The following is a 55,066-nucleotide window of genomic DNA, read 5'->3' as shown; positions in this document are numbered from 1 at the left end:
CACCGGCGTCGACAGCTCCATCAGCTGCTGGCTCTGCCGGCGGATGATCTCCTCCCGGCCCTCCACATACGTCTCGAAGGACAGCGCCCCGGCCACGTCGAGCAGCCGGTTCATGAAGACCGCCGAGGCGAACAGCTCCTCGGCGTCACGGGTGTCCCGCTGCACCGCCCGCAACAGGGCCTCCTTGAGCGCGAGCACCGCGAGCGAGGTGGCCGTCGGCGTGGCCCCGGCCCGCGCCCGCCGCAAGGACAGCCCGACCACGGCCTCGTACAGGACCGGAGTGGAGGTCACCACCCGGTCCACCGGCACGCCGCTCTGCAGCCCCGGGACCAGCGCCTTGATCAACGCGTCGGCCTCCTCGCGGAGCTCGGCCTCGCCGATGTCGGTGTCGAGCAGGGCCTGCTCCATCTGCAGCTCGACCCAGCGATCGGCGATCTCCTCGTCACGCTCCTGGAGCGCCCTGGTCAGGCGCTCCCGTACAGCGGCCTCGCTGGTAGTCACGCGGATCCCTTTCGCGGTCGGCGACCGTTGTCGGCTGCCAAATTTTATCGATCTTCCGAGGGCCCCGGAAGCCGCATCATGCCGTACCGCGCGGCGCCTTGACAGCCGCCCCGGTCCAGCCGACACGATGCGCGGGGCGAGTACCCACTGCTCCCGCGCCGACACCTGCCGGTTCAGCAGCAGCCGGAACCGAGCGCCGTCGCGCCCGTCAGGGAGCGCTTGTTGCGGGACTCCCGGTTGCGGGCCGCGAGTTGGTCATCGGCCGGATAGCCGACCTCTTCGAGGGTCAGGCCGTGGGGGCGGACGACGTGGACGGCCGAGTCGCGCACGCCTGCGGCGAGCACCTGGGCCGGCCACTCCGGGGGCCGGTGCCCGTCGCCGACGAAGAGCAGGGCGCCCACCAGCGAGCGCACCATGTTGTGGCAGAAGGCGTCCGCCCGCACCGTCGCCGTGACGATGCCGTCCGCTCCGCGCGTCCAGTCCAGCCGCTGGAGGGTGCGGATGGTGGTGGCGCCGTCACGCCGCTTGCAGTACGCGGCGAAGTCGTGCTCGCCCAGGAGCCGCTCGGAGGCCGCGTTCATGGCGTCCACGTCCAGCGGCCAGTCGTGCCACAGCACATGGCCGCGCAGCAGCGGATCGACCCCGCCGGGGTGGTCGGTGACCCGGTAGGCGTAGCGCCGCCAGATCGCGGAGAAGCGGGCGTTGAACCCGGGCGGAGCCTCGGTGACCCGCCAGACCCGTATGTCGTGGGGCAGCCGGCCGGCCAGCCGGCGCGGCAGCCTGTCCCGGTGCTCGGCCCACAGGGTCTCGGGCAGATCCACGTGCGCGACCTGGCCGCGGGCGTGCACCCCCGCGTCGGTGCGGCCCGCGACGGTCAGTTCATAGGTCTCGGAGGAGCGCGTCACCGTCCGCAGCGCGCTCTCCAACTCGCCCTGCACGGTGCGCCGTTCGCGCTGCTTGGCCCAGCCCGAGAAGTCCGCGCCGTCGTAGGCGAGGTCCAGCCGGACCCGTACGAAGCCGGGCGCCGCCTCGTCAGTCACCAATGGTTCCTCTCCATGCGGGACGGGCCCGCCCCCCGGTGTCGCGGGGGCGGGCCCGTCCGTACGGCCTGCGAAACGCTCAGGCGTCCTTGCTCTCCTCGGCCGGAGCCTCGGTGGCCTCGGCCTCGGCGGCCGGAGCCTCGGTGGCCGGGGCCTCGGCGGCCTCGTCCTTCTTCAGGTTCGCGGCGGCCTGGTCACCGGCGGCGTCCTTGGCGGAGCGCTTGGTGGCGGCCTCGGCCTCGCCCACGGCCTCCTGCTGCACGGTCAGCGCCTCGACCAGCTCGATGACCGCCATCGGGGCGTTGTCGCCACGGCGGTTACCGATCTTGGTGATGCGGGTGTAGCCACCCGGCCGGTTCTCGTAGCGCGGCGCGATCTCGGTGAAGAGGGTGTGCACGACGCTCTTGTCGCGGATGGTCTGGAGCACCAGACGGCGGTTGTGAAGGTCGCCCTTCTTCGCCTTGGTGACCAGCTTCTCCGCGACCGGGCGCAGGCGGCGGGCCTTCGCCTCGGTGGTGGTGATCCGGCCGTGCTCGAACAGCGCGGTGGCGAGGTTCGCCAGCAGGAGCCGCTCGTGCGCAGCGCTGCCGCCCAGGCGGGCGCCCTTGGTGGGCCTCGGCATGTGTCTCTCCTAGATGTCTGCACCGGCCGTATCAGGTACCGGTGTCAGTGAACGGAATCCAGCCCGTCCGGCGGCTGAGGACGCGACCTCAGCCACAGCGGACCAGCGGGTTCTAGTACTGCTCGGTCTCCACGAAACCGGCGTCCGCGTCGTCGTCGGCGCCGAAGGCGTCCGCCGCGGCGGTCGGGTCGAATCCGGGCGGGCTGTCCTTGAGCGCCAGGCCCATACCGGCCAGCTTCGCCTTGACCTCGTCGATCGACTTGGCGCCGAAGTTCCGGATGTCGAGCAGGTCCGCCTCGGACCGGGCCACCAGCTCACCCACGGAGTGGATGCCCTCGCGCTTGAGGCAGTTGTACGAACGGACGGTGAGCTCGAGCTCCTCGATCGGCAGCGCCAGGTCGGCGGCGAGCGCGGCGTCCGTCGGGGACGGACCCATGTCGATGCCCTCGGCGTCCACGTTCAGCTCGCGGGCCAGGCCGAACAGCTCGACCAGGGTCTTGCCGGCCGACGCCATGGCGTCCCGCGGCCGCATGGCCTGCTTGGTCTCGACGTCGACGATCAGCTTGTCGAAGTCGGTGCGCTGCTCGACACGGGTCGCCTCGACCTTGTAGGTGACCTTGAGCACCGGCGAGTAGATGGAGTCGACCGGGATACGGCCGATCTCCTGGCCGACCTGCTTGTTCTGCACGGCGGAGACATAGCCGCGACCGCGCTCGACGGTCAGCTCCATCTCCAGCTTGCCCTTGCCGTTCAGCGTGGCCAGGACCAGGTCGGGGTTGTGCACCTCGACACCGGCCGGCGGCGCGATGTCGGCGGCGGTGACCAGACCCGGGCCCTGCTTGCGCAGGTACATCACGACCGGCTCGTCGTGCTCGCTCGAGACGACCAGCTGCTTGATGTTGAGGATCAGGTCGGTGACGTCCTCCTTGACGCCCGGCACGGTGGTGAACTCGTGCAGGACCCCGTCGATCCGGATGCTGGTGACGGCCGCACCGGGGATCGAGGAGAGGAGCGTACGACGCAGGGAGTTTCCGAGGGTGTAGCCGAAGCCCGGCTCCAGCGGCTCGATCACGAACCGGGAGCGGAACTCGTCGACGACCTCTTCGGTCAGCGAGGGACGCTGAGCGATCAGCATGGGTTTTGCCTCCAGTCTTCGGCGCCCGCTATTTGACGCCGAACCCTTCTATGGTACGGGCGGTACGCGCCACACGGCGTCGTACCGCCCGCCCCTCACACCCGCCGGCCAGGCCGGCGGGCGCCGGCTGCTACTTCGAGTAGAGCTCGACGATCAGCTGCTCCTGCACCTGGGTGTCGATCACCTGGCGCTCGGGCAGCGCGTGCACGAGGATCCGCAGCTGCGACGGAATGGCCTCCAGCCACGCCGGCACGGTGCGCTCGCCCGCCTCGGCCTGAGCCACCTGGAAGGGGGTCAGGGTCCGGGACTTCGGACGGACCTCGATGATGTCGTTCACGGTGACGCGGGCCGACGGGATGTCGGTCTTGCGGCCGTTCACATTGATGTGGCCGTGGCGGACCAGCTGACGGGCGTGGTCGCGGGACTTGGCGAAGCCGGCCCGGTAGATCACGTTGTCGAGTCGGGTCTCGAGGATGCGAAGCAGGTTCTCGCCGGTCTTGCCGGTCTTCCGGTTCGCCTCCGCGTAGTAACCACGGAACTGCTTCTCAAGGACACCGTAGATGCGGGTCGCCTTCTGCTTCTCACGGAGCTGCAGCAGGTACTCGCTGTCCTTGGTGCGCCCGCGACCGTGCTCACCCGGGGGGTAAGGACGGATCTCGATCGGGCACTTCGCGCTCTCGCACTTGCTCCCCTTGAGGAAGAGCTTCTGCTTCTCCCGACGGCAACGCTTGCAGTCGGCCCCGGTGTAACGCGCCATTGTTTCTGTTGTCTCCTACTTCAGCCGGTCAGACGCGCCGACGCTTGGGCGGGCGGCATCCATTGTGCGGAGTCGGAGTGACGTCCTGGATCGAGCCCACCTCCAGGCCGGTGGCCTGGAGCGAGCGGATCGCGGTCTCGCGGCCGGAGCCCGGACCCTTGACGAACACGTCGACCTTGCGCATGCCGTGCTCCTGCGCGCGGCGGGCGGCCGACTCGGCGGCCATCTGCGCGGCGAACGGAGTGGACTTGCGCGAGCCCTTGAAGCCGACGTGGCCGGCCGAGGCCCAGGAGATCACGTTCCCGGTCGGGTCCGTGATCGAGACGATGGTGTTGTTGAACGTGCTCTTGATGTGAGCGTGCCCGTGGGCGACGTTCTTCTTTTCCTTGCGGCGCACCTTCTTGGCGCCGGCCGTCCTGCTCTTCGGAGGCATTCTGGAATTCTCCCGTGGAGGTGGTCGGTCCTACAGCTCGGACCGCTTGTCAGCGTCCGGTGTGGACTACTTCTTGCCCGGCTTCTTCTTGCCGGCGATGGCGCGACGCGGGCCCTTGCGGGTGCGGGCGTTGGTGCTGGTGCGCTGGCCGTGGACCGGAAGGCCGCGGCGGTGACGAAGACCCTGGTAGCAGCCGATCTCGACCTTGCGGCGGATGTCGGCCTGGATCTCACGACGGAGGTCACCCTCGGTCTTGATGTTGTTGTCCACGTACTCGCGGATCTTGACCAGGTCCTCTTCGGCCAGGTCGCGAACGCGGGTGTCCGGGTTCACACCGGTGTTGGCGAGCGTCTGCTGGGCAAGGGTGCGACCGATGCCGAAGACGTAGGTGAGGGCGACCTCGACGCGCTTGTCGCGCGGGAGGTCAACGCCTGCGAGGCGTGCCATGAATCTGGCTCCAGATGGTTGTCGGAGGTCTTCCGCAGCACCACTCCCGGCCGCCGTTCGACACGGCTGACGGGTCCCCGGCCTCCGACCGGGGGTGTCGTCCCCGCGGGGCGGGAACGGGTGACTGCGTATGTACGAAGCGTTGTGACGTCGCGCGAAGATGCTGCGAGTGATGCAGGTCTACCGGTCGGTGTACGTCAGCCCTGGCGCTGCTTGTGGCGCAGGTTGTCGCAGATGACCATGACCCGGCCGTGGCGGCGGATCACCTTGCACTTGTCGCAGATCTTCTTGACGCTCGGCTTGACCTTCATGGGTGTGAGGTTCTCCGGGTCGTGAGATCTACTTGTAGCGGTAGACGATCCGTCCGCGCGTGAGGTCGTACGGAGACAGCTCCACGACCACCCGGTCATCGGGCAGGATGCGGATGTAGTGCATACGCATCTTGCCACTGATGTGCGCGAGGACCTTGTGACCGTTCTGGAGCTCCACCTTGAACATCGCGTTCGGCAGAGACTCGATCACGGTGCCCTCGATTTCGATGGCGCCTTGCTTCTTGGCCATGTCCTGCTTTCGGGATCGGCTACCTTGATCGGCTCGCGGCATGCGGGAGGGCATGCGTGAGCCGACGTGTCAGTCTACGTCAGCGCTTCCCGAAACACGAATCCGAGGCATCATGCCCCGATTTTGAGATCTTTATGCCCTCGGGGGCGTCAGCCCAGCGGGTCGGGCGCGGCCTGGACGCTCTGCCGTCACACCTCGCGTTCGACCACGCGGGCGTCAGCCCAGCGGGTCGGGCGCGGCCTGCACGCCCAGCTCGGCCAGCTTGGCCCTGCCGCCGTCCACGGCGGTCAGCACCAGCGGGCCCTCCTCGGTCAGCGCGACCGAGTGCTCCCAGTGGCTGGACCAGGTCCCGTCGTCCGTCTTGACCGTCCACTCGTCGGCCAGGACGTGCGTCTTCGCGGTGCCCAGGCTCACCATGGGCTCGATCGCGATGCAGAAGCCGGGGACCAGCCGGGGGCCCTTGCCGCGCTTCTTGGAGACGTAGTTCAGCAGATGCGGGTCCATGTGCATCTGGCTGCCGATGCCATGGCCGCCGTAGTCCTCGATGATCCCGTACTTGCCGTAGGCCGGGCGGGGCTGGCGGCGGATGTAGCCCTCGATCGCCTTGGAGATGTCGACCAGTCGGTTGCCCTTGCGGACCGCGGCGATCCCGGCCCACATCGACTCCTCGGTGACCCGGCTCAGCTCGTGCAGCTCCGGGGCGTGACCGGTGCCCACGAAGACGGTGAAGGCGGCGTCGCCGTGCCAGCCGTCCACGATCGCGCCCGCGTCGATGGAGATGATGTCGCCGTCCCGAAGGACGGTCTCCCGGTCCGGGATGCCGTGCACCACGACATCGTTGACCGAGGTGCAGATGGTGGCGGGGAAGCCACCGTAGCCGAGGAAATTCGACTTGGCGCCGTGGTCGGCGATCACCTTGCGGGCGACGTCGTCCAGGTCCTTGGTGCTGGCGCCGGGCACGGCCGCCGCCCGGGTCGCCTCGTGGATGGCCGCGACGACCAGGCCCGCCTCGCGCATCTTGGCGATCTGCTCGGCAGTCTTGATCTCCACCATAGGGGCCTTCCGCGTTCAGTCGTCATTCCTGCTATCGCTCAACAGTACGGCCGCGAGACCCCAAAGGCCCGCGGCCGTACCCGACAGCAACCATCAGTTGAGCACCCCCGCGGCGGGCGACACCTCCGCGGGAGCGGCGGCGGCTCAGCCGCGCAAGGGGGCCGCGGTGCCCCGTACGGGGCACCGCGGCCGGTGTCAGGCGCGGCCCCTAGGCCGCCTTCGCCCCTAGGCCGCCTTCGCCCCCAGGGCGTCCATCGCCCGCTGGGTGACCTCGGCCACCTTGCCGAGCGCCGAGATCGTCACGACCAGGCCCTTGGCCTTGTAGTAGTCGATGATCGGCTCGGTCTCCCGGTGGTAGACCTCAAGGCGCTTGCGGACCGTTTCCTCACTGTCGTCCTCGCGCTGGTACAGCTCGCCGCCACAGCTGTCGCAGACGCCCTCCGCCTTCGGCGGCTTGTACTCCACGTGGAAGGTGTGCGAGCTGTCGTTACGGCAGGTGCGGCGGCCCGCGATGCGCTTGATCACCTCGGACTCGGGGACCTCGAGGTCCAGCACCGCGTCCAGCGACTGGGCGCGGTCCGTCAGATAGCTGTCCAGCGCCTCGGCCTGGAACTGGTTCCGCGGGAACCCGTCCAGCAGGAAGCCCCGCTGCGCGTCCGGCTGATTCAGGCGGTCCTCCGCCATGGCGACGGTGACCTCGTCCGGTACCAGCTGCCCGGCCCTCATGTACTCCTGCGCCTGCTTGCCGAGGGAGGTGCCCTGGCTGATGTTCGCGCGGAACAGGTCGCCGGTGGAGATATGCGGGATCGACAGCTTCTCGGCAAGGTACGCGGCCTGCGTACCCTTGCCGGCTCCCGGAGGCCCGACGAGGACGATTCGCATCAGCGGAGGAACCCTTCGTAGTGTCGCTGCTGAAGCTGGCTCTCGATCTGCTTCACAGTCTCCAGGCCGACACCCACGATGATGAGGATGCTCGTGCCGCCGAACGGGAAGTTCTGATTGGCGTTGAGCGTCACCAGCGCCACCGTGGGCACCAGGGCGATCAAGCCCAGATAGAGCGCACCGGGCCACGTGATGCGGTTCAGCACGTAGCTCAGATACTCCGCGGTGGGACGACCAGCCCGGATACCCGGGATGAACCCACCATACTTCTTCATGTTGTCGGCAACTTCTTCGGGGTTGAAGCTGATGGCGACATAGAAGAACGCGAAGAAGACGATCAGCAGGAAGTACGTGGCGATATAGATCGGATGATCGCCCTTGACGAAGTTCTGCGAGATCCAGGTCGCCCAGCCGGCCTTCGAGTTGGAGAACTGGACGATCAGTGCCGGGATGTACAGCAGGGACGAGGCGAAGATCACGGGGATCACACCCGCCTGGTTCACCTTCATCGGGATGTAGGTGGAGGTACCGCCGTAGGAGCGACGGCCGATCATGCGTTTGGCGTACTGCACGGGGATCCGGCGCTGCGCCTGCTCGACGAAGACCACCAGGGCGACCATGGCCAGACCGCAGAGGATGACCAGGCTGAACTCGAGCCAGCCCCCCATGATCTTGCCCTGCTGCTTGATGCTCCACATCGCGCTGGGGAAACCGGCGGCGATCGAGACGAACATCAGGATCGACATGCCGTTGCCGATGCCGCGGTCGGTCACCAGCTCGCCCAGCCACATGATCAGCGCGGTGCCCGCGGTCATCGTGATGACCATCACGGCGGTGGTGAAGATCGAGTCATCGCGGACGATCTGGCCGCCGACCGGGCAGCTCTGGAAGAGCGAGCCGCTGCGGGCGGTGGCCACCAGCCCGGTGCCCTGGAGGATCGCGAGCGCGATGGTCAGATAACGGGTGTACTGCGTGATCTTCGCCTGCCCGGTCTGGCCCTCTTTCTTGAGGGCCTCGAGACGCGGGATCACCACGGTGAGCAGCTGCAGGATGATGCTCGCCGTGATGTACGGCATGATCCCGAGCGCGAAGATGGTGATCTGGAGCAGTGCGCCACCACTGAACATGTTGACCAGGCCGAACAGCCCCTGCTGGCCCTTGGCGAGGTCCATGCACGTCTGGACGTTCTTGTAGTCGATGCCCGGGATCGGGATGTGTTGCCCGAGCCGGAAGAGCACGATGATGCCCAGCGTGAACAGCAGCTTCTTGCGCAGGTCGGGCGTCTTGAACGCCCGGGCGAACGCGGTGAGCACATTGCCTCCTGCGCCCCCCGCGTGCTTGCGCGAGAGGTGACGGTCTTGAGGATCGACGAATACTTATCAGCCAGGTCCCGCACGGAGACGTACCGCGCGGAAGGTAACAACGCACGCCACCTTACCGGCGACCTGGCCCCCCTTGGAACGACCAACCGGGGATGCCCCATATCTGGGGCATCCCCGGTTGGGTGTGCACCGTGCTCAGCCGAGTTCGGTGACGGTGCCGCCGGCGGCGGTGATCTTCTCCTTGGCGGAGCCGGAGACGGCGTCGACCGTCACCTGGAGCGCCACGGAGACCTCACCGTTGCCCAGCACCTTGACGAGCTGGTTCTTCCGCACCGCACCCTTGGCGACCAGGTCGTCCTTGGTGACCTCGCCGCCCTCGGGGTAGAGCGCGGCCAGCTTGTCCAGGTTCACGACCTGGTACTCGGTACGGAAGGGGTTCTTGAAGCCCTTGAGCTTCGGGAGCCGCATGTGGAGGGGCATCTGCCCACCCTCGAAGCGCTCCGGAACCTGGTAGCGGGCCTTGGTGCCCTTGGTGCCACGACCAGCGGTCTTACCCTTGGACGCCTCACCACGACCGACACGGGTCTTGGCGGTCTTGGCGCCCGGGGCGGGCCGGAGGTTGTGGACCTTCAGCGGGTTGCTCTCCGCCATCTCAGTCGACCTCCTCGACCGTCACGAGGTGCCGCACGGCCTGGGCCATGCCGCGGAACTCGGGGCGGTCCTCCTTGACGACCACGTCGCCGAGCTTCTTGAGCCCGAGCGTCCGCAGCGTGTCGCGGTGGTTCTGCTTGCTGCCGATGTAGGACTTCGTCTGCGTGATCTTCAGGCGGGCCATGCTCACACACCCACCCCGGCACGCGCCCGCAGCAGAGCGGCGGGGGCGACGTCCTCGAGCGGCAGGCCACGGCGGGCGGCGATCTCCTCGGGGCGCTGCAGGCCCTGCAGAGCGGCCACCGTGGCGTGCACGATGTTGATCGGGTTCGACGAACCGAGCGACTTGCTCAGCACGTCGTGGATGCCCGCGCACTCCAGCACGGCGCGCACCGGGCCACCGGCGATCACACCGGTACCGGGGGACGCCGGCTTCAGCAGCACGACACCCGCGGCCTCCTCACCCTGGATCGGGTGCGGGATGGTGCCGGCGATCCGGGGGACCTTGAAGAAGTGCTTCTTGGCCTCCTCCACGCCCTTGGCGATCGCGGCCGGCACCTCCTTGGCCTTGCCGTAACCGACACCCACGGTGCCGTCACCGTCGCCCACCACGACCAGCGCGGTGAAGCTGAAGCGACGACCACCCTTCACAACCTTGGCGACGCGGTTGATCGCGACAACACGCTCGACGTAAGCGGTCTTCTCGGCGGCAGCGCCGCCGTCCCGCCGGTCCTTCCGGTCCCGCCGCTCGCCGCCACCGGCGCCGCCACCGCGGCGCTGGGGTCCAGCCATTGGATTTACCTCTCTCGTTTCCGCTTTGCGTTGGAACCGGGGCTCAGAACTTCAGCCCGGCCTCGCGGGCGGCGTCCGCCAGAGCGGCGATCCGCCCGGCGTACTGGTTGCCACCGCGGTCGAACACGACGGCCTCGATGCCCGCGGCCTTCGCCCGCTCGGCCACCAGGGCGCCGACCCGCTGCGCCTGGGCGCTCTTGTCGCCCTCGGCCGCACGGATGGAGCTGTCCAGCGTCGACGCCGAGGCCAGGGTGTGGCCCGCGATGTCGTCGATGACCTGCGCCACCATGTGACGGTTGGACCGCGTCACGACCAGGCGGGGACGGGCCGGCGTACCGGAGACCCGCTTGCGGACGCGGATGTGACGGCGCTTGACGGCGGCAGCCTTGCGGGCGTTGCCCTTGGCGATCTTCACACCGTATGCCATGGCTTACTTACCAGCCTTTCCGACCTTGCGGCGGATGACCTCGCCCGCGTACTTCACGCCCTTGGCCTTGTACGGGTCGGGCTTGCGCAGCTTGCGGATGTTCGCGGCGACCTCGCCGACCTTCTGCTTGTCGATGCCCTCGACGCTCAGCTTGGTCGGGGACTCCACCTTGAAGGTGATGCCCTCGGGGGCCTCGACCAGGATCGGGTGGCTGTAGCCCAGGGAGAACTCCAGGTTGGAGCCCTTCGCCTGGACGCGGTAGCCGACACCGCTGATCTCGAGCGCCTTGCTGTAGCCCTGGGTCACGCCGGTGATCATGTTCGCCACCAGCGTGCGGGACAGGCCGTGCAGGGCCTTGTTCTGACGCTCATCGTTGGGGCGGGAGACAACGAGCGTGTTGTCCTCACCCTTGGCGACCTCGATCGGCGCGGCGACGGTGTGCGAGAGAGAGCCCTTGGGACCCTTCACGGCGACCGTGCGGCCATCGATGGTGACGTCCACACCAGCGGGAACCTGGATGGGCAGCTTGCCAATGCGCGACATGTGCTTCCTCCGTTCCCTGGTTACCAGACGTAGGCGAGGACTTCCCCACCCACGCCCTTCTTGCCGGCCTGCTTGTCGGTGAGGAGCCCGTGCGACGTGGAGATGATCGCCACGCCCAGGCCGCCGAGCACCTTCGGCAGGTTGGTGGACTTTGCGTAGACCCGCAGGCCCGGCTTCGAGATCCGCTTGATGCCGGCGATCGAGCGCTCGCGGTTCGGACCGAACTTCAACTCGAGGACGAGGTTCTTGCCGACCTCGGCGTCCTCGACCTTCCAGCCGGTGATGTAGCCCTCCTGCTGGAGGATCTCCGCGATATGCGACTTGATCTTGCTGTGGGGCATCACGACGGAGTCGTGGTACGCCGAGTTCGCGTTTCGCAGACGCGTCAGCATGTCTGCGATCGGATCGGTCATGGTCATGATGGCCTTCGGCCTCTCTCGCCGGGGTTTCCTATCTGCGCCATCCCTCTCACCCACACAGGGTGGGCACGGGTGCGGCGCGGGGACCTACGGCGTAGTAAGGATTCTGGGCGACGAGCGCCCAACCCTTCCACTCTACGGGAGCGGGCGGGCGGGCCTCGTCATCCATTTGCTTACCGAGAGCCCGGTATCCGTCCGTATGGACGGATTACCAGGAGCTCTTGGTCACGCCCGGCAGCTCGCCGCGGTGAGCCATCTCACGAAGGCACACGCGGCACAGGCCGAACTTGCGGTAGACGGAGTGCGGACGTCCGCAGCGCTGGCAGCGCGTGTACGCACGCACGCCGAACTTGGGCTTGCGGGCGGCCTTGGCAATGAGAGCCTTCTTCGCCACGGCTCACGCCTCCTTGAACGGGAAGCCGAGGTGACGCAGCAGGGCGCGGCCCTCTTCGTCGTTGGTCGCCGTGGTCACCACGGTGATGTCCATACCCCGGACGCGGTCGATCTTGTCCTGGTCGATCTCGTGGAACATGACCTGCTCCGTGAGACCGAAGGTGTAGTTGCCCCGGCCGTCGAACTGCTTCGGCGACAGACCGCGGAAGTCGCGGATGCGCGGCAGCGCGAGCGACACCAGACGGTCCAGGAACTCCCACATGCGGTCACCACGGAGGGTGACGTGGGCGCCGATCGGCTGGCCCTCACGCAGCTTGAACTGCGCGATGGACTTGCGAGCCTTGGTCACGGCGGGCTTCTGGCCGGTGATCGTGGCGAGGTCGCGGATGGCGCCCTCGATCAGCTTGGAGTCGCGGGCGGCGTCGCCCACACCCATGTTGACCACGACCTTGGTCAGACCCGGGATCTGCATGACGTTCCCGTAGGAGAACTGCTCCTGCAGCTTGGCCTGGATCTCTTCGCGGTAGCGCGTCTTGAGACGCGGTGCAGTGGTGGTGGCAGTCATCAGATGTCCTCACCGGTCCGCTTGGCAACGCGGATCTTGTTGCCCTCGTCGTCGAAGCGGTATCCGACGCGGGTGACGACCTTCTTGCCGTCCTTCTCCACCACGAGCTGAACATTGCTCACGTGGATCGGGGCCTCGGTCGTCACGATGCCGCCGGTCTTCGAACCACGAGCGGTCTGTCCGGCCTTGGTGTGCTTCTTGACCCGGTTGACACCCTCGACCAGGACGCGGTCCTCGCGCGGGAAGGCCGCGATGACCTTGCCCTGCTTGCCCTTGTCCTTACCGGTGATGACCTGGACCAGGTCGCCCTTCTTGATCTTCATCGGTTACAGCACCTCCGGCGCGAGCGAGATGATCTTCATGAACTTCTTCTCGCGCAGCTCACGGCCCACCGGGCCGAAGATACGGGTGCCGCGGGGGTCGCCATCGTTCTTGAGGATGACGGCCGCGTTCTCGTCGAAGCGGATGTACGAACCGTCCGGGCGGCGGCGCTCCTTGACGGTGCGCACGATGACCGCCTTGACGACGTCACCCTTCTTCACGTTGCCACCGGGGATCGCGTCCTTGACGGTGGCGACGATGACGTCACCGATGCCCGCGTAGCGGCGACCGGAGCCACCGAGAACACGGATGCAAAGGATCTCCTTCGCGCCCGTGTTGTCGGCGACACGCAGTCGCGACTCCTGCTGGATCACGTCTATCTCCTGATCGTCTGCCGGTTCCCGGCGGGGGCTCCGGGAAGGAGCCCCCGCCGAGCCTGGCGGAACTGTCCTGCGGGGGAATCCCCGCAGGCTGCGGTTCTTGGAATTCCCTTGCGGGAATTACCTACTTGGCCTTCTCGAGGATCTCGACGACGCGCCAGCGCTTGGTCGCGGACAGCGGCCGGGTCTCCATCAGGAGGACGCGGTCGCCGACACCCGCGGCGTTCTGCTCGTCGTGCGCCTTGAGCTTGTTGGTACGGCGGATGACCTTGCCGTACAGCGCGTGCTTGACGCGGTCCTCGACGGCGACGACGACGGTCTTGTCCATCTTGTCGCTGACGACCAGACCCTCACGGGTCTTGCGGAAGCCGCGGTTCTGCGTTGCGTTCTCAGTCACATTCGTCTCGCTCATCAGGCGCTCTCCACCGTCTCGATGCCGAGCTCGCGCTCCCGCATCAGGGTGTAGATCCGGGCGATGTCCTTGCGGACGGCCTTCAGCCGGCCGTGGTTCTCGAGCTGTCCGGTCGCCGCCTGGAAGCGGAGGTTGAACAGCTCTTCCTTGGCCTCACGGAGCTTGCCAACGAGGTCCTCGTTGTTCAGCTCACGCAGCTCGGACGCCTTGGTACCGGCCGCCATCACGACTCACCTGCCTCGCGCCGCACGATCCGGCACTTCATCGGGAGCTTGTGAGCAGCGCGGGTGAGCGCCTCACGCGCAGTCTTCTCGTTCGGGTAGGACAGCTCGAACATCACCCGACCGGGCTTGACGTTCGCGACCCACCACTCCGGCGAACCCTTACCGGAACCCATACGGGTCTCAGCGGGCTTCTTCGTCAGCGGACGGTCCGGGTAGATGTTGATCCAGACCTTGCCGCCACGCTTGATGTGGCGGGTCATCGCGATACGAGCGGCCTCGATCTGACGGTTGGTGACGTACGCCGGGGTGACGGCCTGGATGCCGTACTCGCCGAACGCCAGCTCCGTACCGCCCTTGGCCATGCCGGACCGCTTGGGGTGGTGCTGCTTGCGGTGCTTGACCCTGCGAGGGATCAGCATGGGGTCAGCTCTCCTTTCCGGCTGCGCTGGGCTCGGCCGCCGCCGCGGCGGGCGCCTCGGCCTTGGCGGCCTCGGCGGGCGCGGCCGACTGCTGCGGCTTACGGCCGCGGCCACCGCGCTCGCCACCACGGCGCTGCGGGCGGTCGCTGCCACGCGACGGACGGTTGCCGGCGCGGGCGGCGGCGTTCTCGGCGCGGACCTCGGCGATGTTCTTCACGTCGCCCTTGTAGATCCACACCTTGACGCCGATGCGGCCGAAGGTGGTCTTGGCCTCGAAGAAGCCGTAGTCGACGTTCGCGCGGAGCGTGTGCAGCGGCACCCGGCCCTCGCGGTAGAACTCCGAGCGGGACATCTCGGCGCCGCCGAGACGGCCACCACACTGGATCTTGATGCCCTTGGCGCCGGCCTTCATCGAGCTCTGCATCGACTTGCGCATGGCACGGCGGAAGGAGACGCGGGAGGAGAGCTGCTCGGCGACGGCCTGGGCCACCAGCTGAGCGTCGATCTCGGGGTTCTTCACCTCGAGGATGTTGAGCTGCACCTGCTTGCCGGTGAGCTTCTCCAGCTCGCCGCGGATACGGTCGGCCTCCGCGCCGCGGCGGCCGATGACGATGCCCGGCCGGGCGGTGTGGATGTCGACGCGGACGCGGTCACGGGTGCGCTCGATCTCCACCTTGGAGATACCCGCGCGCTCCATGCCCTTCGTCATCATCCGGCGGATGGCGACGTCTTCCTTGACGTAGTCCTTGTACAGCTTGTCGGCGTACCAGCGCGACTTGAAGTCGGTGGTGATGCCGAGCCGGAACCCGTGCGGGTTTACCTTCTGGCCCATTACCGGGTTCCTTCCTTGCTGCTGACGACCACGGTGATGTGGCTGGTCCGCTTGCGGATCCGGTAGGCACGCCCCTGGGCACGCGGGCGGAACCGCTTCAGGGTCGGGCCCTCGTCGACGTACGCCTCGGAGATGTAGAGGCTGTCGGCGTCGGTGTGGTCGTAGTTGTGCGCGGCGTTGGCGATGGCGCTGTCCAGCACCTTGCCGACCGGCACGCTCGCGGCCTGCGGGGCGAAACGCAGGACCGCCTGGGCCTCCGTGGCGCTCATGCCACGGATGAGGTCCACCACGCGGCGGGCCTTCATGGGCGTGACGCGGATGTACCGCGCCTGGGCCCTGGCTTCCATGGTTGTCCCTTCGGTGTCTGTCATGAGTCTTTTCCGCTGATCAGCGACGACGCGACTTGCGGTCGTCCTTCTCATGGCCGCGGAAGGTGCGGGTCGGCGCGAACTCGCCGAGCTTGTGGCCGACCATCGACTCGGTGACGAACACCGGGACGTGCTTGCGGCCGTCGTGCACCGCGATCGTGTGGCCGAGCATGGCCGGGACGATCATCGAGCGGCGGGACCAGGTCTTGATGACGTTCTTGGTGCCTGCTTCGTTCTGCGTGTCCACCTTCTTGATCAGGTGGTCGTCGACGAAGGGCCCCTTCTTGAGACTGCGCGGCATCTGAACCCGCTCCTAGCGCTTCTTGTTCGTCTTGCGGCGGCGGACGATGTACTTGTTGCTGGCCTTCTTCGGCGAGCGCGTACGGCCCTCCTTCTGACCCCACGGCGAGACCGGGTGGCGACCACCGGAGGTCTTGCCCTCACCACCACCGTGCGGGTGGTCGACGGGGTTCATGACCACACCACGAACGGTCGGGCGGACGCCCTTCCAGCGCATGCGGCCGGCCTTGCCCCAGTTGATGTTCGACTGCTCGGCGTTGCCGACCTCGCCGACGGTGGCGCGGCAGCGGACGTCGACCAGGCGGATCTCACCGGACGGCATGCGCAGGTGGGCCATGGAGCCCTCCTTCGCCAGCAGCTGCACGGAGGCACCCGCGGAACGGGCGAACTTCGCGCCGCCGCCGGGCCGCAGCTCGATGGCGTGGAGCGTGGTACCAACCGGGATGTTGCGCAGCGCGAGGTTGTTACCGGGCTTGATGTCGGCGCCGGGGCCGTTCTCAATACGGTCGTTCTGCTTCAGGCCACGCGGGGCGAGGATGTAGCGCTTCTCGCCGTCGGCGTAGTGCAGCAGCGCGATGCGCGCGGTGCGGTTGGGGTCGTATTCGATGTGCGCGACCTTCGCCGGGACGCCGTCCTTGTCGTGACGGCGGAAGTCGATCACGCGGTACGCACGCTTGTGACCGCCACCCTGGTGGCGGACCGTGATGCGGCCGGCGTTGTTACGACCACCCTTGCTGTGCAGCGGGCGGACCAGCGACTTCTCCGGCGTGGACCGCGTGATCTCGACGAAGTCGGCGACGCTGGAGCCACGACGGCCCGGGGTCGTCGGCTTGTACTTGCGGATACCCATTTCTCAGTCCTCGGAAGATTCCGGACTTCTGGACGTTCCGATCTCCGGTTAGGAGACCGGGCCGCCGAAGATGTCGATGCGGTCGCCCTCGGCGAGGGTCACGATGGCGCGCTTGGTGTCCTTGCGCTTGCCGAAACCGGTGCGGGTGCGCTTGCGCTTGCCCTGGCGGTTGATCGTGTTGACCCCGGTGACCTTGACCGAGAAGACCGCCTCGACGGCCTGCTTGATCTGGGTCTTGTTCGCGCGCGGGTCGACGATGAACGTGTACTTGTTCTCGTCCAGCAGCGCGTAGCTCTTCTCCGAGACCACCGGCTTGACGAGAACGTCGCGGGGGTCGGTGAAGGTCTTGCTGGTGACAGCGGTCGCCTCACTCATCAGGCGGCGCTCCCTTCAGTCTTCTCAGCGGCCTTGGGACCAGCCACGAAGGACTCGAAGGCGGCCTTGGTGAAGACCACGTCGTCGGAGACGAGCACGTCGTACGTGTTCAGCTGGCCCGGCTCCAGGATGTGCACCTGGGGCAGGTTGCGGGCGGACAGCCACGCGGCCTCGTCGCTCCGCTCGGCGACCAGCAGCACGTTCTTGCGCTCGCTGATCTTGCCCAGCAGGGCCTTGGCGGCCTTGGTGGAGATCCCGCCGTCGACCACGCCGGTCACGACGTGAATCCGGTCGTGGCGCGCCCGGTCGGAGAGGGCACCGCGGAGCGCGGCGGCCTTCATCTTCTTCGGGGTGCGCTGGCTGTAGTCGCGCGGCACGGGACCGTGCACGACGCCACCGCCGGCGAACTGCGGCGCGCGGGTCGAGCCCTGGCGCGCGCGGCCGGTGCCCTTCTGGCGGTACGGCTTCTTGCCACCGCCGCGGACCTCGCCACGGGTCTTGGTCTTGTGCGTGCCCTGGCGGGCAGCGGCCAGCTGGGCGACGACGACCTGGTGGATCAGCGGGACGCTGACCTGCGCGTCGAAGATCTCCGCGGGGAGCTCGACGGTCCCGGCCTTGTCGCCTGCCGGCGAAAGGATGTCAATGGTGCTCATCGGTTACCTCAGGCCCCCTTGGCCGCGGTACGGACCAGGACGAGGCCGCCGTTCGGACCAGGAACCGCTCCCTTGATCAGGAGCAGACCCTTCTCCGCGTCAACGGCGTGGACGGTCAGGTTCTGGGTGGTGACCCGCTCATTGCCCATGCGGCCGGCCATGCGCAGGCCCTTGAACACGCGGCCCGGGGTGGCGCAGCCACCGATGGAGCCCGGCGAGCGGTGCTTGCGCTGGGTGCCGTGGCCGGCGCCGAGGCCGCCGAAGCCGTGGCGCTTCATGACACCGGCGGTGCCCTTGCCCTTGCTGGTGCCGGTCACGTCGACCTTGACACCGGACTCGAACACCTCGGCGGTGACCTCCTGGCCGAGCGTGTACTCACCGGCGTCGGCGGTACGCAGCTCCACCAGGTGGCGGCGCGGGGTCACATCGGCCTTGGCGAAGTGGCCCTTGAGGGGCTTGTTCACCTTGCGCGGGTCGATCTCGCCGAAGGCGATCTGGACGGCGCTGTAGCCGTCCGCGTCAGCGGTACGGACCTGGGTCACGACGCAGGGACCGGCCTTGACGACAGTGACCGGGACGACGCGGTTGTTCTCGTCCCACACCTGCGTCATGCCGAGCTTCTCGCCCAGGACGCCCTTGATCTGCTTAGCCATCTCGCGCGTCACCTCAGAGCTTGATCTCGATGTCGACGCCGGCCGGCAGGTCGAGACGCATGAGCGAGTCGACCGTCTTCGGCGTGGGGTCGAGGATGTCGATGAGGCGCTTGTGCGTACGCATCTCGAAGTGCTCGCGCGAGTCCTTGTACTTGTGCGGCGACTTGATGACGCAGTACACGTTCTTCTCTGTGGGCAGCGGCACCGGGCCCGCGACCGACGCACCAGTGCGGGTCACCGTCTCGACGATCTTCTTCGCCGAGGAGTCGATGACCTCGTGGTCGTAGGCCTTGAGCCGGATGCGGATCTTCTGTCCCGCCATGGCTACTTCGTAGTCCTGTCTCTCGTAACGCTCTGGGACCCGGTGGCCTTCGCGTCCCGCTCCCCTCACTTCCGACCCACGCGGTCGGGCGTGTCGCAGCCCTTCTCATAAATCTCCGCAACGGAGATCCCTGGTGAAGGGGGTTGCTGGGGGAGAAAGTCACCCACCGGGCGCCTGGCTGGGGCCCCGCTGACACTTCCCGGAAGATTCCCGTACTTCCGCCCCTGATCAGGGGCGACGAGTACTGTGGGACTCGCTTCCGGTCCTCCCGGCGGGAGGCGCGCAGCATCGGCACTCAACCGAGCAACCTGGTTAGTGTGCCATACGGGGCTCTCCGGATGCCAATCAGGGAGCCCGGAAGCGTACCCCCTGCGGGGGGCGGTTCAAACTCGGCGCTCGTCCGCTCTACAGGTGATCGATCGCGGTGAGGTCGATGTCGATCGTGAACGGGACGGTCAGCTTCAGCCGCTCGTGGTAGATGCCGGTGTTCGTGTAGGACTTGGTGACCGGGTCCAGCTCATAGGTGTGGACCGTCGGCCGTCGACCCCGGCCCGCCTTCTCGACCAGCCAGAAGTGGGGAATGCCCGCAGCGGCGTACTTGAGGGGCTTGGCCTCGCGGTCCCGGTCCTCGGAGTCCGGCGAGACGACCTCCACGGCGAGCAGCACGTCGGCTGCTTCGTACCGGGTCTGCTCATCGTTCTGTTCCGCTTCCGCGCGCACCACCAGAAGATCGGGCTCGGGGGCGTTGCGAGGGCCCAGCACGACGGTCATCTCCCGGCGCACCCGGAACTCGTCCGGCACGGTCTGATGCAGTCCGGTGTCCAGCAGATACATCGCCAGCGTATGAAAAACCCGCTGCGGGCTCACGAAGACCAAACTCCCGTCGATCAACTCAGTGTGCGGCGGGAGGTCGGGCAGATTGTAGAGATCGTCCACGGTGTAGCCGTCCGGCGGCGGCACGGGCCAGGTGGTGCGCTGCGGTTCGGCGGTCATGATTCCTCCCATGGACGAGATCTTCGACCCTTGCATCCACGGTAGCGTCCCTATGTGCGGCAATGCCGCACATAGGGAGGAACCGAACGGCGCGAGGTTGACGGCCGACCGGCCCGCTGGCCGCCGCGCTCACGCGCAGGGCAGGCAGCAGGTAGCAGGCAGGCTCAGTGAGAGCCCAGCATGCCGGGCGACTCGATGTCGACGGTGAGCACCCCGGGCGGATAGGCGTCCTCTTCGTCCGTCAGCAGAATCGGCATCCCCGTGAACTCGGCGCGGGGAAGCGCGCAGTAGAGGGCAGCGCCACCATAGAGGCTCGCTAGGACGACGGCCGGACATCGCACCACCACACCGTTGCGTGAGAGGCACACGAGAGCTCCCGGCCCGAACGGCACCGGGAGCTCCGCATCAGCGGATCAGCGGATCAGCGCGCGGACGCGTAGGTCACGAAGCGGGTCCAACGCGTCCGGCGTGAACGCGAGCCGGGGGCCCTCGTCCGCCCGCACCCGCACCGGCGTCCGGCATCCCTGGCGCCGGTAGCCGATATCCCGGGGCTACGGGAGATCAAAGACCAAGAACCGCCGGAAAGAACCCACCCAACCCATCCAAACCTCACCCTGGTCACCCGCACGGGTGATCCCGTCCGCTCCCGCTGGCGCACAGGCCGTTCGGCAGGGCAGGCTCGGGCTCGACAACCCCAGACATGCGACGGCCCTCGGCCGGGAGTGGCTTCCCGTTCGAGGGCCTGACCAACGAGGAAGTAGGCGCTTCCCGATGGCTGAACAGCAGCCTAGCGCGCCCCCGCGCGCTCTTTCCCTGGTTCGCCGATCCGCCGGCGGACTCACTCATGTGAGTGAGCACCAACCCACCCGGTACACGATCATCGGCAACCACCTCACCCAGCACCGCGAGCTCTCCCTGACCGCGATCGGGCTCGGTGCGCACATCCAGTCGCTGCCCGACGGCGCCCAGGTGGACATCAGGACGCTGGCCGGAAGGTTCCCGGAGGGGCGGGACCGGATCGCCGCCGCGCTGCGGGAGCTGGAGCTGTGCGGGTACCTCGAGCGGGTCCGGGAGCGTACGCCCGAGGGACGGATCGTCACCCGGACGTTCTCGTACAACGACCCCGGGGCCACCCGCGCCCGCCGCCGCGCCGGGGAGCCCCGGCTGCGCGAGGCGGCCGGGCCGCCCGCACCGCCGCCCGTGGCCGATCCCGGCCAGGCACCACCCTCCCGGGCGGATTCCGGCCGCACGCCCCGGACCTCTCCCGGCCAGGCATCACCGTCCCGGACCGGCTCCGCCCCCGTACCGCCCGCCCCGCCCGTCCCGCCCCCGCCACGTGTTCCGGTGGCGCCTCCCGTGCCGCCGCGCCCGCGGACCACCCAGGTCGACGCCGTGCCCACCGGGACGACCCCCGCCCGCGCCGCAACATCGCTCCTCGCGGAGCTGCGCCGCGACGACGACCGCTTACTCCTGCCCGAGCGGGATGTGCGCCGTCTCGCCCCCGCCGTCACCACCTGGCTGGAGCGCGGCGCCGCCCCCGAGGCCGTACGCCGTGCACTGAGTGCGGGCCTCCCGCCCGACCTGCGTCACCCGGCCGCCCTGCTCGCCCACCGCCTCACGGCGCTGCTGCCGCCGCCTCTCCCAGCCGCCCAGCCCACCTCGCGCCCGGCGGTCGTCCCCCTCCAGAACTGTGACGGCTGTGACCGGGCCTTCCGTGCCCCGAAGCCCGGCCGCTGCCGGGACTGCCGAGAACCCGGAGGGGCCCTCGCGCCGACCGCTGCCTGACAGGGCGTCAGGTCGGCGTGAGGGGCGTCGTCGGGGCGGCGAAGCGACTGGAGAGCTCCAGCAGCAGATCGCCCACGGTGGCCTTTGTGCTGAGTCCGAGGCGCGGCGCCGTCTCGCGCCTTCGGCGCAATTGAGCATGGGTCGGGGGGATGGGGGCGGGGCGGACCCGCCGGCTGCCGGGCCGGTTGGGTGTTGAGGCCGTGGCGGCTCGGCGACGGGGGAACATACGGTCCGATCCGGAGTACGGGCCGGTGGGTCCGAGGGGCGGCCCCTCCGGGTACCCCTCTAAAAAACGCTTGACCTAACGCAACTAATTGGTCAATCAATATTCAGGGGGGTACTCCCACCCCCCCTGGAATGGGTCCGGTGGAATGGGTCCGGCGGCCCGGCGACGGCCCGGCTCCCGAACACGGATGCCGCCGCCGGCGCCCGCTCCCACCGACCCGGCGGCCGGCGGCACGGCCCGCGCCCCCGCCCCTGCCCCGCTGCTCAATTGCGCCGAAGGCGCGAAACGAAACCCGCGCCCGGCAACCAGCCCCGGCCCCGGCGCCCCACCCCGGCCGCGGCGCCGTTCCGTTCGGCCACGGCCCGAACCAATCTTCGACCCCCGTACGGGTGAGGGCGCCGTACTGTCCGACATCCACTCCACCCCGCACGGCCCCCGCTACGCGACCCGGAAGGACTTCGTCTACGGGGAGGACGTCACGATCGGCGAGTGGACCATCTCGACGGAGAACCTGCCGCGCTACCGGTAGCCGGCGCGCGTGCTGGTGCGGCGGACCGCGCGCCCGGGGAGGTCGGCGCGCCGAAAAGCGCTCTGACGTGGCCGAAGGGCCGAGGGCCGAGGGCCGGCACTCGGCGGTATGCGGTGGCCCCGTGGCGGCGGTGTGCCCAATCTGTGACCGAGACCTCCTGGCCAGGGGACAACCTGTCAAGATCACCGATCGTCCTCTCACATGGAGCAGCCGGAAACTACGCGCTGCCGAAGTGACAGGGTCGCCGAATTGAACAGTCGATGGACACTGCCGGAAAGGCGGACCACCCGCCGGCAGACGCTCGCCGCGCTGGCGGCACTCACCGCCGCGGGAGCCGCCGGGATCGCCGGGTGCAGCGCCGGCCGCTCGCGTACCACGGCCTCCGCGCCCGCCGCGCCCGCCCAGGCCACCGCGCCCGGGGCGGCGGAGCCCTTCACCTCGGCGGTAGGCGCCAAGGACGCGCTGCTGCTGCAGGTCATGGCGCACCCCGACGACGATCTGTACTTCATGAACCCGGACGCCGAGCACGTGCTGCGCTCCGGCGTGCCGGTGGTGAGCGTGTACGTCACGGCCGGTGAGGCGGTGGGGATCAACCACGCGCCGGGGACGCCGATCCCACGGCCGAACAAGGCCGCGTACTCCGCCTCCCGCCATCAGGGGCTGCGGCAGGCGTACGCGCGGATGATGGGGCTGGACCAGTTCACACCCTGGCAGCGGTCGGTGCTGCGGCTGCCCGGCGGGGTCACGGCGGAGACCAACACCCTGGTGGGCAACGCCCGCCGGGTCCGGCTGATCTTCCTCAACATCGCGATGCTGTCGGAGGGCGGCGTACGGATCCCCGCGCTGTGGAGCACCCCGGGCACGGTGATGCGCACCCTGCCGGCCACCGGCTCCCCCGTGGCGCACCCGAGTTCGTACGGCCATCAGACGCTGGTCGACGTGCTCGCCGAGATCATGGACCGCTACCGGCCCACGCTGATCCACACCCTGGACCCGGACCCCGACTTCCAGGTGCACGACGCCCTGCACCCCAAGGACAACGATCAGCCGGGCTGTTCCGACCACCGCGACCACACCCCGGTCGCGCTGTTCACCTGGAAGGCGATCGCCCAGTGGGTGGCCGCCTCCACCGGGCGGGACAAGCGCGCCCCGCGCTTCACCACCACCGCGTTCCGCGGGTACTACAACCAGCGCTGGCCGCACAATCTGCCGCCCGCCGTGCTCGCCCAGAAGGCGCGGGCGATCAAGTCCTACGGCGGGGCCCCGGACTGGGACTGCGGCGACCCGGCCGGCTGCGGCGACTACAGCCAGGGGGGTCTGCGCCCGCTGCAGAACCGCAAGGGCTGGATCCGTTCCACCCACTACCGCTACCCCACCACCCCGCTCGCCCCCACCACCGACGCCCAGGGCCGGCTCGTGGCGTACGGGGTGCTCGGCACCCAGGCCGTGCGGTGGCGCGAGACGGCGCCCGGCAGCGGACGGTTCGGGGCGCCGCTGGGGCTCGGCGGCGGACCGCTCGCCCCGGCGCTCACCGCGGTGCGGGACAGCGCGGGACGGCAGGTGCTGATCGCCCTGCGGTTCGCGGCGCTGGCCGGGCAGGGCCTGGCCGACCAGCGCGAGATCGTGGTGCTGGAACAACGCGGCCCGGACGGCCCGTTCCGCGCCTGGACCGGACTCGGCACCCCCGAGACCAGCACCGAGCACGGCCGCCGGGTCGGCTGCCCGGCGGCGGTGGCCACCTCTGACGGCCGGGTCCACCTGTTCGTACGGACCGCGGACAAGGGTCTCGCCACCCGGGTCCGGGACGCCGACGGCCGCTGGGGTCCCTGGCAGCGGCTCGGCGGCGCCGAGATCCAGGACGGGCTGACCGCGCTGCTCGACGCCGAGGGGCGGGTCCATGTTTTCGCCTCCGGCCGCGACACCGTCCACCACTGGGCCCAGGAACGGACCGGCGGCCCGGTCGCACTGCTCCCACCGGCCGGTCTGCCGGGCCCCGGCGGCGATCCGCTGGGCGCCGCGGTGGACCCCGCCGGGGGGCTCGCGCTGGTCTACCGCACCCCCGCGGCCACGGTGCCCACCGTCCACGGCGACACCGCCCGCACGGTGCGGCATTTCGAGGGCTACGGGTCGATCGCCGCACACACCGTCGCCCAGCCGTCCGGCCGCCCCGAGGCGAAGACGCTGCTGCTGCTCGGCCGGGACCTGGGCGGAGAGGTGCAGGTCCAGTACGGCACCGGCCCGAGCGCCAGGCCGCTGCGCTCCCCCGGCCACCTGATCCCGGTCGGCGCCCCGGCACTGCTGGCGGACGGCCGCGAGCGCGTCCACGTGGTCGGCATCGCGCCGGACGCCTCCCCCTGGATCTGGCGCCCCCGTCCCACGTCACGCGCGTAACACCCCGGCCTTCCCGCCCCGCGCCATGGGGCACGGCCCCCGGGTCGCGTCCCCGGCATTCGCGTCCGACCCGCGCCATGGGGCACGGCTCCCGGCCCGCGCCAAGGGGGCACGGCCCCCGGGCCGCGTCCCCGGCATCGCGTCCTCGGCATTCGCGTCCGGCCCGCGCCATGGGGCACGGCTCCTGGCCCGCGCCATGGGGCACGGCCTTCGGGTCGTCCCCGGCATTCGCGTCCGGCCCGGGTGCCGGGGACCGTCCCCGGCGGGGACCCGGGCCTCGCCGGGGGATGCCGTTTCCGGCGTGGTTCAGGCGCACCTCGGTGCCGCCTCCGCTCCGCCCCCGGCCCGCTCCCCGGTCCACGCGCCGACGCCGCCCGGCAGGGACCCGGGCCACCTCCGGGAAGGGCCCTTCCCAGCGTGGTTCGAGCGCCCTTCGGTGCCGCGGCATCCCGGCCCGGCACCGGCCCGCGTCCCCGCTCCGCCGCCCCCGGTGCTCATCCGGCGCGCGTCCGGTCTGCGCTCCCGACGCGGCCGGGCCCCACCCGCCGTCTCTCGTACGGGTGGGGCCCAGGATGTTCCGGCCTCGGTCGGGGGCGGGCCGGTGGGTGGTCAGCCGCGGGCCGCGGCGGCGCGCTGCCGGGGGCGGGGTTCCCCGGACTCGTCGGGCTCCTCCTCGAACTCCTCGTCCTCGCCCTCGTCCTCATCCTCGTCGTACGCGTACGCCTCGGGCTCCTCCTCGTATGCCTCGGGCTCCTCGGCCTCCTCGTCGGGCTCCCGGGCCGCCTCCGGCTCCCCGTCCTCCTCGGCCCCCGCCTCCTCGTCCGGCTCGGGACCAGCGTCTTCGGGCTCCTCCTCGTACTCCGCCTCCGGCGCGCCGTCACCCTCGGCGTCTCCCTCGGCCTTGTCGCGCTCTTCCTCCTCCACGGCCGTCTCGTGGTCCACCACGACCTCGCCGTCCTGGATCTCGCCGCGCCAGCCGTCGGTGGCCTCACCGCGCATCATGATGAACTTCCGGTAGAGCTTCAGGTCGAGCCGTGCGCGGCGGCCCTGGGCGCGCCAGATGTTGCCGGTCTTCTCGAAGAGGCCCTTGGGGAAGTACTCCAGGACCAGCAGCACCCGGGTGAGGTTGTCGCCGAGCGGGTGAAAGGTGACGACGCCTTTGACGGTGCCCTTCGCGCCTTCCGTGGTCCAGCTGATGCGCTGGTCGGGCACCTGCTCGGTGACGTTCGCGTGCCAGCTGCGGGTGGACTTGGCGACCTTCACCTTCCAGTTGCTGCTGGTGTCGTCGGCCTTCTCGACGCTGACGACGCCCTTGGCGAAGGTGCTGAACTCCTGGAACTGGGTCCACTGGTCGTACGCCTCGCGGACCGGCACCCCGACGTCGATGTCCTCGACGATCGTCACGCTCTTGGACTTGCCGCCTCCGCTCCTGTTCCGGCCCTTGCCGAACACCCCTTTGACCTTCTCCTTCAGCGAACCCTTCAGGGACTCCTTCAGCGACTCCTTCAGGTGGGACGAGCCGGTCTTCACCAGGGCCTGCCCCGGGGGCTTGCCCTCGGCGAGGGACTGCGCGCCCTTGGCGAGGCCGGTGCCGAGACCGGAGATCGCCTGCGTCGCCCGCGCTTGGACGTAGTCGCGCAGCTCGTCCTTGAGACGGTCGGTGGCCGGGTTCTTGACGAGGTCGTCCTTGAGCTTGCCCAGGGTGTCAGCCATTGCGGCCCCCGGCGGTCTTCGCGGCCTTGGCCGTCTTCGCTGTCTTCGCGCTCTTCGCTCTCTTGGCGGTCTTCGCGGTCTTCGCGGTCTTCTTCGCCCTGCTCGCACCGGACGCGGCGGTCTTCTTCGCCGGACGGGCCGGGGCCTTGGCCGCCGCCTTGCGGGGAGGCTTCGGCGGCTTGGGTTTCGGCTCGGGTTCGGATTCCGCGTCGGCTTCCGCCCCCTCGGCACCCCGCTCGTCCTCAGCACCCCGCTCGTCCTCGGGTCCCTCCTCCTTGGGACCACCCTCCGTCCCCTCGGCGCCCTCCTCCTCGGCGGGCTCCTCGTCCTCGCCCCGCTCCTCCGCGCCTCCGCCGCGCAGCGCCGCCGTGCGCTCGTGCAGCGCATCGGCGAGGCCGTTCACCCGGTCGGACACGGCCTTCGTCGCGGCCTGCCGCGTGGCGTCGGCGAGCTCCTTGCGCACCTGTCCGTTGAGGCCGCTCAGCAGCGGCGTCTCGGCGAGGGCCTTCTTCAGCTGCTGCGGATCCAGCGCGATCTTCTTCCCGGCCAGCAACATGCCCAGCCCCACGGCGAGTTTGGCCTTCTTCGTGCGTCCAAGGAGATAGCCTCCCGTGATCGCGACCGCGATCTTGCCATTGGTCATCATCTGTTCGCTCCCGAAGTCGAACGCGGCTTCGATGTGGACGGCCGGGTACCCACATACGAAAGAGCCCCACTCGCCAGAGGCGAATGGGGCTCTTTACGAGCTCCGGGGAGCGTCAGGTCACTTGACGATCTTGGTGACCTGGCCGGCGCCGACGGTCCGGCCACCCTCACGGATGGCGAACTTCAGGCCCTCCTCCATGGCGACCGGCTGGATCAGCTGGACGGACATCTCGGTGTTGTCGCCCGGCATGACCATCTCGGTGCCCTCGGGGAGGGTCACAACGCCCGTCACGTCCGTGGTACGGAAGTAGAACTGCGGACGGTAGTTGTTGAAGAACGGCGTGTGGCGGCCACCCTCGTCCTTGGACAGGATGTACGCCTGGGCCTCGAACTCGGTGTGCGGGGTGACCGAGCCCGGCTTGATGATGACCTGGCCGCGCTCGACGTCCTCGCGCTTGATGCCGCGGAGCAGCAGACCGACGTTCTCACCGGCCTGGCCCTCGTCGAGCAGCTTGCGGAACATCTCGATACCGGTGACGGTGGTCGAGGTCTTCTCCTGCTTGATGCCGATGATGTCGACGTTCTCGTTGACCTTCAGCACACCGCGCTCGATACGGCCGGTGACGACCGTACCGCGACCGGTGATGGTGAAGACGTCCTCGATCGGCATCAGGAACGGCTTGTCGACGTCGCGCTCCGGCTGCGGGATCGACTCGTCGACGGCCTTCATCAGGTCGAGGACGGACTTGCCCCACTCGGCGTCGCCCTCGAGCGCCTTGAGCGCCGAGACCTTGACGACCGGAACCTCGTCGCCCGGGAACTCGTACTCGGAGAGCAGCTCACGGACCTCGAGCTCGACGAGCTCCAGGATCTCCTCGTCGTCCACCATGTCGGCCTTGTTCAGGGCGACAACGATGTACGGCACGCCGACCTGGCGAGCGAGAAGCACGTGCTCCTTGGTCTGCGGCATCGGGCCGTCGGTGGCGGCGACCACCAGGATGGCGCCGTCCATCTGCGCGGCACCGGTGATCATGTTCTTGATGTAGTCCGCGTGACCGGGGCAGTCGACGTGCGCGTAGTGACGCGACTCGGTCTGGTACTCGACGTGCGCGATGGAGATGGTGATACCGCGCTGGCGCTCCTCAGGAGCCTTGTCGATCTGGTCGAAGGCCGAGGCCTCGTTCAGGTCCGGGTACGCGTCGTGCAGCACCTTGGTGATCGCAGCGGTAAGCGTGGTCTTACCGTGGTCGATGTGACCGATGGTGCCGATGTTGACGTGCGGCTTAGTCCGCTCGAACTTCGCCTTCGCCACTGGGGTCCTCCTGTGGAGTGGTTCTGTACGCATCCACGCTTTGCGGATGGGTTCAGGTGGTCTTACCGAACCGGCCAGGACCCCGAGGGGGATGCCCTTCGCCGTATTCGTATGGGGGGCCGGCGCCCGGGGCCGTCGTGGAACGCGGTGACCGCGCTCCACGATGAGAGCCCCGATGCCTTGTGCTTCCAGCCTAAAGGGTGAGGAATGCGGATGAACCCGCCTTACTCGCCCTTGGCCTTCGCGATGATCTCCTCGGCGACGTTCCGCGGAACCTCGGCGTAGGAGTCGAACTGCATGGAGTAGCTGGCGCGGCCGGACGTCTTGCTGCGCAGGTCGCCCACGTAGCCGAACATCTCCGACAGCGGAACCAGGCCGGTGACCAGCTTGGCGCCGCTCCGGTCCTCCATGGACTGGATCTGCCCGCGACGGGAGTTGATGTCGCCGATCACATCGCCCATGTAGTCCTCGGGCGTGGTGACCTCGACCTTCATCATCGGCTCGAGCAGGGCCGGGCTGGCCTTGCGGGCGGCCTCCTTGAAGGCCATCGAACCGGCGATCTTGAACGCCATCTCGGACGAGTCGACCTCGTGGTAGCCACCGTCGAGCAGGGTGACCTTCACACCGGTCAGCGGGTAGCCCGCGAGCACGCCGAACTCCATGGCCTCCTGGCAGCCCGCGTCCACGGACGGGATGTACTCCCGCGGGATGCGGCCACCGGTGACCTTGTTCTCGAACTCGTAGCCGTCGCCCTCGAGCGGCTCCAGCGCGATCTGCACCTTCGCGAACTGGCCGGAACCACCAGTCTGCTTCTTGTGCGTGTAGTCGTACCGCTCGACCGGCTTGCGCAGCGTCTCACGGTAGGCCACCTGCGGCTTGCCGACGTTGGCCTCGACCTTGAACTCGCGCTTCATGCGGTCGACCAGCACGTCGAGGTGGAGCTCACCCATGCCGGAGATGATGGTCTGGCCGGTCTCCTCGTCGGTCTTGACGCGGAAGGACGGGTCCTCCTCGGCAAGCCGCTGGATCGCGACGGCCAGCTTCTCCTGGTCGCCCTTGGACTTGGGCTCGATGGCCACCTCGATGACCGGGGCCGGGAAGTCCATCGACTCAAGGATCACCGGGTGCGCCGCGTCGCAGAGGGTCTCACCGGTGGTGGTCTGCTTCAGACCCATGACGGCGACGATGTCGCCGGCACCCACCGAGTCGATCTCCTCACGCTTGTTGGCGTGCATCCGGTAGATCTTGCCGATGCGCTCCTTCTTGCCCTTCACCGAGTTCAGCACCTGCGAGCCGGCCTCGAGGCGGCCCGAGTACACCCGGATGAAGGTCAGCTTGCCGAGGTGCGGGTCGCTCGCGATCTTGAACGCCAGCACCGACAGCGGCTCGTCCTCGGACGGCTTGCGCTTCACGACCTCGTCGGGGTCGCTGACCGCGTGGCCCTCGATCGCCTCGATGTCGATCGGCGACGGCAGGTACCGGACGACCGCGTCGAGCAGGGGCTGAACGCCCTTGTTCTTGAACGCGGTGCCGCAGAACACGGGGGTGACGGTGGTGCCGCCGCCCTTGCCGGAGGCGATGGTGATCCGGCGGATCGCCGCGTACAGCTGCTCCTCGGAGGGCTCCTCGCCCTCGAGGTACAGCTCCATCATCTCTTCGTCGTTCTCGGCGACGGCCTCGAGCAGCTTGCCGCGCCACTCGTCGGCGGCTTCCTTGTGGGTGTCCGGGATGTCGACGGTGTCGTACATCTCACCCTTGGTCGCCTCGGCGGACCAGACCAGCGCCTTCATCCGGACGAGGTCGACCACGCCCTTGAAGTCGGCCTCGGTACCGATCGGCAGCTGCATGACCAGCGGAGTCGCGCCCAGGCGGTCCACGATCATGTCGACGCAGCGGTGGAACTCCGCACCGGTGCGGTCGAGCTTGTTCACGAAGCAGATACGCGGAACGCCGTAGCGGTCCGCCTGACGCCACACCGTCTCGGACTGCGGCTCCACACCGGCGACGCCATCGAACACCGTGACGGCACCGTCGAGGACGCGCAGCGAACGCTCCACCTCGACCGTGAAGTCGACGTGGCCCGGGGTGTCGATGATGTTGATGGTGTGATCGACGTTCTCAAGCGGCCAGTGACAGGTCGTCGCGGCCGACGTGATCGTGATGCCGCGCTCCTGCTCCTGCTCCATCCAGTCCATGGTGGCAGCGCCGTCGTGGACTTCACCGATCTTGTAGCTCACACCGGTGTAGAACAGGATCCGCTCGGTGGTGGTCGTCTTGCCCGCGTCGATGTGGGCCATGATCCCAATGTTGCGGACCTTGGCCAGGTCAAGCGAAGTGGTGGCCATATGGCTCAGTCTTCTCTCGGTTCTCGATGGGGTAGCGACTACCAGCGGTAGTGCGCGAAGGCCTTGTTGGACTCGGCCATCTTGTGGGTGTCCTCACGCCGCTTGACGGAGGCGCCCAGACCATTGCTGGCGTCCAGCAGCTCGTTCATGAGCCGCTCGGTCATGGTCTTCTCACGACGGGCGCGCGAGTAGCCCACGAGCCAGCGCAGGGCGAGGGTGGAGGAACGGCCGGGGCGGACCTCGACCGGCACCTGGTAGGTGGCGCCACCGACACGGCGGGAGCGGACCTCGAGGGTCGGCTTCACGTTCTCCAGCGCGCGCTTGAGGGTGATGACCGGGTCGTTGCCGGTCTTCTCCCGCAGGCCCTCCATGGCGCCGTACACGATGCGCTCGGCGGTGGAGCGCTTGCCGTTCAGCAGCACCTTGTTGATGAGGGAGGTCACCAGAGGAGAGTTGTAGACCGGGTCGATGATGACCGGGCGCTTCGGGGCGGGGCCCTTACGAGGCATTCTTACTTCTCCTTCTTGGCGCCGTAGCGGCTGCGAGCCTGCTTGCGGTTCTTGACGCCCTGCGTGTCGAGGGAGCCGCGGATGATCTTGTAGCGAACACCCGGCAGGTCCTTCACACGACCGCCACGCACGAGCACGATGGAGTGCTCCTGCAGGTTGTGCCCCTCACCCGGGACGTAGGCGGTGACCTCGATCCCACTGCTCAGCCGGACACGCGCGACCTTGCGGAGCGCCGAGTTCGGCTTCTTCGGCGTCGTGGTGAACACGCGGGTGCATGTGCCACGGCGCTGCGGCGACCCCGCGAGGGCGGGGGTCTTGTTCTTCTCGACCTTGTCCTGGCGGCCCTTGCGGACCAGCTGCTGGATCGTAGGCACCGTTTCTCCGGTTTCTGTGTGCCAGTCTCGGTAAAGCTAACCTGGGATTTCTCCGACCCACGCGGTCGGGTGTGTCGCAGACCCCATACAACCTCCGCGAGACGGAAAGTGCGTATGAGTCGGCGTCTCGCCTCGGCATCCCGAGCTGTGGCACCCCCGGCCGAAGCCGTCCGGAGAGCGCATACACCAGGACCCGGGCACACCCCAGGCACGAGGTGTGAGCTTACCTACCGCATGGACTCCGGTCAAAACAAATGCTATGGGGCCCACACGGACGAAGAAGGGACGCGTACGGGGACACAGAAGGGGAGACGACACCGGGCGGTGTCGTCTCCCCTGAGCTGATCGCGGGGTCGGCTGATGGCGGGGTCAGCTGATGGCGGTCACGTCGTGCCGGCCCTTCGCCGTGCCGGCCCTTCGCCACCACCACCGGCTCCCGGAGGACGGCGGTGGGGTTCTCCGGGTCGAAGGCGCCGCTGTGGGCGTGGGCCACCAGGGTGCCGTCCTGCCGCAGTCCGAGCAGGTCCGGCCGGCCGTCGCCGTTGATGTCGGTTTTTCCGTCGGGGTTCATATCGGCGAGGGCGATCGTGTCGTAGGCGACCTCCGGCAGCTTCCCGCCGATGTGGACCGGTTCCGCCAGGGTGTCCAGTGAGGTCACCGGCACCCACCCAGAGATAGTGGTCGGGCTGAATGTCGGTGCCGATCTTCACGAATTCACCGTACGTTTTCAAACCATTCAGCGCACCGGATCCCGGGTAGACGAATAATTCGCCCCCATGCCGGACGAGAATATCCTGCCGACCGTTCCCGTCGAACGAACCGAAATGACCGGTGTAGAACAGCATCGACTCTCCCGCTCCAGGGTTCGAAAAGCGCCCCCTGCGTAATTCCCGAGGCGCGCGCCACCAGGCATTTGCCCATCCTACGGATGTAATTCGCCCGGTAAACCCCTAGACCAACCCCTGGGACTCCAGTCGATGGGCCGTCCGGTGTTGACAGCGACCGCCCCGGGCCCCAACCTGATGGCGTCGCCGCAGGTCAACCTGGACTCCCCAGCGAACCCGGCCCAGCTCCAATGCCCACTTCAGGACGCCAGTGCGAGGAACGTCATGTTTTCCGCACGACATGTCCACGCCGCCCCGACATAAATGGTGAGATGGCGGCACACAGTGGCATCGGAATTAGTAATGGATCAGTAAGGCGCTCTTTTTGAGCTCGACCGTTCTGCGACCAGGCCACACCATCGACTGTGATGCACGCAGTGCAATCGCGCATGCCATTCACCGCGACGACCGTGACTCGCAAAGGGGGATTTGTGGAGCTGGCCGAACGGATGGGCGAACTCACTCAGCTGCGATCCATGCTGTCGACCTGCCTGGCAGGCGAAGGAGGGGTCGCCCTGGTGACGGGGGCAGTGGCCTGTGGAAAGACCAGCCTGATGAACGTCTTCGCCCGGGATGTGTGACGGAACGGCCCGGTCAAGGAACGGAAACCCTTGAGCAGCAGCACGCCCGCGTCATTCACGAGTTCTGCACCCTGCTCCTGGACCTGGCCGCCCAGGGCCCCCTCGTCGTGGGGATCGACGACGTCCAGTACGCCGACCGACTGTCCCTGCAATTCCTCTCCTCCCTGACCAGACGCCTCGCGGCGAAGCCGATCCTCCTCGTGCTCAACGAGTGGGCGGTGCTGGAGCCCGCGCTCGACTCCTTCCGCGCCGAACTGCTCAGCCACTCGCACTGCCGCCGCATCCGGCTGGGCCCGCTGTCCCCCGCCGGTGTCGCCGAACTGCTCGCGGACCACGCGGACACCTGGCCGTCCAGCCCGCCGCATACCGCCTGCGCGGCGATCAGCGGGGGCAATCCGCTGCTGATCCGGGCGCTGCTGGAGGACCATGCGAGGGTCGCCGGGCGGATCTCCGCCAAGGCCCCGGCCGGGCCCGTCGTCGCCGACGCCTTCCGCGAGGCCGTGCTGGTCTGCGTCCACCGCTGCGGACCCGATGTGCTGGAAGGCGCCCAGGGGCTCACGGTACTCGGCGACGCCGGAACCCCCGCGCTGCTGGCCCGCCTCCTGGACATCGAACCGCCCCAGGCCGACCACGTCGTGGAGGTGCTGACCATGGCCGGGCTGCTGGCGGACGGCCACTTCCGGCATCCGGCCGCCCGCGCCGCCGTGCTCGACAACATCGCCGGGAAGGACCGCACCCGGCTGCACCGCCGGGCCGCCGGGCTGCTGTACCAGGAGGGCGCCCAGGCGACGACCGTCGCCGCCCACCTGATCACCTGCGACCAGACCGACGCGCCCTGGACGGTGCCGGTGCTGCGGGAAGCGGCGCCTCCACCTACCGACACCCATCCCCCAGCGACAACACCCCCGCCACATGCGCCGCCGCCAGCTCACCCACCGAATGACCCAACACCACATCCGGCACCACACCCCACGACTCCACCAACCGGAACAACGCCGCCCCCACCGCGAACAACGCAGGCTGAGCGACTCCGCCTACCAGGCCGAGCACTACCTGCGGGGCCGGGTGCTGCTGGCCGGCGACACCCCCGCCGGCCCCGACACCCCCGACACCCCCGCACACGCCGCCGGGCGGCCACCCCGCGAGGGGTGACCGCCCGGTGAGCGGTGCCTGGTCGATACCGGCCTTACTGGTTGTACGGACCGTAGTCGTAGTCCTCCAGCGGAACGGCCTGGCCGGAGCCCGTGCCGAAGGGCGAGTAGTCGATGTCGTCGTAGCCGACGGCCGAGTACATCGCGGCCTTCGCCTCCTCGGTCGGCTCGACCCGGATGTTGCGGTAGCGGGACAGGCCCGTACCGGCCGGGATGAGCTTACCGATGATCACGTTCTCCTTGAGGCCGATCAGGGAGTCCGACTTGGCGTTGATCGCCGCGTCGGTGAGCACCCGGGTCGTCTCCTGGAAGGACGCCGCCGACAGCCAGGACTCGGTCGCCAGCGAAGCCTTGGTGATACCCATCAGCTGCGGACGGCCGGAGGCGGGGTGGCCGCCCTCCTGGACCACACGGCGGTTCTCGGACTCGAAGCGCGAGCGCTCCACCAGCTCGCCCGGCAGCAGCTCGGCGTCGCCGGACTCGATGATCGTCACACGGCGCAGCATCTGCCGGATGATGATCTCGATGTGCTTGTCGTGGATCGACACACCCTGCGAGTTGTAGACCTTCTGGACCTCGCCCACCAGGTGCACCTGGACGGCGCGCTGGCCGAGGATGCGCAGCACGTCGTGCGGGTTGACGGCACCCACGGTCAGCGGCTGGCCGACCTCGACGTGGTCGCCCTCGCCCACCAGCAGACGGGCACGCTTGGAGACGCCGTACGACGTCTCGTCGGAGCCGTCGTCCGGGGTGACGACGATCTTCTTGGTCTTCTCGGTCTCCTCGATCCGGACCCGGCCGGCCGCCTCCGAGATCGGCGCGACGCCCTTGGGCGTACGGGCCTCGAAGAGCTCGACGACACGCGGCAGACCCTGGGTGATGTCCTCACCCGCCACACCACCGGTGTGGAAGGTACGCATCGTCAGCTGGGTGCCGGGCTCACCGATGGACTGGGCGGCGATGATGCCGACCGCCTCGCCGATGTCCACCAGCTTGCCGGTCGCCAGCGAACGGCCGTAGCACATGGCGCAGGTGCCGACGGCGGACTCGCAGGTGAGCACCGAGCGGGTCTTGACCGTCTCCACGCCGTGGCGGACCAGCTCGTCGATGAGCACATCGCCCAGGTCGGTGCCGGCCGGGGCCAGGACCTTCCCGTCGACGACGATGTCCTCGGCGAGGCAGCGCGCGTACACGCTGGTCTCGACGTCGTCCGCCTTGCGCAGCACGCCGTCCGCGCCCTTGGCCGCGATCTGCAGCTTGAGGCCGCGGTCGGTGCCGCAGTCCTCCTCGCGGATGATCACGTCCTGGGAGACGTCCACCAGACGACGGGTCAGGTAACCGGAGTCGGCGGTCCGCAGCGCGGTGTCGGCGAGACCCTTACGGGCACCGTGGGTGGAGATGAAGTACTCCAGCACGGACAGACCCTCACGGAACGACGCCTTGATGGGCCGCGGGATGGTCTCGTTCTTCGCGTTGGACACCAGACCACGCATACCGGCGATCTGACGCATCTGCATCATGTTTCCGCGCGCACCCGAGTCGACCATCATGAAGATCGGGTTGGTCTTCGGGAAGTTCGCGTTCATCGCCTCGGCGACCTCGTTGGTCGCCTTGGTCCAGATCGCGATCAGCTCCTGGGTGCGCTCGTCCTTGGTGATCAGACCGCGCTCGTACTGCTTCTGGACCTTCTCGTCCTGCGCCTCGTAGCCCTCGATGATGGCCTTCTTGGCCTCGGGCACGACCACGTCGGAGATGGCGACGGTGACACCGGAGCGGGTGGCCCAGTGGAAACCGGCCGCCTTCAGGTTGTCCAGCGTCGCCGCGACGATGACCTTGGGGTAGCGCTCGGCGAGGTCGTTGACGATCTCGGAGAGCTGCTTCTTGCCCACCGAGTAGTCGACGAACGGGTAGTCCTCGGGCAGCAGCTCGTTGAAGAGCGCCCGGCCCAGCGTGGTGCGCAGCCGGAAGCTGTCGCCCGGCTGCCAGGCCGGCTCGCCCTCCTCCGGCACCGGCGGGGTCCAGCTGCGGGGCGGCACCGTGCCCACGGGGAAGCGGATGTCGATCTTCGCCTGGAGCGAGAGCTCCCGGGCGTCGAACGCCATGATCGCCTCGGCGACCGAGCCGAAGGACCGGCCCTCCCCGCGGACCTCGCGCTCCTCCTCGTCGGTGGTGAGGAAGAACAGGCCCAGCACCATGTCCTGGGTGGGCATGGTCACCGGACGGCCGTCGGCCGGCTTGAGGATGTTGTTCGAGGACAGCATCAGGATGCGGGCCTCGGCCTGCGCCTCCGCGGACAGCGGCAGGTGCACGGCCATCTGGTCACCGTCGAAGTCCGCGTTGAACGCGGTGCAGACGAGCGGGTGGATCTGAATGGCCTTGCCCTCGACCAGCTGCGGCTCGAAGGCCTGGATGCCGAGGCGGTGCAGGGTCGGCGCACGGTTCAGCAGCACCGGGTGCTCGGCGATGACCTCTTCGAGCACGTCGTACACGACCGTGCGGCCGCGCTCGACCATGCGCTTGGCCGACTTGATGTTCTGCGCGTGGTTCAGGTCCACCAGGCGCTTCATCACGAACGGCTTGAACAGCTCCAGCGCCATGGCCTTGGGCAGACCGCACTGGTGCAGCTTGAGCTGCGGGCCGACGACGATGACCGAACGGGCCGAGTAGTCGACGCGCTTGCCGAGCAGGTTCTGACGGAACCGGCCCTGCTTGCCCTTCAGCATGTCGCTGAGGGACTTCAGCGGACGGTTACCGGGACCGGTCACCGGGCGACCGCGGCGGCCGTTGTCGAACAGCGCGTCGACGGCCTCCTGGAGCATCCGCTTCTCGTTGTTCACGATGATCTCGGGGGCACCGAGGTCGAGCAGACGCTTGAGGCGGTTGTTCCGGTTGATCACACGGCGGTACAGGTCGTTCAGGTCGGAGGTCGCGAAGCGGCCACCGTCCAGCTGCACCATCGGACGCAGGTCCGGCGGGATCACCGGGATGCAGTCCAGCACCATGCCGTTGGGGCTGTTGCGGGTCTGCAGGAAGGCGGAGACGACCTTGAGGCGCTTGAGCGCACGGGTCTTCTTCTGGCCCTTGCCGGTCCGGATGATCTCGCGGAGCTTCTCGGCCTCCTCGTCGAGGTCGAAGGACTCCAGGCGCTTCTGCAGGGCAGCGGCGCCCATACCGCCCATGAAGTACGTGCCGAAGCGGTCACGCAGCTCGCGGTAGAGCAGCTCGTCGCCCTCGAGGTCCTGGACCTTGAGGTTCTTGAAGCGGTTCCACACCTCGTCGAGACGGTCGATCTCGCGCTGGGCGCGGTCGCGCAGCTGCTTCATCTCGCGCTCGGCGCCCTCGCGCACCTTGCGGCGCACATCGGCCTTGGCGCCCTCGGCCTCGAGCTCGGCGAGGTCCGCCTCCAGCTTCTTGGCGCGGGCCTCCAGGTCGGCGTCGCGGCGCTGCTCGATCTGCTGGCGCTCGACGGAGACATGGGCCTCCAGCGAGGGCAGGTCGCGCGTGCGGCGCTCCTCGTCCACCCACGTGATCATGTAGGCGGCGAAGTAGATGACCTTCTCGAGGTCCTTCGGGGCCAGGTCGAGCAGGTAGCCCAGACGGCTGGGCACGCCCTTGAAGTACCAGATGTGGGTGACGGGGGCGGCCAGCTCGATGTGGCCCATCCGCTCGCGGCGGACCTTGGCGCGGGTGACCTCGACACCGCAGCGCTCACAGATGATGCCCTTGAAGCGGACGCGCTTGTACTTCCCGCAGTAGCACTCCCAGTCCCGGGTCGGACCGAAGATCTTCTCGCAGAAGAGTCCGTCCTTTTCGGGCTTCAGGGTGCGGTAGTTGATGGTTTCCGGCTTCTTGACCTCACCGTGGGACCACTGACGGATGTCGTCAGCGGTGGCGAGGCCGATCCGCAGCTCGTCGAAGAAGTTGACGTCGAGCACTTGTCGTCAATCCCTCTTTCAGGGTCGTGTCTTCGGGTCTGACTGGGGGTCCGGGGAGAGGCCGGGGCAGTCGCGGTACGAACCGCCCCGGCCAGACCCGTCAGACCTCTTCGACGCTGGTCGGCTCGCGCCGGGACAGGTCGATACCGAGCTCTTCCGCTGCGCGGAAGACGTCCTCGTCGGTGTCGCGCATCTCGATGGACATGCCGTCGGACGACAGCACCTCCACGTTGAGGCACAGGGACTGCATCTCCTTGATGAGCACCTTGAAGGACTCGGGGATGCCGGGCTCGGGGATGTTCTCGCCCTTGACGATGGCCTCGTAGACCTTCACGCGGCCGGTGACATCGTCGGACTTGATGGTCAGCAGCTCCTGGAGGGCGTACGCGGCGCCGTAAGCCTCCAGCGCCCACACCTCCATCTCACCGAAGCGCTGGCCACCGAACTGAGCCTTACCACCCAGCGGCTGCTGGGTGATCATCGAGTACGGACCGGTGGACCGGGCGTGCAGCTTGTCGTCCACCAGGTGGTGCAGCTTGAGGATGTACATGTAGCCGACGGAGATCGGGTCCGGGAACGGCTCGCCGGAGCGGCCGTCGAAGAGCCGGGCCTTGCCCGAGGGCAGCACCATGCGCTCGCCGTCGCGGTTCGGCACGGTGTGCTCGAACAGACCCGCCAGCTCGTCCTCACGGGCGCCGTCGAAGACCGGGGTGGCGACGTTGGTGCCGGGCTGGACCTCGTCCGCGCCGATCGACTTCAGCCGCTTCATCCAGTCCTCGTCGCCCTCGACCTTCCAGCCCTGGGAGGCCAGCCAGCCGAGGTGGATCTCCAGGACCTGTCCCGGGTTCATCCGGGACGGGACGCCGAGGGGGTTGAGGATGATGTCGACCGGGGTGCCGTCCTCCAGGAACGGCATGTCCTCGACCGGCAGGATCTTCGAGATGACGCCCTTGTTGCCGTGGCGGCCGGCCAGCTTGTCACCATCGGTGATCTTGCGCTTCTGCGCCACGTAGACGCGGACCAGCTGGTTCACGCCCGGCGGCAGCTCGTCGCCCTCCTCGCGGTCGAAGACGCGCACGCCGATGACCTTGCCGGTCTCGCCGTGCGGCACCTTCAGCGAGGTGTCACGGACCTCACGGGCCTTCTCACCGAAGATCGCCCGCAGCAGGCGCTCCTCCGGCGTCAGCTCGGTCTCACCCTTCGGGGTGACCTTGCCGCAGAGGATGTCGCCGTCGCGGACCTCGGCGCCGATGCGGATGATGCCGCGCTCGTCGAGGTCGGCCAGGACCTCCTCGGAGACGTTCGGGATGTCCCGGGTGATCTCCTCGGGGCCGAGTTTGGTGTCCCGGGCGTCGACCTCGTGCTCCTCGATGTGGATCGAGGAGAGGACGTCGTCCTGCACCAGACGCTGGCTGAGGATGATCGCGTCCTCGTAGTTGTGGCCCTCCCACGGCATGAACGCCACGAGCAGGTTCTTGCCGAGCGCCATCTCGCCGTCCTCGGTGGACGGGCCGTCGGCCAGCACCTGGCCGGCGATCACCCGGGCGCCCTCGTCCACGACGACCTTCTGGTTGAAGGAGGTGCCCTGGTTGGAGCGGGAGAACTTGGCCACCCGGTAGGTGGTGTAGGTGCCGTCGTCGTTGGCCACCGTCACGTAGTCGGCGGAGACCTCCTGGACGACACCGTCCTTCTCGGCCTTGATGACATCGCCGGCGTCGACCGCGCAGCGGTACTCCATGCCGGTGCCGACCAGCGGGGACTCCGCCTTGATCAGCGGCACGGCCTGGCGCATCATGTTCGATCCCATGAGCGCGCGGTTGGCGTCGTCGTGCTCGAGGAACGGGATCATGGCGGTCGCGACCGACACCATCTGGCGCGGCGAGACGTCCATGTAGTCCACCTCGGAGCCGGGCACGTAGTCGACCTCACCGCCACGGCGGCGGACCAGGACCCGGTTCTCGGCGTAGGTGTTGTCCTCGGCCAGCGGCGCGTTCGCCTGGGCGATGACGAAGCGGTCCTCCTCATCGGCGGTGAGGAAGTCCACCTGGTCGGTGACCACACCGTCGACGACCTTGCGGTACGGGGTCTCCACGAAACCGAACGCGTTGACCCGGCCGTAGGAGGCGAGCGAACCGATCAGACCGATGTTCGGGCCTTCCGGGGTCTCGATCGGGCACATCCGGCCGTAGTGGGACGGGTGCACGTCACGGACCTCGAAGCCCGCCCGCTCACGGCTCAGACCGCCCGGGCCCAGCGCCGACAGACGGCGCTTGTGGGTCAGACCCGACAGCGGGTTGGTCTGGTCCATGAACTGGGACAGCTGGCTGGTGCCGAAGAACTCCTTGATGGAGGCGACGACCGGCCGGATGTTGATCAGGGTCTGCGGCGTGATCGCCTCGACGTCCTGCGTGGTCATGCGCTCGCGGACGACGCGCTCCATACGGGCCAGACCGGTGCGGACCTGGTTCTGGATGAGCTCGCCGACGTTGCGCAGACGACGGTTGCCGAAGTGGTCGATGTCATCGGTCTCGACCACGATCGACTGGCCGTTCTCGCCGATCGTCTCGGTCTCCCCGGCGTGCAGCTTGACCAGGTACTTGATGGTCGCGATGACATCGTCGGTGGTCAGCACGCCGGCGTCGAGCGGCTGGTCGGCGCCGAGCTTCTTGTTGACCTTGTAGCGGCCGACCTTGGCCAGGTCGTAGCGCTTGGGGTTGAAGTAGAGGTTCTCCAGCAGCGTCTGCGCGGCCTCACGGGTCGGCGGCTCGCCCGGACGCAGCTTGCGGTAGATGTCGAGCAGCGCGTCGTCCTGGCCCTGGGTGTGGTCCTTCTCCAGGGTGGCGCGCATGGACTCGTACTCGCCGAACTCCTCGAGGATCTGCTCGGTGGTCCAGCCGAGCGCCTTGAGCAGGACGGTCACGGACTGCTTGCGCTTGCGGTCGATGCGGACACCGACCATGTCGCGCTTGTCGATCTCCATCTCCAGCCAGGCACCCCGGGACGGGATGATCTTGGCCGAGAAGATGTCCTTGTCGGACGTCTTGTCGATGGAGGAGTCGAAGTAGACACCGGGAGAACGGACCAGCTGCGAGACGACGACACGCTCGGTGCCGTTGATGCAGAAGGTGCCCTTCGGGGTCATGAGCGGGAAGTCGCCCATGAAGACCGTCTGGGACTTGATCTCGCCGGTCTCGTTGTTGGTGAACTCGGCCGTGACGAAGAGCGGAGCGGCGTAGGTGAAGTCACGCTCCTTGCACTCGTCGATCGAGTTCTTCGGCGGCTCGAAACGGTGATCACGGAAGGTCAGGGACATCGACCCGGAGAAGTCCTCGATCGGGGAGATCTCCTCGAAGATCTCTTCCAGACCGGACTTGGTGGGGACGTCCTGACCGCTGTCCAGCGCAGCCTCGACGCGAGCCTTCCACGCGGCATTGCCGAGCAGCCAATCGAAGCTCTCGGTCTGCAGCGCGAGGAGGTTCGGAACCTCGAGAGGCTCCTTGATCTTCGCAAAGGAGATGCGCAGCGGGGCGGTGCTGGCGCCATTGTTCGTATTGGCAGTCGAGGCGTTGCGCGAGGCGGCCAAGAGGGGGTCCTTCCGAGGGCTCGGACTCACTACGCGCGTACCGGTCCCACCGCGAACTCATGGATGAAATCCCTGGTCAGGGTGTTTCCATCGGTAGTGCTCGAAGGTGGGTATGCCCCTGGTGACGGGCAGGGAGCAGCTAACAGGCAGCGCAAAGGGTCAGTGTAGCCACTTGGCACACTGATGTCCAGCGCCGAGTTTCTGAGACCGGCAGTGCCAATCTCTCCCTCCGGTGAGGGGGCGCGCCCCTCGTTGTCTTCATACGCCCTGTTGGCAGCCCAAGCGCTCGATGCGCATATCGATACTGCCCGCTCCGCCGACGATCCATGCCTCGGACTTACGGATCGATGTGACGTCGCGTCCTGAGAATTGCGCGCTGCGTGCCGTTCGTCAAGGCCCCCCACTCCGGCGAGATCGTCACAGGGCGTGGCGACGGGCAACGAAGATCACCATACCTCCACAAGCCCGTAAGGCAATGCAGCCGTCACGGAAGCGCCGAAGGGCGACCACCCGAACGGGTGATCGCCCCTGGCGTGAATCAGACCTCGCCGCCCCCGCGCTACCGGCGTGTGGCGGCGGGCCGTGAGATCACTTGACCTCGACGGAGGCGCCGGCGCCCTTGAGGGACTCGGCGGCCTTGTCGGCCTGCTCCTTGTTGACCTTCTCGAGGACCGGCTTCGGGGTGCCGTCGACGAGGTCCTTGGCCTCCTTCAGACCCAGCGAGGTCAGCTCCCGCACGACCTTGATGACCTGGATCTTCTTGTCGCCGGCGCCGGTGAGGATGACGTCGAACTCGTCCTTCTCCTCCTCGGCCGGGGCAGCGGCGCCCGGGGCACCCGGAGCGGCGGCGACGACGGCGGCCGGGGCGGCGGCGGTGACGTCGAACTTCTCCTCGAAGGCCTTCACGAACTCGGAGAGCTCGATGAGGGTCATCTCCTCGAACTGCGCGAGCAGGTCTTCCTGGCTGAGCTTCGCCATGATGGCGGTCCTTCCACTAATTCGGCAGGTGGTGCCGGATGTACATGTCGGCGGGCTTCCGGGCCCGCTGCGACCGGGGCCTTGACTACTCGGCGGCCTCGGCCTCGGCGGGAGCCGGGGATTCGGCACCGCCCTGCTCGGCCTGCTTCTGCCGGAGCGCCTCGGCGGTCCGGACGAGCTTGGACAGCGGGGCCTGGAAGAGCGCGGCAGCCTGGGACTGCTTGGCCTTCATCGCACCCGCCAGCTTGGCGAGCAGCACCTCACGGGACTCGAGGTCCGCGAGCTTCTTGATCTCGTCGGCGGACAGCGCCTTGCCGTCAAGGACACCGCCCTTGATGACGAGAGCGGGGTTCTCCTTGGCGAAGTCACGGAGACCCTTCGCCGCCTCGACCGGGTCACCGGTCACGAAGGCGACGGCCGACGAACCCGAGAACAGGTCGTCGAGCTGGTTGATCCCGGCCTCGTTGGCCGCGATCTTGGTCAGCGTGTTCTTCACCACACGGTACTGAGCGTTCTCACCGAGCGAACGGCGCAGCTCCTTGAGCTGCGCGACGGTGAGACCGGTGTACGCGGTCACGACAGCCGCGTTGGAGCTGCGGAACTTCTCCCGCATCTCGTCGACGGCTGCGACCTTGTCAGGACTCGCCATGAGCCTCGGCCTCCTTCCGGGTGATGAGGACCGCTTCGGCCTGAAGGAAGGAGACTGAGACAACGCGAAAACGCCCCGGCGCAGGCGCTCGGGGCGTACTCGACCGATACGGACCCGCGGCCCGTTCCGGGAGTGCAACCACAGTCACCTACGCAGGTCGTCCGCAGCTAGCGGATCCTTCAGCCACCGCTTCCCCTTCCGGGGGCACGGCGACAACCAGCGGTCTTTGGCTTCTGTAGGAGACTACGCGAACGGGCCGCGGCCAGGCAAATCGGCTCTACTGCTGGAGCATGTCCTGGAAGTCCACGGTGTCCGAGGAGGATGGCTCGTCGACCGTCACCGCGGTGCCGTAGTCCGTGTAGAAGACCGTGGAGTCATAGGCGCCGTTGTTGCTCTGCGCCTGCTCACGCTTCTTCACCAGCAGGTTCTGGCCGTCCACCCACAGGTCGATGGTCTCGGTGTCCATGCCCGAGGTCTCCAGCTGCTTCTGCAGGGCGTCCAGGTCCGACTGGCTCAGCTCCTTGGACTGCATCTTGGCGATCTCGGAGACCTTGACCGTGCCCGTGTAGTGCGTCGCCTTGACGCCCTTCACGTCCTCGGTGCCCACGCTCTTGACCTTGCCCGTGGCCAGCAGCAGCTCCACCGAGCGGGAGGGGTTGTTGTTCTGCATCTGGTCCTTCAGGAAGGCGCCCGAGGGGCCCGCCTTCTGGGCCAGCACGTCGTAGTCGTACTTCACCCAGTGCTTGCCGCCGCCGGCCTGCGCGGCGAACTGGTCACCCATGTTCAGGAACATCGCGTCCGGCGTGTAGCGGGCGTCCATCGGCTTGCCCTCGACCGGGGAGGAGGCGACGGCGCCGCCGCGCTGGGTGATGGACATGTTGGCCCGGATGCCGTTGGACCAGTCCATCGCGCCGGACATCTGCGAGTTCTGCTCGCCCATCTTCGTGGTGCCCTCGACCTTGGCCGAGTGCTTCTTGTCCGTCTGCTGCGAGGCCAGCTTGAGCGCCGCCAGCGGGCTCATCGCGGACTGGCCGCTCTTCTCGCCCGTCTTGTCGCCGGCCTTGTCGTCGCCGGACTTGTCGCTCCCGCACGCGGTGAGGCCAACCATCAGAGCGACGCTTCCGGCGGCTATGGCCCATCGCATACCGACATGAGTACCGCGCACGGTTCCCCCTAGTTTTTATTTCTCTTTTACGTCTGTGCAGAGTGCACTGTAGCGGAGGGGGCCGACAACGGAACGCGCCGGGCCCCCGCATCATCGACGAGATGCGGGGGCCCGGCGGTTGCACACCGTGGTGCGCCGGTTCAGGGGCGGCCTCAGACGGCCTCTTCCTCGACCAGCAGGTTGCGGGTGCGGTTGGCGTCCAGCGGGATGCCGGGGCCCATCGTGGTGGTCAGGGTCGCCTTCTTGATGTAGCGGCCCTTCGCGGCGGACGGCTTGAGACGGTTGATCTCCTCGAGCGCCGCGGCGTAGTTCTCCACCAGCTGGGCCTCGTCGAAGGACACCTTGCCGATGATGAAGTGCAGGTTGGCGTGCTTGTCGACGCGGAACTCGATCTTGCCGCCCTTGATGTCCGTGACCGCCTTGGCCACGTCCGGGGTGACGGTGCCGGTCTTCGGGTTCGGCATCAGACCACGCGGACCGAGCACCCGGCCCAGACGGCCGACCTTGCCCATGAGGTCCGGGGTGGCGACGACGGCGTCGAAGTCCAGACGGCCCTTGGACACCTCGTCGATGAGCTCGTCGGAGCCGACGATGTCGGCGCCGGCGGCCTCCGCGGCCGCAGCACGGTCACCGGTCGCGAAGACCAGGACCCGGGCGGTCTTACCGGTGCCGTGCGGCAGGTTCACGGTGCCGCGCACCATCTGGTCGGCCTTGCGCGGGTCGACGCCCAGACGCATGGCGACCTCGACGGTCGCGTCGAACTTGCTCGTGGAGGTGTCCTTCGCGAGACGGACGGCCTCGAGCGGGGCGTAGGTGCGCTCCCGGTCGATCTTGGCGTCCGCAGCGCGGAGGGTCTTGCTGCGCTTGCTCACTGTTGCTCCTGATGTCTGTGGAGTTCGTGGTCCGGGCCAGCGCTTGGCCCTGCCACACGTGGCCGCGGGGGCTGTCGGCCCTCGCTACGGAGGTGTCAGCCCTCGACCGTGATGCCCATGGAACGGGCGGTGCCGGCGATGATCTTCTCGGCGGCGTCCAGGTCGTTGGCATTCAGGTCGGGCATCTTGGTGGTGGCGATCTCACGCACCTGGTCGCGGGTGATCTTGGCGACCTTGGTCTTGTGCGGCTCGCCGGAGCCCTTCTCCACGCCCGCGGCCTTGAGGATCAGCTTGGCGGCCGGCGGGGTCTTGGTCACGAAGGTGAAGGAGCGGTCCTCGTAGACCGTGATCTCCACCGGCACGACCATGCCACGCTGCGACTCGGTCGCGGCGTTGTAGGCCTTGCAGAACTCCATGATGTTGACGCCGTGCTGACCCAGCGCGGGGCCGACCGGCGGGGCCGGGTTCGCGGCGCCGGCCTGGATCTGGAGCTTGATCAGCCCCGTGACCTTCTTCTTCTTGGGAGGCATGCTCTCTCCGGGTCCTAGTGAGAGGGTGTTCGCCTCCGAACCGGATCATCCGGATGGAGGCATACCGCACAACGATAACGGGTATAGCTGTGCGCCTTAAAACCGAGCAGGTCAGACCGGCCGCGAAAGCCCGTCTGACCTGTTCGGAAGTTCTCGTATGAGCTCTTAGTTCTTCTGGATCTGGTCGAAGCTCAGCTCGACCGGGGTCTCGCGGCCGAAGATCTCCACCAGACCCTTGACCTTCTTCGAGTCGGCGTTGATCTCGTTGATCGTCGCCTGAAGGGTCGCGAACGGGCCGTCGGTGACCGTGACCGAGTCGCCGACCTCGAAGTCCAGCACCTGGACCTCGACCTTGCGGCTCGGCGCCGGCAGGCCGCTCTCCTCGGCGGCGGCCTTGGCGGCCTTCTCCTCGGCCTCGGGGGCGAGCATCTTGACGATCTCGTCCAGGGTCAGCGGGTACGGGTCGTAGGCGTTGCCCACGAAGCCGGTGACGCCCGGGGTGTTGCGGACGACACCCCACGACTCGTTCGTCAGGTCCATGCGGACGAGCACATAGCCGGGCAGCTTGTTCTGCCGGACGTTCTTGCGCTCGCCGTTCTTGATCTGGACGATCTCTTCCTCGGGGACCTCGGCCTGGTAGATGAAGTCCTCGACGTTGAGCGAGACGGCACGCTGCTCCAGGTTGGCCTTCACGCGCTTCTCGTAGCCCGCGTAGGTGTGGATCACGTACCACTCACCGGGCAGCCCGCGCAGCTCCTCGCGGAGCGCCTCGACCGGATCGGCCGCGGCCTCGGCCGGAGCCTCCTCCAGGTCTTCGGACTCGGCCGCGTCGGCCTTCTCCGCCTCGATGGCGTCCTCGCCCTCGACGTGGAGCGCCTCCTCCTCGGCCGGCGCGCCCGCCGCGGCGTCGGCTGCTTCAGCCTGGTCGGAGTCCGCCGCCTCGACGATGTCGAGCTCGTCCTCACGGGACTCGACGGGCTCGGCGGCGTCGTTCAGGTTCGGGTCAGACACGGTGGCTGCTTCTTCCTGGCTTCAAAGGGGTGGAACGTGCGAAAGAGGCGACGCCGGGCGGCGGCCGCCTTTCGCGGGGGTCTCAGCCAAAGACGTACTTGATGGCGTTGTTGAACCCATAGTCAATCACGGTCACGATGCCGATCATGATGACGACGAAAACGATCACCACACTGGTGTACGTCGACAGCTGGCTGCGCGTGGGCCAGACGACCTTCCGCAGCTCAGCGATGATCTGGCGGTAGAAAAGCGCAAGCCGACCGAACGGCCCCTTCTTGGCACGCTTACCACCACGACGACCCCGCTTGGTCGCCACCTCGTCCTCGGGACGACCGCTCTCAGGCGTCGCGGTGGAGCCAAGGGCTTCCGTCACTCGTCCTCACCTGAATCCGGGTCGTGGCCGTGCCGCGTCCGGCCCGGCCGCACAGCGGTGCTTGTCCTTGCGTACGCATGCACGCACCCTGATCAACGTGCGTGTAGCAGGGCCGGAGGGACTTGAACCCCCAACCGCTGGTTTTGGAGACCAGTGCTCTACCAATTGAGCTACGACCCTTTGCGGCACTCCCAACCTACCGCATACACCCGGCTGCACGGAGTGTGCGGTCGGATGCGGCTGTTGATCGGCCAACGACGGATGAGTGTACGTGCTTGACGGCCGGGCGTCGAACGAGAAGCGCGCGAAGTCTCCGCAAACCCGTGTGCCGCCCATTTCTCCCGTCTGCGACGATGCATGCATGACCGCTGCTACTCCCCCAGTACAGTCCCCGACCGAACGGCGGGTATCGGCCCGGATCGGCTCGATCTCCGAGTCCGCGACCCTCGCCGTCGACGCCAAGGCCAAGGCCCTCAAGGCCGCGGGCCGTCCGGTGATCGGTTTCGGCGCGGGCGAGCCCGACTTCCCCACGCCCGACTACATCGTCGACGCCGCGGCGGCGGCCTGCCGCGATCCGAAGTACCACCGCTACACCCCGGCCGGCGGGCTGCCCGAGCTCAAGGCGGCGATCGCCGCGAAGACGCTGCGGGACAGCGGGTACGAGGTCGAGGCGGCCCAGGTCCTGGTGACCAACGGTGGCAAGCAGGCCATCTACGAGGCGTTCGCCGCGATCCTCGACCCGGGCGACGAGGTCATCGTCCCCGCGCCCTACTGGACCACCTACCCGGAGTCGATCCGGCTGGCCGGCGGTGTCCCGGTGGAGGTCGTCGCCGACGAGACGACCGGCTACCGCGTCTCCGTCGAGCAGCTGGAGGCGGCCCGCACCGAGCACACCAAGGTGCTGCTCTTCGTCTCCCCCTCCAACCCCACCGGCGCCGTCTACAGCCGTGAGCAGATCGAGGAGATCGGCCGCTGGGCCGCCGGGCACGGGCTGTGGGTGCTGACCGACGAGATCTACGAGCACCTGGTCTACGGAGAGGCGGAGTTCCACTCGCTGCCGGTCGTGGTGCCCGAGCTGCGCGACAAGTGCATCGTGGTCAACGGTGTCGCCAAGACCTACGCGATGACCGGCTGGCGGGTCGGCTGGATCATCGGCCCCAAGGACGTCGTCAAGGCCGCGACCAACCTCCAGTCGCACGCCACCTCCAATGTGAGCAATGTCGCTCAGGTCGCCGCGCTGGCCGCCGTCTCGGGCGACCTGGACGCCGTGGCCGCGATGCGCGAGGCGTTCGACCGCCGCCGCCGCACCATCGTGCGGATGCTGAACGAGATCGACGGCGTGGAGTGCCCGGAGCCGGAGGGCGCGTTCTACGCCTACCCCTCGGTCAAGGGGCTGCTCGGCAGGGAGATCCGCGGCAAGCGGCCCGGGACCACCGTCGAGCTGGCGGAGCTGATCCTGGAGGAGGCCGAGGTCGCGGTGGTGCCGGGTGAGGCGTTCGGCACCCCGGGCTATCTGCGGCTGTCCTACGCGCTGGGCGACGAGGACCTCGTCGAGGGCGTCTCCCGGGTGCAGAAGCTGCTGGGCGAGGCGCGCGCCTGAGCCGCGTCGATCGCGTCCGTCGCGTCCGCCCGGGCGCGCGGCGGAACGGGCCGGAATCCGCGGAGGCGGATCCGGCCCGTTCCGCCTCAGCACACCCCCCGTTCGGGGAAAGCGGGTACCGGCGTATCCGGTCGTACGGCAGTATCTGCAGATGGCACGCGATGTACACCTGCTCCCCAAAGCGCATCTGCACCTCCATTTCACCGGCTCCATGCGCCCCGGAACCCTCCTCGAACTCGCCGACAAGTACGGCGTCCACCTGCCCGAGGCGCTGAGCGGCGGCGAGCCGCCGAAGCTGCGCGCCACCGATGAGCGCGGATGGTTCCGCTTCCAGCGGCTGTACGACATCGCCCGGTCCTGCCTGCGCGAGGCCGACGACATCCGGCGGCTGGTGCGCGAAGCGGCCCAGGAGGACGTGCGGGACGGGGCCCAGTGGCTGGAGATCCAGGTCGACCCCACCTCGTACGCCCCGCGCCTGGGCGGGCTGATCCCGGCGATGGAGATCATCCTGGACGCGGTCGAGAGCGCCTCCGCGGACACCGGTCTCGGCATCCGGGTGCTGGTCGCCGCGAACCGCATGAAGCATCCGCTGGAGGCGCGCACCCTCGCCCGGCTCGCGGTGCGCTACGCGGACCGCGGGGTCGTCGGCTTCGGCCTCTCCAACGACGAGCGGCGCGGTTTCGCCCGCGACTTCGACCGGGCCTTCGCCATCGCCCGGGACGGCGGGCTGCTGGCGGCGCCGCACGGCGGTGAGCTGTCGGGCCCCAGCAGCGTGCGGGACTGCCTGGACGACCTCGGCGCGGTCCGGGTCGGCCACGGGGTGCGCGCGGCGGAGGACCCGCGGCTGCTCGCCCGGCTCGCCGAGCGCCAGGTGACCTGCGAGGTGTGCCCGTCGTCCAACGTGGCGCTCGGGGTCTACGAGAAGCCGGAGGACGTCCCGCTGCGGACGCTGTACGACGCGGGGGTGCCGATGGCGCTCGGCGCGGACGACCCGCTGCTCTTCGGCTCACGGCTGGCGGCGCAGTACGAGCTGGCGCGCAAGCACCACGGCTTCACCGACGCCGAGCTGGCGGAGCTGGCGCGGCAGTCGGTGCGCGGTTCGGCCGCCCCGGAGGAGGTCCGGCGGCGGCTGCTGACGGAGATCGACGACTGGCTGGCGGGCTGAACCCCCACCTACGGATCTCCGGAGGTGGCTGAACCCCCACCTACGGATTTCCGGAGGTGGGGGTTCACAGGCTCAGGTTCACAGGCTCACGCCGACCGTCACCGGCTCGTTGACCAGGGTCACCCCGAAGGCGTCCCGGACCCCGGCCACCACCTCGCGGGCCAGGGCCAGCAGGTCCTCGGTCGTGGCCTCGCCCCGGTTGGTGAGGGCGAGCGTGTGCTTGGTGGAGATGCGGGCGGGGCCGGTGCCGTAGCCCTTGCCGAAGCCCGCCTTGTCGATCAGCCAGGCCGCGGAGGTCTTGATCAGCCCCTCGCCCGCCGGGAAGGCGGGCGGCGCGGCCTCCGGGCCGAGGCGTTCGGCGACGCGGGCGAGGAAGGCGGCGTAGGCGTCCTCGGTGAGCACCGGGTTGGTGAAGAACGACCCCGCGGACCAGGTGTCGTGGTCCTCCGGGTCGAGCACCATGCCCTTGCCCGCGCGCAGCCCCAGGACGGTCTCGCGGGCGACGGCGGCGTCCACCCGGTCCCCCACCTCGACGCCGAGCACCCGCGCGGTCTCGGCATACCGGACGGGGGCGGACAGCCCGCCGGCGTCCTCCAGCCCGAAGCGGACCCGGAGCACCACATGGCGGTCGGGCTCGGCCTTGAAGCGGCTGTGGCGGTACGAGAAGGCGCATTCGGCGTTCGGGAGGGTGACGACCTCGTCGGCGCGGCGGTCGTAGGCGATCACCTCGGTGATCGTGGCGGCGACCTCCTGGCCGTAGGCGCCGACGTTCTGAATCGGCGTCGCCCCGGCGGAACCGGGGATTCCGGCGAGGCATTCGATGCCCGCGAGCCCCGCCCGGACCGTACGGGCCACGGCGTCCGACCAGTTCTCGCCCGCGGCGAGCTCCAGGCGGGTGCCGTCGAGGGTGAAGCCGCTGGTCGCGATGTGCAGGGCGGTGCCGTCGAAGCCCTTGTCGGCGATGACCAGATTGCTGCCGCCGCCGATCACCAGCAGCGGGGTCCCGGCCGCGTCGGCCTCCCGGACCGCGGCGATCACCTCGTCATCGGTGGTGGCCGTGATCAGCCGGTTGGCCGGTCCGCCGAGGCGGAAGGTGGTGAGGGGCGCGAGGGGGGCGTCGTGGAGTTCCTGCACGCGCTCAAGAGTACGGGGGCGCCTCCTGGGGCCTACGGGGGTGGCCGCCTCCCGTACGGGAAGGCCGGGGCCGGGCGGCTGTGAGGCCCGTGAGGGGGCCCGGACGGGCCTCACACGCTCCCGCGTGCCGCCATCCGCCCGTGGGCCGCTCCCGCGCGCTCCAGGGCTCAGGCGAGCCGCACCACGGCGCGGGCCCGGCCCAGCACCTTCTGGCCGGCGCTCGTCGCCGTGATGTCGAGGCGCACCGTACGGGCCTCGTCGTCCAGCTTGGCGGCGACCTTGGCACCGATCTCGATGACCGCGCCCTTGTCGTCGTTGGGGACGACGACCGGCCTGGTGAAGCGGACGCCGTACTCGACGAGGGCGCCGGGGTCGCCGGCCCAGTCGCTCACCACCCGGGCCGCCTCGGCCATGGTGTAGGCGCCGTGCGCGATGACGTCGGGGAGGCCGACCTCCTTGGCGAACGTCTCGTTCCAGTGGATCGGGTTGAAGTCGCCCGACGCGCCCGCGTACCGCACGAGGTCGGCGCGGTTCACCCGGAACTCGCGCACCGGCACCTCGGTGCCGACCTCCACGGCGTCATACGAGATCCTGGCCGTCATCTGCTCTCCTCCACCTCTGCGTCGGCGGCGCGGGCCACCAGCGTCGTGAACGACGTCGCCACATGATCACCTGCTTCGTCGTGGACCTCACCGCGGACGGACAGGATGTCGTTGCCGGCCAGCGACTTGATCGAGTCGATGGCCGAGGTGACCGTCAGCCGGTCCCCCGCGCGGACCGGGCGGGTGTACTCGAACCGCTGGTCACCGTGGACCACCCGGCTGTAGTCCAGTCCCAGCTGCGGGTCCTCGATGACCTGTTTCCCGGCCGCCTTGAAGGTGATGGTGAAAACGAACGTCGGCGGGGCGATCACATCGGGGTAGCCGAGGGCGCGGGCCGCCTCGGGGTCGGTGTAGACCGGATTGGTGTCGCCGAGGGACTCGGCGAATTCCCGGATCTTCTCCCGGCCGACCTCGTACGGGGCGGTGGGCGGGTAGCTCCGTCCCACGAAGGACTGGTCGAGCGCCATCGGCGCACACCTCCTGCGATTGGATGACCAACGAAACGAGGCCGCCCCCGCGAGTGGGGGCGGCCTCGAACGAGAGCTTATTGCTATCGCGTCTCACGGTGCGCGGTGTGCGCGTTGCAACGCGGGCAGTGCTTCTTGATCTCAAGACGATCCGGGTCGTTGCGCCGGTTCTTCTTGGTGATGTAGTTCCGCTCCTTGCACTCCACGCAGGCCAGCGTGATCTTCGGGCGGACGTCGGTGGCAGCCACGTGAGTGCTCCTTGACGAACGGACTAGGGGATTAACGCAGAAAGAGTAGCCGATCGAAGGACCGACCCCACAATCGGCTACTGTCAGTAGCGGTGACCGGACTTGAACCGGTGACACAGCGATTATGAGCCGCTTGCTCTACCGACTGAGCTACACCGCTGCGATGCGATTCGACTCCCCGCTCGACCAGCGTAGCCGAACGGGAAACCTCACACATCAGAGCCCCAATACGGAATCGAACCGTAGACCTTCTCCTTACCATGGAGACGCTCTGCCGACTGAGCTATTGGGGCGAGCGATGAAGACATTACACGCTCGGCCGCCGAAGGTGAAATCCGTAGTGGCTCGCCGTCACCCTGGACTCATGCACCACACCGGTACGACTATTCGGCTCCTCCGTGAAGTCCTCCGCGAAGCCGCCCGCACCGCGTCCTAGGCTTCGGATCGCACCCGCGTGATCTTGGCTGCGCACGCGTCCGGCACGTGCCCCGCACGCCACCCGTCGCATGCTCGGCGCGTCACCCGTGGCGCCCCGGCGTCACCGCCGGCGCCCTCGTCACGCACCCGTCGCGCGCCCCTGTGCGCCCCGCGTACGCCCTGCGAATCCCAGGAGTGCGATGCCCGAGAGCCAGCAGCAGCCGCACCAGCCGCCCAGGAACGGCGACGCGCCCCCCGAGCCCGCCGCGCTGGTGCTCGGCGGCGCCCGGCTCGCCGACGGGCGCACCGTGGACGTCCGGCTCAGCGGCGGCCGGATCGAGGCTGTGGGCACGGCGGGCAGCCTGGTCCCCGGCCCCCGGCTGGACCTCGACGGCTATCTGCTGCTCCCCGCCCCCGCCGAACCCCACGCCCACTGCGACACCGCCCTTACGGCCGACGTGGCGGGCCCGGTCCCCTGCGCCCCCGGGGACGTCCAGCGCCGCACCGTCGAGGCCGCCCTGCTCCAGCTCGGCCACGGGGCCACGGCGCTGCGCACCCACGTCCGCGTCGGCGGGGTGCACGGACTGCGCTCCCTGGAGGCGGTCCTGGAGGCCGGCCGGACCCTGCGCGGGCTCATGGAGGTGAGCGCGGTGGCGGTGCCCCGGGTGCTCACCGGCACCGCGGGGGCCGACGGGCTGGCGATGCTGCGCGACGCGGTGGGGATGGGCGCGGCGGTCCTCGGCGGCTGCCCCGACCTCGACCCGGACCCGACCGGCCACGCCGAGGCCGTCCTCGACCTCGCCGCCCGCCACGGCTGCGCCGTCGATCTGCACACGGACGGCGATGACCCGGCCCGGCTCGCCCGGTTCGCGGCGATGGCCGGCGGACTGCGTCCGGGCGTCACCATCGGCCCCTGCGGAGGGCTGTCCCGGCTGCCCGGGACCATGGCGGGGCGGATCGCCGAGCGGCTGGCGGCGGCCGGGGTGACCGTCGTCTGCCTCCCCCAGGGCGACTGCGCCGCGGTGGAGCACCAGGGCGTCCGCGGAGCGCGCGCCTGCGCCTGCGCGCCGGTGCGGCTGCTGCGCGCGGCGGGCGTCCGGGTGGCCGCGGGCAGCGGGGCGCTGCGGGACGCGGTCAATCCGGTCGGCCGGGGCGACCCGCTGGAGGCCGCCTTCCTGCTGGCGTCCCGGGGTGGGCTGCGGCCGGAGGAGGCGTACGAGGCGGTGTGCGGGCGGGCGCGGGCCGCGATGGGGCTGGCCGAGGTGCGGGTGGAGGCCGGATTCCCCGCCGAGCTGCTCGCGGTGCGCGGGGACGGTCTCGCGGGGGCGCTCTCGCTCGCGTACAGCAGAGTCGTGGTGCACCGGGGCCGGGTGGTGGCCCGTACCAGCGCGGTACGGGAGTACTGCGACTCGGCGGCCGCGGTGGCGCTCGACCTGCCCCGGCAGGCGCGGCCGCCGAGCGGCGGCGAGCAACAGTAGGCCGCACGGCGTACGGTCGGGATCATGCGCATTGTGATCGCTGGTGGACATGGACAGATCGCGTTGCGGCTGGAGCGGCTGCTCACCGCACGCGGAGACGAAGTGGCGGGCGTCATCCGCAAGCCGGAACAGGCGGGCGACCTGCTGGCGTCGGGCACCGAACCGGTCGTCTGCGACCTCGAGACGGCCGCGGCGGAGGACCTGGTCAAGCATCTGGAAGGCGCGGACGCGGCGGTCTTCGCCGCCGGGGCGGGCCCCGGCAGCGGTGCCGCCCGTAAGGAGACCGTGGACCACCGGGCCGCGGTGCTCTTCGCGGACGCGGCGGAACAGGCGGGGGTCCGGCGGTTCCTGCTCGTCTCCTCGATGGGCACCTCCCAGGAGCCGCCGCCCGGCACCGACCCGGTCTTCGCCGCCTACCTGCGCGCCAAGACCGCGGCCGAGAACGACGTCCGCGCCCGGGACGGCCTCGACTGGACCGTGCTGCGCCCGGGGCGGCTGACCGACGACCCGGGGACGGGCCGGGTGGAGCTGGCCGAGCACACGGGCCGGAGCGAGGTCACCCGCGACGATGTGGCGGCGGTCCTGGCCGCCCTTCTGGACGAGCCCCGCACGGCGCACCGCACGCTGGACCTGGTCAACGGCGGGACGCCGGTGGTGGAGGCGGTCCGGGCGGTCGCCGGACAGCGGAGCTGAGGGCCGGGCCGGTTCCGGCTGAGGGCCGGGCCGGTTCCGGCGGCGGGCCGGGCCGGTTCCGGCGGCGGGCCGGGCC

Annotated in this window: 62 protein-coding genes, 3 tRNA genes and 3 pseudogenes (1 of these 68 cut by a window edge); 9 read left to right on the top strand and 59 right to left on the bottom strand. The window is 68.8% G+C overall.

Features of this window, described 5'->3' with window-relative positions; translation table 11 throughout:
* The 35 genes from AXW62_RS16480 to AXW62_RS16310 all read right to left on the bottom strand — a co-directional run.
* Positions 1–501: the 5' portion of an STAS domain-containing protein gene (locus AXW62_RS16480; protein ID WP_060945200.1), read on the bottom strand. 378 nt of this gene lie to the left of the window's left edge; the window shows 501 of its 879 coding nt (coding positions 1–501); its start codon is at positions 499–501; its stop codon lies off the left edge, out of view.
* A 173-nt stretch (positions 502–674) separates the two neighbouring features.
* The gene (gene truA, locus AXW62_RS16475) at positions 675–1,541 is read right to left on the bottom strand and encodes a tRNA pseudouridine(38-40) synthase TruA (RefSeq protein WP_060945211.1); all 867 of its coding nucleotides are present in this window, start codon (positions 1,539–1,541) and stop codon (positions 675–677) included.
* A 79-nt stretch (positions 1,542–1,620) separates the two neighbouring features.
* Positions 1,621–2,163 (bottom strand): 50S ribosomal protein L17, encoded by a 543-nt coding sequence (rplQ, locus tag AXW62_RS16470; protein WP_030835150.1) that lies wholly within the window; start codon positions 2,161–2,163, stop codon positions 1,621–1,623.
* 112 nt (positions 2,164–2,275) lie between these two features.
* Entirely contained in the window at positions 2,276–3,298 is a 1,023-nt protein-coding gene (locus AXW62_RS16465; RefSeq protein ID WP_009715858.1) for a DNA-directed RNA polymerase subunit alpha, read from the bottom strand.
* Positions 3,299–3,428: 130 nt separating this feature from the next.
* Positions 3,429–4,055, bottom strand: coding sequence for a 30S ribosomal protein S4 (gene rpsD, locus AXW62_RS16460; protein ID WP_060945199.1), 627 nt, complete (start codon positions 4,053–4,055; stop codon positions 3,429–3,431).
* Positions 4,056–4,083: 28 nt separating this feature from the next.
* Complete coding sequence (rpsK, locus tag AXW62_RS16455) at positions 4,084–4,488, bottom strand: 30S ribosomal protein S11 (protein ID WP_009715860.1); 405 nt, start codon at positions 4,486–4,488, stop codon at positions 4,084–4,086.
* Positions 4,489–4,554: 66 nt separating this feature from the next.
* Positions 4,555–4,935 (bottom strand): 30S ribosomal protein S13, encoded by a 381-nt coding sequence (rpsM, locus tag AXW62_RS16450; RefSeq protein WP_060945198.1) that lies wholly within the window; start codon positions 4,933–4,935, stop codon positions 4,555–4,557.
* Between the two features lie 197 nt (positions 4,936–5,132).
* Positions 5,133–5,246 (bottom strand): 50S ribosomal protein L36, encoded by a 114-nt coding sequence (rpmJ, locus tag AXW62_RS16445; RefSeq protein WP_003956441.1) that lies wholly within the window; start codon positions 5,244–5,246, stop codon positions 5,133–5,135.
* 28 nt (positions 5,247–5,274) lie between these two features.
* Complete coding sequence (infA, locus tag AXW62_RS16440) at positions 5,275–5,496, bottom strand: translation initiation factor IF-1 (protein ID WP_003956442.1); 222 nt, start codon at positions 5,494–5,496, stop codon at positions 5,275–5,277.
* Positions 5,497–5,712: 216 nt separating this feature from the next.
* The gene (gene map, locus AXW62_RS16435) at positions 5,713–6,549 is read right to left on the bottom strand and encodes a type I methionyl aminopeptidase (RefSeq protein ID WP_060945197.1); all 837 of its coding nucleotides are present in this window, start codon (positions 6,547–6,549) and stop codon (positions 5,713–5,715) included.
* 225 nt (positions 6,550–6,774) lie between these two features.
* Positions 6,775–7,431: an adenylate kinase gene (locus AXW62_RS16430; protein ID WP_060945196.1), complete on the bottom strand. Its 657-nt coding sequence runs from the start codon at positions 7,429–7,431 to the stop codon at positions 6,775–6,777.
* Positions 7,431–8,744, bottom strand: a complete 1,314-nt coding sequence (gene secY, locus AXW62_RS16425; RefSeq protein ID WP_060945195.1) for a preprotein translocase subunit SecY — start codon at positions 8,742–8,744, stop codon at positions 7,431–7,433. Before secY ends, AXW62_RS16430 begins: the two co-directional genes overlap by 1 nt.
* 204 nt (positions 8,745–8,948) lie before the next feature.
* A complete protein-coding gene (gene rplO / locus AXW62_RS16420) occupies positions 8,949–9,404 on the bottom strand; it encodes a 50S ribosomal protein L15 (RefSeq protein WP_030835133.1) in 456 nt (151 codons plus the stop codon).
* Between the two features lies 1 nt (position 9,405).
* Complete coding sequence (rpmD, locus tag AXW62_RS16415; protein WP_030835130.1) at positions 9,406–9,588, bottom strand: 50S ribosomal protein L30; 183 nt, start codon at positions 9,586–9,588, stop codon at positions 9,406–9,408.
* Between the two features lie 2 nt (positions 9,589–9,590).
* Positions 9,591–10,196 carry a 30S ribosomal protein S5 gene (gene rpsE / locus AXW62_RS16410; protein ID WP_030835127.1) on the bottom strand — a complete coding sequence of 202 codons (606 nt, stop codon included), beginning with the start codon at positions 10,194–10,196 and terminating at the stop codon, positions 9,591–9,593.
* A 43-nt stretch (positions 10,197–10,239) separates the two neighbouring features.
* Positions 10,240–10,623 carry a 50S ribosomal protein L18 gene (gene rplR / locus AXW62_RS16405; protein ID WP_030835124.1) on the bottom strand — a complete coding sequence of 128 codons (384 nt, stop codon included), beginning with the start codon at positions 10,621–10,623 and terminating at the stop codon, positions 10,240–10,242.
* A 3-nt stretch (positions 10,624–10,626) separates the two neighbouring features.
* Entirely contained in the window at positions 10,627–11,166 is a 540-nt protein-coding gene (rplF, locus tag AXW62_RS16400; protein WP_030835121.1) for a 50S ribosomal protein L6, read from the bottom strand.
* A 20-nt stretch (positions 11,167–11,186) separates the two neighbouring features.
* Positions 11,187–11,585 (bottom strand): 30S ribosomal protein S8, encoded by a 399-nt coding sequence (gene rpsH, locus AXW62_RS16395; RefSeq protein WP_014178779.1) that lies wholly within the window; start codon positions 11,583–11,585, stop codon positions 11,187–11,189.
* Positions 11,586–11,793: 208 nt separating this feature from the next.
* Positions 11,794–11,979 carry a type Z 30S ribosomal protein S14 gene (locus tag AXW62_RS16390; RefSeq protein WP_003956452.1) on the bottom strand — a complete coding sequence of 62 codons (186 nt, stop codon included), beginning with the start codon at positions 11,977–11,979 and terminating at the stop codon, positions 11,794–11,796.
* A 3-nt stretch (positions 11,980–11,982) separates the two neighbouring features.
* Entirely contained in the window at positions 11,983–12,543 is a 561-nt protein-coding gene (gene rplE, locus AXW62_RS16385) for a 50S ribosomal protein L5 (protein WP_060945194.1), read from the bottom strand.
* Entirely contained in the window at positions 12,543–12,866 is a 324-nt protein-coding gene (rplX, locus tag AXW62_RS16380) for a 50S ribosomal protein L24 (protein ID WP_030835110.1), read from the bottom strand. The genes rplE and rplX overlap by 1 nt, the downstream gene beginning before the upstream one ends.
* A 3-nt stretch (positions 12,867–12,869) precedes the next feature.
* Entirely contained in the window at positions 12,870–13,238 is a 369-nt protein-coding gene (rplN, locus tag AXW62_RS16375; protein ID WP_003998823.1) for a 50S ribosomal protein L14, read from the bottom strand.
* Positions 13,239–13,368: 130 nt separating this feature from the next.
* Positions 13,369–13,656, bottom strand: coding sequence for a 30S ribosomal protein S17 (gene rpsQ, locus AXW62_RS16370; protein ID WP_014054172.1), 288 nt, complete (start codon positions 13,654–13,656; stop codon positions 13,369–13,371).
* Positions 13,656–13,880: a 50S ribosomal protein L29 gene (gene rpmC / locus AXW62_RS16365; protein ID WP_009715874.1), complete on the bottom strand. Its 225-nt coding sequence runs from the start codon at positions 13,878–13,880 to the stop codon at positions 13,656–13,658. Before rpmC ends, rpsQ begins: the two co-directional genes overlap by 1 nt.
* Entirely contained in the window at positions 13,880–14,299 is a 420-nt protein-coding gene (gene rplP, locus AXW62_RS16360; protein WP_009715875.1) for a 50S ribosomal protein L16, read from the bottom strand. The genes rpmC and rplP overlap by 1 nt, the downstream gene beginning before the upstream one ends.
* A gap of 4 nt (positions 14,300–14,303) precedes the next feature.
* The gene (rpsC, locus tag AXW62_RS16355; RefSeq protein WP_030835107.1) at positions 14,304–15,131 is read right to left on the bottom strand and encodes a 30S ribosomal protein S3; all 828 of its coding nucleotides are present in this window, start codon (positions 15,129–15,131) and stop codon (positions 14,304–14,306) included.
* Complete coding sequence (gene rplV / locus AXW62_RS16350; RefSeq protein ID WP_030835105.1) at positions 15,131–15,478, bottom strand: 50S ribosomal protein L22; 348 nt, start codon at positions 15,476–15,478, stop codon at positions 15,131–15,133. Before rplV ends, rpsC begins: the two co-directional genes overlap by 1 nt.
* A gap of 40 nt (positions 15,479–15,518) precedes the next feature.
* Positions 15,519–15,800 carry a 30S ribosomal protein S19 gene (rpsS, locus tag AXW62_RS16345; protein WP_020869258.1) on the bottom strand — a complete coding sequence of 94 codons (282 nt, stop codon included), beginning with the start codon at positions 15,798–15,800 and terminating at the stop codon, positions 15,519–15,521.
* A gap of 12 nt (positions 15,801–15,812) precedes the next feature.
* Complete coding sequence (rplB, locus tag AXW62_RS16340; protein ID WP_030835102.1) at positions 15,813–16,649, bottom strand: 50S ribosomal protein L2; 837 nt, start codon at positions 16,647–16,649, stop codon at positions 15,813–15,815.
* A gap of 48 nt (positions 16,650–16,697) precedes the next feature.
* Complete coding sequence (gene rplW / locus AXW62_RS16335) at positions 16,698–17,024, bottom strand: 50S ribosomal protein L23 (protein WP_030835099.1); 327 nt, start codon at positions 17,022–17,024, stop codon at positions 16,698–16,700.
* Entirely contained in the window at positions 17,024–17,677 is a 654-nt protein-coding gene (rplD, locus tag AXW62_RS16330) for a 50S ribosomal protein L4 (RefSeq protein ID WP_030835097.1), read from the bottom strand. The genes rplW and rplD overlap by 1 nt, the downstream gene beginning before the upstream one ends.
* A gap of 8 nt (positions 17,678–17,685) precedes the next feature.
* On the bottom strand, positions 17,686–18,330 hold the full coding sequence (rplC, locus tag AXW62_RS16325) for a 50S ribosomal protein L3 (protein WP_030835094.1): 645 nt from the start codon (positions 18,328–18,330) through the stop codon (positions 17,686–17,688).
* 13 nt (positions 18,331–18,343) lie between these two features.
* Complete coding sequence (rpsJ, locus tag AXW62_RS16320) at positions 18,344–18,652, bottom strand: 30S ribosomal protein S10 (protein WP_003948644.1); 309 nt, start codon at positions 18,650–18,652, stop codon at positions 18,344–18,346.
* Positions 18,653–19,057: 405 nt separating this feature from the next.
* Positions 19,058–19,657: a Uma2 family endonuclease gene (locus AXW62_RS16315; RefSeq protein WP_252368627.1), complete on the bottom strand. Its 600-nt coding sequence runs from the start codon at positions 19,655–19,657 to the stop codon at positions 19,058–19,060.
* Between the two features lie 152 nt (positions 19,658–19,809).
* On the bottom strand, positions 19,810–20,013 hold the full coding sequence (locus tag AXW62_RS16310) for a hypothetical protein (RefSeq protein WP_159060889.1): 204 nt from the start codon (positions 20,011–20,013) through the stop codon (positions 19,810–19,812).
* A gap of 478 nt (positions 20,014–20,491) precedes the next feature.
* Here AXW62_RS16310 and AXW62_RS16305 point away from each other — a divergent pair, with 478 nt between their 5' ends.
* The 3 genes and pseudogenes from AXW62_RS16305 to AXW62_RS16295 all read left to right on the top strand — a co-directional run bounded on the left by AXW62_RS16305 (position 20,492) and on the right by AXW62_RS16295 (position 24,576).
* Positions 20,492–21,430: a helix-turn-helix domain-containing protein gene (locus AXW62_RS16305; RefSeq protein ID WP_389526791.1), complete on the top strand. Its 939-nt coding sequence runs from the start codon at positions 20,492–20,494 to the stop codon at positions 21,428–21,430.
* A 596-nt stretch (positions 21,431–22,026) separates the two neighbouring features.
* Positions 22,027–22,185 (top strand): annotated as a pseudogene (locus AXW62_RS45105) (Uma2 family endonuclease); the annotation flags it as partial.
* Positions 22,186–22,434: 249 nt separating this feature from the next.
* Positions 22,435–24,576, top strand: a complete 2,142-nt coding sequence (locus tag AXW62_RS16295) for a PIG-L family deacetylase (RefSeq protein ID WP_060945189.1) — start codon at positions 22,435–22,437, stop codon at positions 24,574–24,576.
* 609 nt (positions 24,577–25,185) lie between these two features.
* Here AXW62_RS16295 and AXW62_RS16290 read toward each other — a convergent pair.
* The 7 genes from AXW62_RS16290 to AXW62_RS43965 all read right to left on the bottom strand — a co-directional run bounded on the left by AXW62_RS16290 (position 25,186) and on the right by AXW62_RS43965 (position 32,138).
* Complete coding sequence (locus AXW62_RS16290) at positions 25,186–26,289, bottom strand: SRPBCC family protein (protein ID WP_060945188.1); 1,104 nt, start codon at positions 26,287–26,289, stop codon at positions 25,186–25,188.
* A complete protein-coding gene (locus AXW62_RS16285) occupies positions 26,282–26,932 on the bottom strand; it encodes a hypothetical protein (RefSeq protein ID WP_252368626.1) in 651 nt (216 codons plus the stop codon). The genes AXW62_RS16290 and AXW62_RS16285 overlap by 8 nt, the downstream gene beginning before the upstream one ends.
* 120 nt (positions 26,933–27,052) lie before the next feature.
* A complete protein-coding gene (tuf, locus tag AXW62_RS16280; RefSeq protein WP_030835078.1) occupies positions 27,053–28,246 on the bottom strand; it encodes an elongation factor Tu in 1,194 nt (397 codons plus the stop codon).
* Between the two features lie 224 nt (positions 28,247–28,470).
* A complete protein-coding gene (gene fusA / locus AXW62_RS16275; protein ID WP_060945186.1) occupies positions 28,471–30,591 on the bottom strand; it encodes an elongation factor G in 2,121 nt (706 codons plus the stop codon).
* Between the two features lie 38 nt (positions 30,592–30,629).
* Complete coding sequence (rpsG, locus tag AXW62_RS16270) at positions 30,630–31,100, bottom strand: 30S ribosomal protein S7 (RefSeq protein ID WP_030835073.1); 471 nt, start codon at positions 31,098–31,100, stop codon at positions 30,630–30,632.
* Positions 31,101–31,102: 2 nt separating this feature from the next.
* Entirely contained in the window at positions 31,103–31,474 is a 372-nt protein-coding gene (gene rpsL, locus AXW62_RS16265; protein WP_014054153.1) for a 30S ribosomal protein S12, read from the bottom strand.
* 223 nt (positions 31,475–31,697) lie between these two features.
* Positions 31,698–32,138: a hypothetical protein gene (locus AXW62_RS43965; RefSeq protein WP_159060888.1), complete on the bottom strand. Its 441-nt coding sequence runs from the start codon at positions 32,136–32,138 to the stop codon at positions 31,698–31,700.
* A 588-nt stretch (positions 32,139–32,726) separates the two neighbouring features.
* Between AXW62_RS43965 and AXW62_RS47140 the strand changes: the two genes are divergently transcribed.
* The gene (locus AXW62_RS47140) at positions 32,727–32,939 is read left to right on the top strand and encodes a P-loop NTPase family protein (protein WP_169808141.1); all 213 of its coding nucleotides are present in this window, start codon (positions 32,727–32,729) and stop codon (positions 32,937–32,939) included.
* Positions 32,936–33,082 (top strand): annotated as a pseudogene (locus tag AXW62_RS47135) (hypothetical protein); the annotation flags it as partial. The gene AXW62_RS47140 and the pseudogene AXW62_RS47135, both read left to right, overlap by 4 nt.
* A gap of 736 nt (positions 33,083–33,818) precedes the next feature.
* Here the strand turns inward: AXW62_RS47135 and AXW62_RS45820 are convergent.
* The 11 genes and pseudogenes from AXW62_RS45820 to AXW62_RS16200 form a co-directional block, all read right to left on the bottom strand.
* Positions 33,819–33,971, bottom strand: a pseudogene (locus tag AXW62_RS45820) (acyltransferase domain-containing protein); the annotation flags it as partial.
* A 154-nt stretch (positions 33,972–34,125) separates the two neighbouring features.
* Positions 34,126–38,025: a DNA-directed RNA polymerase subunit beta' gene (locus AXW62_RS16245; protein ID WP_030835063.1), complete on the bottom strand. Its 3,900-nt coding sequence runs from the start codon at positions 38,023–38,025 to the stop codon at positions 34,126–34,128.
* Positions 38,026–38,125: 100 nt separating this feature from the next.
* Complete coding sequence (rpoB, locus tag AXW62_RS16240; protein WP_030835059.1) at positions 38,126–41,608, bottom strand: DNA-directed RNA polymerase subunit beta; 3,483 nt, start codon at positions 41,606–41,608, stop codon at positions 38,126–38,128.
* Positions 41,609–42,196: 588 nt separating this feature from the next.
* The gene (gene rplL / locus AXW62_RS16235) at positions 42,197–42,586 is read right to left on the bottom strand and encodes a 50S ribosomal protein L7/L12 (protein ID WP_030835056.1); all 390 of its coding nucleotides are present in this window, start codon (positions 42,584–42,586) and stop codon (positions 42,197–42,199) included.
* Positions 42,587–42,671: 85 nt separating this feature from the next.
* Positions 42,672–43,235, bottom strand: coding sequence for a 50S ribosomal protein L10 (gene rplJ, locus AXW62_RS16230; protein WP_060945182.1), 564 nt, complete (start codon positions 43,233–43,235; stop codon positions 42,672–42,674).
* Positions 43,236–43,512: 277 nt separating this feature from the next.
* Complete coding sequence (locus AXW62_RS16225; protein WP_063817596.1) at positions 43,513–44,379, bottom strand: SCO4651 family lipoprotein; 867 nt, start codon at positions 44,377–44,379, stop codon at positions 43,513–43,515.
* 173 nt (positions 44,380–44,552) lie between these two features.
* Positions 44,553–45,272, bottom strand: a complete 720-nt coding sequence (rplA, locus tag AXW62_RS16220; protein WP_030835047.1) for a 50S ribosomal protein L1 — start codon at positions 45,270–45,272, stop codon at positions 44,553–44,555.
* Positions 45,273–45,367: 95 nt separating this feature from the next.
* Positions 45,368–45,802: a 50S ribosomal protein L11 gene (rplK, locus tag AXW62_RS16215; RefSeq protein ID WP_020869305.1), complete on the bottom strand. Its 435-nt coding sequence runs from the start codon at positions 45,800–45,802 to the stop codon at positions 45,368–45,370.
* Positions 45,803–45,967: 165 nt separating this feature from the next.
* A complete protein-coding gene (gene nusG / locus AXW62_RS16210; protein WP_060945180.1) occupies positions 45,968–46,813 on the bottom strand; it encodes a transcription termination/antitermination protein NusG in 846 nt (281 codons plus the stop codon).
* An 82-nt stretch (positions 46,814–46,895) separates the two neighbouring features.
* Entirely contained in the window at positions 46,896–47,186 is a 291-nt protein-coding gene (secE, locus tag AXW62_RS16205; RefSeq protein WP_030835042.1) for a preprotein translocase subunit SecE, read from the bottom strand.
* Between the two features lie 107 nt (positions 47,187–47,293).
* Positions 47,294–47,366, bottom strand: a tRNA-Trp gene (locus tag AXW62_RS16200).
* A 181-nt stretch (positions 47,367–47,547) separates the two neighbouring features.
* On the opposite strand from AXW62_RS16200, the gene AXW62_RS16195 reads away from it, so the two are divergent.
* Positions 47,548–48,786 carry a pyridoxal phosphate-dependent aminotransferase gene (locus tag AXW62_RS16195; protein ID WP_060945179.1) on the top strand — a complete coding sequence of 413 codons (1,239 nt, stop codon included), beginning with the start codon at positions 47,548–47,550 and terminating at the stop codon, positions 48,784–48,786.
* A 151-nt stretch (positions 48,787–48,937) separates the two neighbouring features.
* Complete coding sequence (locus AXW62_RS16190) at positions 48,938–49,951, top strand: adenosine deaminase (protein ID WP_060945178.1); 1,014 nt, start codon at positions 48,938–48,940, stop codon at positions 49,949–49,951.
* Between the two features lie 78 nt (positions 49,952–50,029).
* Here AXW62_RS16190 and AXW62_RS16185 read toward each other — a convergent pair whose 3' ends face one another.
* The 6 genes from AXW62_RS16185 to AXW62_RS16160 all read right to left on the bottom strand — a co-directional run bounded on the left by AXW62_RS16185 (position 50,030) and on the right by AXW62_RS16160 (position 52,695).
* A complete protein-coding gene (locus AXW62_RS16185; RefSeq protein ID WP_060945177.1) occupies positions 50,030–51,085 on the bottom strand; it encodes a UDP-N-acetylmuramate dehydrogenase in 1,056 nt (351 codons plus the stop codon).
* Between the two features lie 167 nt (positions 51,086–51,252).
* Positions 51,253–51,687 carry a MaoC family dehydratase gene (locus tag AXW62_RS16180; RefSeq protein ID WP_060945176.1) on the bottom strand — a complete coding sequence of 145 codons (435 nt, stop codon included), beginning with the start codon at positions 51,685–51,687 and terminating at the stop codon, positions 51,253–51,255.
* Entirely contained in the window at positions 51,684–52,154 is a 471-nt protein-coding gene (locus AXW62_RS16175; RefSeq protein ID WP_030835028.1) for a MaoC family dehydratase N-terminal domain-containing protein, read from the bottom strand. Before AXW62_RS16175 ends, AXW62_RS16180 begins: the two co-directional genes overlap by 4 nt.
* An 83-nt stretch (positions 52,155–52,237) precedes the next feature.
* Positions 52,238–52,402, bottom strand: a complete 165-nt coding sequence (gene rpmG / locus AXW62_RS16170) for a 50S ribosomal protein L33 (RefSeq protein ID WP_009715907.1) — start codon at positions 52,400–52,402, stop codon at positions 52,238–52,240.
* Between the two features lie 87 nt (positions 52,403–52,489).
* Positions 52,490–52,562 (bottom strand) — tRNA-Met (locus tag AXW62_RS16165).
* 60 nt (positions 52,563–52,622) lie between these two features.
* Positions 52,623–52,695: transfer RNA gene (locus AXW62_RS16160), tRNA-Thr, on the bottom strand.
* Between the two features lie 324 nt (positions 52,696–53,019).
* On the opposite strand from AXW62_RS16160, the gene AXW62_RS16155 reads away from it, so the two are divergent.
* Positions 53,020–54,297, top strand: coding sequence for an amidohydrolase family protein (locus AXW62_RS16155; RefSeq protein WP_060945175.1), 1,278 nt, complete (start codon positions 53,020–53,022; stop codon positions 54,295–54,297).
* 24 nt (positions 54,298–54,321) lie between these two features.
* A complete protein-coding gene (locus tag AXW62_RS16150; protein WP_060945174.1) occupies positions 54,322–54,990 on the top strand; it encodes an SDR family oxidoreductase in 669 nt (222 codons plus the stop codon).
* The last annotated feature ends 76 nt before the right edge of the window (positions 54,991–55,066 follow it).

The organism is Streptomyces hygroscopicus subsp. hygroscopicus (assembly GCF_001553455.1).
In the GTDB taxonomy this organism is placed as follows: Bacteria; Actinomycetota; Actinomycetes; order Streptomycetales; family Streptomycetaceae; genus Streptomyces; species Streptomyces hygroscopicus.
This window is presented reverse-complemented; position numbering and strand designations above follow the sequence as displayed.

Bases quoted from the DNA above. Each gene is read 5' to 3' on its own strand.
- rplQ (WP_030835150.1), bottom strand. From the start codon at position 2,163: ATGCCGAGGCCCACCAAGGGCGCCCGCCTGGGCGGCAGCGCTGCGCAC.
- AXW62_RS16465 (WP_009715858.1), bottom strand. From the start codon at position 3,298: ATGCTGATCGCTCAGCGTCCCTCGCTGACCGAAGAGGTCGTCGACGAG.
- rpsD (WP_060945199.1), bottom strand. From the start codon at position 4,055: ATGGCGCGTTACACCGGGGCCGACTGCAAGCGTTGCCGTCGGGAGAAG.
- rpsK (WP_009715860.1), bottom strand. From the start codon at position 4,488: ATGCCTCCGAAGAGCAGGACGGCCGGCGCCAAGAAGGTGCGCCGCAAG.
- rpsM (WP_060945198.1), bottom strand. From the start codon at position 4,935: ATGGCACGCCTCGCAGGCGTTGACCTCCCGCGCGACAAGCGCGTCGAG.
- rpmJ (WP_003956441.1), bottom strand. From the start codon at position 5,246: ATGAAGGTCAAGCCGAGCGTCAAGAAGATCTGCGACAAGTGCAAGGTG.
- infA (WP_003956442.1), bottom strand. From the start codon at position 5,496: ATGGCCAAGAAGCAAGGCGCCATCGAAATCGAGGGCACCGTGATCGAG.
- map (WP_060945197.1), bottom strand. From the start codon at position 6,549: ATGGTGGAGATCAAGACTGCCGAGCAGATCGCCAAGATGCGCGAGGCG.
- AXW62_RS16430 (WP_060945196.1), bottom strand. From the start codon at position 7,431: ATGCGAATCGTCCTCGTCGGGCCTCCGGGAGCCGGCAAGGGTACGCAG.
- rplO (WP_030835133.1), bottom strand. From the start codon at position 9,404: ATGGCGGAGAGCAACCCGCTGAAGGTCCACAACCTCCGGCCCGCCCCG.
- rpmD (WP_030835130.1), bottom strand. From the start codon at position 9,588: ATGGCCCGCCTGAAGATCACGCAGACGAAGTCCTACATCGGCAGCAAG.
- rpsE (WP_030835127.1), bottom strand. From the start codon at position 10,196: ATGGCTGGACCCCAGCGCCGCGGTGGCGGCGCCGGTGGCGGCGAGCGG.
- rplR (WP_030835124.1), bottom strand. From the start codon at position 10,623: ATGGCATACGGTGTGAAGATCGCCAAGGGCAACGCCCGCAAGGCTGCC.
- rplF (WP_030835121.1), bottom strand. From the start codon at position 11,166: ATGTCGCGCATTGGCAAGCTGCCCATCCAGGTTCCCGCTGGTGTGGAC.
- rpsH (WP_014178779.1), bottom strand. From the start codon at position 11,585: ATGACCATGACCGATCCGATCGCAGACATGCTGACGCGTCTGCGAAAC.
- rplE (WP_060945194.1), bottom strand. From the start codon at position 12,543: ATGACTGCCACCACCACTGCACCGCGTCTCAAGACGCGCTACCGCGAA.
- rplX (WP_030835110.1), bottom strand. From the start codon at position 12,866: ATGAAGATCAAGAAGGGCGACCTGGTCCAGGTCATCACCGGTAAGGAC.
- rpsQ (WP_014054172.1), bottom strand. From the start codon at position 13,656: ATGAGCGAGACGAATGTGACTGAGAACGCAACGCAGAACCGCGGCTTC.
- rpmC (WP_009715874.1), bottom strand. From the start codon at position 13,880: ATGGCGGCCGGTACCAAGGCGTCCGAGCTGCGTGAGCTGAACAACGAG.
- rplP (WP_009715875.1), bottom strand. From the start codon at position 14,299: ATGCTGATCCCTCGCAGGGTCAAGCACCGCAAGCAGCACCACCCCAAG.
- rpsC (WP_030835107.1), bottom strand. From the start codon at position 15,131: ATGGGCCAGAAGGTAAACCCGCACGGGTTCCGGCTCGGCATCACCACC.
- rplV (WP_030835105.1), bottom strand. From the start codon at position 15,478: ATGGAAGCCAGGGCCCAGGCGCGGTACATCCGCGTCACGCCCATGAAG.
- rpsS (WP_020869258.1), bottom strand. From the start codon at position 15,800: ATGCCGCGCAGTCTCAAGAAGGGGCCCTTCGTCGACGACCACCTGATC.
- rplB (WP_030835102.1), bottom strand. From the start codon at position 16,649: ATGGGTATCCGCAAGTACAAGCCGACGACCCCGGGCCGTCGTGGCTCC.
- rplW (WP_030835099.1), bottom strand. From the start codon at position 17,024: ATGAGTGAGGCGACCGCTGTCACCAGCAAGACCTTCACCGACCCCCGC.
- rplD (WP_030835097.1), bottom strand. From the start codon at position 17,677: ATGAGCACCATTGACATCCTTTCGCCGGCAGGCGACAAGGCCGGGACC.
- rplC (WP_030835094.1), bottom strand. From the start codon at position 18,330: ATGGCTAAGCAGATCAAGGGCGTCCTGGGCGAGAAGCTCGGCATGACG.
- rpsJ (WP_003948644.1), bottom strand. From the start codon at position 18,652: ATGGCGGGACAGAAGATCCGCATCCGGCTCAAGGCCTACGACCACGAG.
- AXW62_RS16315 (WP_252368627.1), bottom strand. From the start codon at position 19,657: ATGGGAGGAATCATGACCGCCGAACCGCAGCGCACCACCTGGCCCGTG.
- AXW62_RS16290 (WP_060945188.1), bottom strand. From the start codon at position 26,289: ATGGCTGACACCCTGGGCAAGCTCAAGGACGACCTCGTCAAGAACCCG.
- AXW62_RS16285 (WP_252368626.1), bottom strand. From the start codon at position 26,932: ATGACCAATGGCAAGATCGCGGTCGCGATCACGGGAGGCTATCTCCTT.
- fusA (WP_060945186.1), bottom strand. From the start codon at position 30,591: ATGGCCACCACTTCGCTTGACCTGGCCAAGGTCCGCAACATTGGGATC.
- rpsG (WP_030835073.1), bottom strand. From the start codon at position 31,100: ATGCCTCGTAAGGGCCCCGCCCCGAAGCGCCCGGTCATCATCGACCCG.
- AXW62_RS47140 (WP_169808141.1), top strand. From the start codon at position 32,727: ATGCACGCAGTGCAATCGCGCATGCCATTCACCGCGACGACCGTGACT.
- rplL (WP_030835056.1), bottom strand. From the start codon at position 42,586: ATGGCGAAGCTCAGCCAGGAAGACCTGCTCGCGCAGTTCGAGGAGATG.
- rplJ (WP_060945182.1), bottom strand. From the start codon at position 43,235: ATGGCGAGTCCTGACAAGGTCGCAGCCGTCGACGAGATGCGGGAGAAG.
- AXW62_RS16225 (WP_063817596.1), bottom strand. From the start codon at position 44,379: ATGCGATGGGCCATAGCCGCCGGAAGCGTCGCTCTGATGGTTGGCCTC.
- rplK (WP_020869305.1), bottom strand. From the start codon at position 45,802: ATGCCTCCCAAGAAGAAGAAGGTCACGGGGCTGATCAAGCTCCAGATC.
- AXW62_RS16195 (WP_060945179.1), top strand. From the start codon at position 47,548: ATGACCGCTGCTACTCCCCCAGTACAGTCCCCGACCGAACGGCGGGTA.
- AXW62_RS16190 (WP_060945178.1), top strand. From the start codon at position 48,938: ATGGCACGCGATGTACACCTGCTCCCCAAAGCGCATCTGCACCTCCAT.
- AXW62_RS16180 (WP_060945176.1), bottom strand. From the start codon at position 51,687: ATGACGGCCAGGATCTCGTATGACGCCGTGGAGGTCGGCACCGAGGTG.
- AXW62_RS16175 (WP_030835028.1), bottom strand. From the start codon at position 52,154: ATGGCGCTCGACCAGTCCTTCGTGGGACGGAGCTACCCGCCCACCGCC.
- AXW62_RS16155 (WP_060945175.1), top strand. From the start codon at position 53,020: ATGCCCGAGAGCCAGCAGCAGCCGCACCAGCCGCCCAGGAACGGCGAC.
- AXW62_RS16150 (WP_060945174.1), top strand. From the start codon at position 54,322: ATGCGCATTGTGATCGCTGGTGGACATGGACAGATCGCGTTGCGGCTG.